This is a genomic window from Streptomyces sp. NPDC058579 (genome assembly GCF_042718575.1).
Classification (GTDB): Bacteria; Actinomycetota; Actinomycetes; order Streptomycetales; family Streptomycetaceae; genus Streptomyces.
Map to the genome: position 1 here is coordinate 331,095 of NZ_JBHXPI010000004.1, position 56,437 is coordinate 387,531.

At 71.6% G+C, this 56,437-nt stretch carries 52 protein-coding genes (1 of these 52 running past the window's edge); 24 read left to right on the plus strand and 28 right to left on the minus strand.

The features are described 5' to 3' along the window. Positions 1–94 precede the first annotated feature (94 nt). Both ACFWRO_RS08450 and nrdR read right to left on the minus strand, forming a co-directional pair. Positions 95–2,983: a vitamin B12-dependent ribonucleotide reductase gene (locus tag ACFWRO_RS08450; RefSeq protein ID WP_384506138.1), complete on the minus strand. Its 2,889-nt coding sequence runs from the start codon at positions 2,981–2,983 to the stop codon at positions 95–97. 160 nt (positions 2,984–3,143) lie between these two features. Continuing rightward, positions 3,144–3,656 carry a transcriptional regulator NrdR gene (nrdR, locus tag ACFWRO_RS08455; protein ID WP_384506141.1) on the minus strand — a complete coding sequence of 171 codons (513 nt, stop codon included), beginning with the start codon at positions 3,654–3,656 and terminating at the stop codon, positions 3,144–3,146. Between the two features lie 479 nt (positions 3,657–4,135). Between nrdR and lexA the strand changes: the two genes are divergently transcribed. Beyond that, positions 4,136–4,927, plus strand: a complete 792-nt coding sequence (gene lexA / locus ACFWRO_RS08460) for a transcriptional repressor LexA (protein WP_362012177.1) — start codon at positions 4,136–4,138, stop codon at positions 4,925–4,927. A gap of 117 nt (positions 4,928–5,044) precedes the next feature. Here lexA and ACFWRO_RS08465 read toward each other — a convergent pair whose 3' ends face one another. The 5 genes from ACFWRO_RS08465 to ACFWRO_RS08485 form a co-directional block, all read right to left on the minus strand. Further along, positions 5,045–7,018: an ATP-dependent DNA helicase gene (locus ACFWRO_RS08465; RefSeq protein WP_384506145.1), complete on the minus strand. Its 1,974-nt coding sequence runs from the start codon at positions 7,016–7,018 to the stop codon at positions 5,045–5,047. Positions 7,019–7,055: 37 nt separating this feature from the next. Continuing rightward, positions 7,056–8,927: an IucA/IucC family protein gene (locus tag ACFWRO_RS08470; protein WP_384506148.1), complete on the minus strand. Its 1,872-nt coding sequence runs from the start codon at positions 8,925–8,927 to the stop codon at positions 7,056–7,058. A 61-nt stretch (positions 8,928–8,988) separates the two neighbouring features. Further along, positions 8,989–9,681 carry a GNAT family N-acetyltransferase gene (locus ACFWRO_RS08475; RefSeq protein WP_384506151.1) on the minus strand — a complete coding sequence of 231 codons (693 nt, stop codon included), beginning with the start codon at positions 9,679–9,681 and terminating at the stop codon, positions 8,989–8,991. Positions 9,682–9,758: 77 nt separating this feature from the next. Next, the gene (locus tag ACFWRO_RS08480; RefSeq protein WP_384506154.1) at positions 9,759–11,633 is read right to left on the minus strand and encodes an IucA/IucC family protein; all 1,875 of its coding nucleotides are present in this window, start codon (positions 11,631–11,633) and stop codon (positions 9,759–9,761) included. Positions 11,634–11,671: 38 nt separating this feature from the next. Continuing rightward, positions 11,672–13,138, minus strand: a complete 1,467-nt coding sequence (locus ACFWRO_RS08485) for a diaminobutyrate--2-oxoglutarate transaminase family protein (protein WP_384506157.1) — start codon at positions 13,136–13,138, stop codon at positions 11,672–11,674. 310 nt (positions 13,139–13,448) lie between these two features. On the opposite strand from ACFWRO_RS08485, the gene ACFWRO_RS08490 reads away from it, so the two are divergent. Beyond that, positions 13,449–14,624, plus strand: a complete 1,176-nt coding sequence (locus ACFWRO_RS08490) for a trypsin-like serine peptidase (RefSeq protein WP_384506160.1) — start codon at positions 13,449–13,451, stop codon at positions 14,622–14,624. A 119-nt stretch (positions 14,625–14,743) separates the two neighbouring features. After that, positions 14,744–15,916, plus strand: coding sequence for a trypsin-like serine peptidase (locus tag ACFWRO_RS08495; protein ID WP_384506163.1), 1,173 nt, complete (start codon positions 14,744–14,746; stop codon positions 15,914–15,916). A 123-nt stretch (positions 15,917–16,039) separates the two neighbouring features. Here ACFWRO_RS08495 and hflX read toward each other — a convergent pair whose 3' ends face one another. Both hflX and ACFWRO_RS08505 read right to left on the minus strand, forming a co-directional pair. After that, a complete protein-coding gene (hflX, locus tag ACFWRO_RS08500; RefSeq protein ID WP_384506166.1) occupies positions 16,040–17,533 on the minus strand; it encodes a GTPase HflX in 1,494 nt (497 codons plus the stop codon). A 128-nt stretch (positions 17,534–17,661) separates the two neighbouring features. Then, positions 17,662–19,158 (minus strand): M1 family metallopeptidase, encoded by a 1,497-nt coding sequence (locus ACFWRO_RS08505; protein WP_384506169.1) that lies wholly within the window; start codon positions 19,156–19,158, stop codon positions 17,662–17,664. On the opposite strand from ACFWRO_RS08505, the gene ACFWRO_RS08510 reads away from it, so the two are divergent. After that, positions 19,148–19,402 (plus strand): hypothetical protein, encoded by a 255-nt coding sequence (locus tag ACFWRO_RS08510; RefSeq protein ID WP_384506172.1) that lies wholly within the window; start codon positions 19,148–19,150, stop codon positions 19,400–19,402. The genes ACFWRO_RS08505 and ACFWRO_RS08510 overlap by 11 nt on opposite strands. On the opposite strand, the gene ACFWRO_RS08515 is transcribed toward ACFWRO_RS08510, so the two are convergent. The 4 genes from ACFWRO_RS08515 to miaA all read right to left on the minus strand — a co-directional run bounded on the left by ACFWRO_RS08515 (position 19,375) and on the right by miaA (position 24,210). Beyond that, the gene (locus ACFWRO_RS08515; RefSeq protein WP_384506175.1) at positions 19,375–21,504 is read right to left on the minus strand and encodes a RelA/SpoT family protein; all 2,130 of its coding nucleotides are present in this window, start codon (positions 21,502–21,504) and stop codon (positions 19,375–19,377) included. The two genes, ACFWRO_RS08510 and ACFWRO_RS08515, sit on opposite strands and share 28 nt — an antisense overlap. A gap of 214 nt (positions 21,505–21,718) precedes the next feature. Further along, positions 21,719–22,594, minus strand: a complete 876-nt coding sequence (gene dapF / locus ACFWRO_RS08520; RefSeq protein WP_384506178.1) for a diaminopimelate epimerase — start codon at positions 22,592–22,594, stop codon at positions 21,719–21,721. A 105-nt stretch (positions 22,595–22,699) separates the two neighbouring features. Next, a complete protein-coding gene (locus ACFWRO_RS08525) occupies positions 22,700–23,164 on the minus strand; it encodes a hypothetical protein (RefSeq protein WP_384506348.1) in 465 nt (154 codons plus the stop codon). Between the two features lie 107 nt (positions 23,165–23,271). After that, positions 23,272–24,210, minus strand: coding sequence for a tRNA (adenosine(37)-N6)-dimethylallyltransferase MiaA (miaA, locus tag ACFWRO_RS08530; protein ID WP_384506181.1), 939 nt, complete (start codon positions 24,208–24,210; stop codon positions 23,272–23,274). A gap of 183 nt (positions 24,211–24,393) precedes the next feature. On the opposite strand from miaA, the gene ACFWRO_RS08535 reads away from it, so the two are divergent. Together ACFWRO_RS08535 and ACFWRO_RS08540 are read left to right on the plus strand one after the other, a co-directional pair. Continuing rightward, positions 24,394–24,699 carry a hypothetical protein gene (locus ACFWRO_RS08535; RefSeq protein ID WP_384506184.1) on the plus strand — a complete coding sequence of 102 codons (306 nt, stop codon included), beginning with the start codon at positions 24,394–24,396 and terminating at the stop codon, positions 24,697–24,699. 54 nt (positions 24,700–24,753) lie between these two features. Further along, a complete protein-coding gene (locus ACFWRO_RS08540; RefSeq protein WP_384506187.1) occupies positions 24,754–25,113 on the plus strand; it encodes an antitoxin in 360 nt (119 codons plus the stop codon). Between the two features lie 104 nt (positions 25,114–25,217). On the opposite strand, the gene ACFWRO_RS08545 is transcribed toward ACFWRO_RS08540, so the two are convergent. The 6 genes from ACFWRO_RS08545 to ACFWRO_RS08570 all read right to left on the minus strand — a co-directional run bounded on the left by ACFWRO_RS08545 (position 25,218) and on the right by ACFWRO_RS08570 (position 30,979). Beyond that, a complete protein-coding gene (locus ACFWRO_RS08545) occupies positions 25,218–25,925 on the minus strand; it encodes a class III extradiol dioxygenase subunit B-like domain-containing protein (protein WP_384506190.1) in 708 nt (235 codons plus the stop codon). Between the two features lie 10 nt (positions 25,926–25,935). Continuing rightward, positions 25,936–26,283, minus strand: a complete 348-nt coding sequence (locus ACFWRO_RS08550) for a hypothetical protein (RefSeq protein ID WP_384506193.1) — start codon at positions 26,281–26,283, stop codon at positions 25,936–25,938. Between the two features lie 87 nt (positions 26,284–26,370). Next, a complete protein-coding gene (gene miaB / locus ACFWRO_RS08555) occupies positions 26,371–27,891 on the minus strand; it encodes a tRNA (N6-isopentenyl adenosine(37)-C2)-methylthiotransferase MiaB (protein WP_384506196.1) in 1,521 nt (506 codons plus the stop codon). Beyond that, positions 27,888–28,622 carry a HisA/HisF-related TIM barrel protein gene (locus tag ACFWRO_RS08560; RefSeq protein WP_384506199.1) on the minus strand — a complete coding sequence of 245 codons (735 nt, stop codon included), beginning with the start codon at positions 28,620–28,622 and terminating at the stop codon, positions 27,888–27,890. The genes miaB and ACFWRO_RS08560 overlap by 4 nt, the downstream gene beginning before the upstream one ends. A 111-nt stretch (positions 28,623–28,733) precedes the next feature. Further along, the gene (pdxA, locus tag ACFWRO_RS08565) at positions 28,734–29,741 is read right to left on the minus strand and encodes a 4-hydroxythreonine-4-phosphate dehydrogenase PdxA (RefSeq protein ID WP_384506202.1); all 1,008 of its coding nucleotides are present in this window, start codon (positions 29,739–29,741) and stop codon (positions 28,734–28,736) included. Beyond that, on the minus strand, positions 29,738–30,979 hold the full coding sequence (locus tag ACFWRO_RS08570) for a four-carbon acid sugar kinase family protein (protein WP_384506204.1): 1,242 nt from the start codon (positions 30,977–30,979) through the stop codon (positions 29,738–29,740). The genes pdxA and ACFWRO_RS08570 overlap by 4 nt, the downstream gene beginning before the upstream one ends. Before the next feature lie 104 nt (positions 30,980–31,083). Between ACFWRO_RS08570 and ACFWRO_RS08575 the strand changes: the two genes are divergently transcribed. Both ACFWRO_RS08575 and ACFWRO_RS08580 read left to right on the plus strand, forming a co-directional pair. After that, the gene (locus tag ACFWRO_RS08575; protein WP_384506207.1) at positions 31,084–31,965 is read left to right on the plus strand and encodes a LysR family transcriptional regulator; all 882 of its coding nucleotides are present in this window, start codon (positions 31,084–31,086) and stop codon (positions 31,963–31,965) included. A gap of 116 nt (positions 31,966–32,081) precedes the next feature. Next, the gene (locus tag ACFWRO_RS08580) at positions 32,082–33,080 is read left to right on the plus strand and encodes a TAXI family TRAP transporter solute-binding subunit (protein WP_384506209.1); all 999 of its coding nucleotides are present in this window, start codon (positions 32,082–32,084) and stop codon (positions 33,078–33,080) included. Between the two features lie 141 nt (positions 33,081–33,221). On the opposite strand, the gene ACFWRO_RS08585 is transcribed toward ACFWRO_RS08580, so the two are convergent. Next, on the minus strand, positions 33,222–34,619 hold the full coding sequence (locus ACFWRO_RS08585) for a sensor histidine kinase (RefSeq protein WP_384506212.1): 1,398 nt from the start codon (positions 34,617–34,619) through the stop codon (positions 33,222–33,224). Between the two features lie 15 nt (positions 34,620–34,634). Then, the gene (locus ACFWRO_RS08590; protein WP_384506215.1) at positions 34,635–35,339 is read right to left on the minus strand and encodes a response regulator transcription factor; all 705 of its coding nucleotides are present in this window, start codon (positions 35,337–35,339) and stop codon (positions 34,635–34,637) included. Positions 35,340–35,627: 288 nt separating this feature from the next. On the opposite strand from ACFWRO_RS08590, the gene ACFWRO_RS08595 reads away from it, so the two are divergent. The 8 genes from ACFWRO_RS08595 (at position 35,628) to ACFWRO_RS08630 (ending at position 42,145) form a co-directional block, all read left to right on the plus strand. Continuing rightward, entirely contained in the window at positions 35,628–36,413 is a 786-nt protein-coding gene (locus tag ACFWRO_RS08595) for an amino acid ABC transporter ATP-binding protein (RefSeq protein ID WP_384506217.1), read from the plus strand. 62 nt (positions 36,414–36,475) lie between these two features. After that, complete coding sequence (locus tag ACFWRO_RS08600) at positions 36,476–37,393, plus strand: glutamate ABC transporter substrate-binding protein (protein ID WP_384506219.1); 918 nt, start codon at positions 36,476–36,478, stop codon at positions 37,391–37,393. A 97-nt stretch (positions 37,394–37,490) separates the two neighbouring features. Further along, entirely contained in the window at positions 37,491–38,138 is a 648-nt protein-coding gene (locus tag ACFWRO_RS08605; RefSeq protein WP_384506222.1) for an amino acid ABC transporter permease, read from the plus strand. Next, a complete protein-coding gene (locus ACFWRO_RS08610; RefSeq protein ID WP_384506225.1) occupies positions 38,135–39,064 on the plus strand; it encodes an amino acid ABC transporter permease in 930 nt (309 codons plus the stop codon). The genes ACFWRO_RS08605 and ACFWRO_RS08610 overlap by 4 nt, the downstream gene beginning before the upstream one ends. A 163-nt stretch (positions 39,065–39,227) precedes the next feature. Continuing rightward, a complete protein-coding gene (locus ACFWRO_RS08615; RefSeq protein WP_384506227.1) occupies positions 39,228–40,949 on the plus strand; it encodes an FAD-dependent monooxygenase in 1,722 nt (573 codons plus the stop codon). Positions 40,950–40,996: 47 nt separating this feature from the next. Then, the gene (locus tag ACFWRO_RS08620) at positions 40,997–41,068 is read left to right on the plus strand and encodes a putative leader peptide (protein WP_315893453.1); all 72 of its coding nucleotides are present in this window, start codon (positions 40,997–40,999) and stop codon (positions 41,066–41,068) included. A gap of 133 nt (positions 41,069–41,201) precedes the next feature. Beyond that, the gene (locus ACFWRO_RS08625) at positions 41,202–41,720 is read left to right on the plus strand and encodes a cysteine dioxygenase (RefSeq protein WP_384506230.1); all 519 of its coding nucleotides are present in this window, start codon (positions 41,202–41,204) and stop codon (positions 41,718–41,720) included. Continuing rightward, positions 41,717–42,145 (plus strand): rhodanese-like domain-containing protein, encoded by a 429-nt coding sequence (locus ACFWRO_RS08630; protein WP_384506233.1) that lies wholly within the window; start codon positions 41,717–41,719, stop codon positions 42,143–42,145. Before ACFWRO_RS08625 ends, ACFWRO_RS08630 begins: the two co-directional genes overlap by 4 nt. Positions 42,146–42,333: 188 nt before the next feature. Here ACFWRO_RS08630 and recX read toward each other — a convergent pair whose 3' ends face one another. Both recX and recA read right to left on the minus strand, forming a co-directional pair. After that, positions 42,334–42,900, minus strand: coding sequence for a recombination regulator RecX (gene recX, locus ACFWRO_RS08635; protein ID WP_384506236.1), 567 nt, complete (start codon positions 42,898–42,900; stop codon positions 42,334–42,336). A 4-nt stretch (positions 42,901–42,904) separates the two neighbouring features. Next, positions 42,905–44,041 (minus strand): recombinase RecA, encoded by a 1,137-nt coding sequence (gene recA / locus ACFWRO_RS08640; protein WP_384506239.1) that lies wholly within the window; start codon positions 44,039–44,041, stop codon positions 42,905–42,907. Positions 44,042–44,297: 256 nt separating this feature from the next. Between recA and ACFWRO_RS08645 the strand changes: the two genes are divergently transcribed. The 6 genes from ACFWRO_RS08645 to ACFWRO_RS08670 all read left to right on the plus strand — a co-directional run bounded on the left by ACFWRO_RS08645 (position 44,298) and on the right by ACFWRO_RS08670 (position 51,198). Next, on the plus strand, positions 44,298–44,798 hold the full coding sequence (locus ACFWRO_RS08645; protein WP_384506242.1) for a pyridoxamine 5'-phosphate oxidase family protein: 501 nt from the start codon (positions 44,298–44,300) through the stop codon (positions 44,796–44,798). 35 nt (positions 44,799–44,833) lie between these two features. Continuing rightward, positions 44,834–46,060, plus strand: coding sequence for a sensor histidine kinase (locus ACFWRO_RS08650; protein ID WP_384506245.1), 1,227 nt, complete (start codon positions 44,834–44,836; stop codon positions 46,058–46,060). Then, complete coding sequence (locus ACFWRO_RS08655; RefSeq protein WP_384506247.1) at positions 46,057–46,722, plus strand: response regulator; 666 nt, start codon at positions 46,057–46,059, stop codon at positions 46,720–46,722. Before ACFWRO_RS08650 ends, ACFWRO_RS08655 begins: the two co-directional genes overlap by 4 nt. Positions 46,723–46,867: 145 nt before the next feature. After that, a complete protein-coding gene (locus tag ACFWRO_RS08660) occupies positions 46,868–48,229 on the plus strand; it encodes a cytochrome ubiquinol oxidase subunit I (RefSeq protein WP_384506249.1) in 1,362 nt (453 codons plus the stop codon). 11 nt (positions 48,230–48,240) lie between these two features. Beyond that, on the plus strand, positions 48,241–49,017 hold the full coding sequence (locus ACFWRO_RS08665; protein WP_384506252.1) for a cytochrome d ubiquinol oxidase subunit II: 777 nt from the start codon (positions 48,241–48,243) through the stop codon (positions 49,015–49,017). 21 nt (positions 49,018–49,038) lie between these two features. Next, positions 49,039–51,198, plus strand: coding sequence for an MMPL family transporter (locus ACFWRO_RS08670; RefSeq protein ID WP_384506255.1), 2,160 nt, complete (start codon positions 49,039–49,041; stop codon positions 51,196–51,198). 18 nt (positions 51,199–51,216) lie between these two features. On the opposite strand, the gene ACFWRO_RS08675 is transcribed toward ACFWRO_RS08670, so the two are convergent. Both ACFWRO_RS08675 and ACFWRO_RS08680 read right to left on the minus strand, forming a co-directional pair. After that, on the minus strand, positions 51,217–52,368 hold the full coding sequence (locus tag ACFWRO_RS08675) for an AI-2E family transporter (protein WP_384506351.1): 1,152 nt from the start codon (positions 52,366–52,368) through the stop codon (positions 51,217–51,219). 451 nt (positions 52,369–52,819) lie between these two features. Continuing rightward, complete coding sequence (locus ACFWRO_RS08680; protein WP_384506259.1) at positions 52,820–53,014, minus strand: DUF3046 domain-containing protein; 195 nt, start codon at positions 53,012–53,014, stop codon at positions 52,820–52,822. Between the two features lie 80 nt (positions 53,015–53,094). On the opposite strand from ACFWRO_RS08680, the gene ACFWRO_RS08685 reads away from it, so the two are divergent. Further along, positions 53,095–54,024 (plus strand): hypothetical protein, encoded by a 930-nt coding sequence (locus ACFWRO_RS08685; protein WP_384506261.1) that lies wholly within the window; start codon positions 53,095–53,097, stop codon positions 54,022–54,024. A 66-nt stretch (positions 54,025–54,090) separates the two neighbouring features. On the opposite strand, the gene ACFWRO_RS08690 is transcribed toward ACFWRO_RS08685, so the two are convergent. The 3 genes from ACFWRO_RS08690 to ACFWRO_RS08700 all read right to left on the minus strand — a co-directional run bounded on the left by ACFWRO_RS08690 (position 54,091) and on the right by ACFWRO_RS08700 (position 56,097). Then, on the minus strand, positions 54,091–54,399 hold the full coding sequence (locus tag ACFWRO_RS08690; RefSeq protein WP_384506264.1) for an AzlD domain-containing protein: 309 nt from the start codon (positions 54,397–54,399) through the stop codon (positions 54,091–54,093). Beyond that, entirely contained in the window at positions 54,396–55,169 is a 774-nt protein-coding gene (locus ACFWRO_RS08695) for an AzlC family ABC transporter permease (RefSeq protein WP_384506267.1), read from the minus strand. The genes ACFWRO_RS08690 and ACFWRO_RS08695 overlap by 4 nt, the downstream gene beginning before the upstream one ends. 106 nt (positions 55,170–55,275) lie before the next feature. After that, the gene (locus tag ACFWRO_RS08700) at positions 55,276–56,097 is read right to left on the minus strand and encodes an AraC family transcriptional regulator (protein ID WP_384506270.1); all 822 of its coding nucleotides are present in this window, start codon (positions 56,095–56,097) and stop codon (positions 55,276–55,278) included. 90 nt (positions 56,098–56,187) lie between these two features. Between ACFWRO_RS08700 and ACFWRO_RS08705 the strand changes: the two genes are divergently transcribed. Continuing rightward, a protein-coding gene (locus ACFWRO_RS08705) for a DEAD/DEAH box helicase (RefSeq protein ID WP_384506273.1) crosses the window boundary here: on the plus strand, positions 56,188–56,437 show its beginning. It continues 4,391 nt past the right edge of the window; only the first 250 of its 4,641 coding nucleotides appear in the window; the start codon lies at positions 56,188–56,190; its stop codon lies off the right edge, out of view.

Below are 56,437 nucleotides of genomic sequence, written 5' to 3' on the forward strand. Positions count from 1 at the left end.
CACCACGCATCACCCCCCGCCCCACACACGCCCCAACGCAGACGGGTCCCGGCCTGAGGCCGGTCCCCTTCTCATTCACCGTTCAGCCGGTGGCTCAGCTGCAGCCGCTGGTCGAGCCGCAGCCCTCGCAGATGTAGCAGGAGCCCGCCCGCTGCATCTTCGTACCGCAGGAGAAGCAGAGCGGGGCGTCCGCGCTGATGCCCAGCTGCATCTCGACGAGCTCCGCCGAGGTGTGCGCCTGCTTCGGGGCCGGGACCTCTACCTTCGGCGGGGTCGAGACGGCCTTCAGGGTCTCCGACTGGCGCGGGGCGGACTGGGCCAGGCCCTCGACGTCCATCTCGTCGTCGGAGGGCTCGTAGGAGCCCGTCTCCAGGTGACGCTGACGCTCCTCGGCCGAGTGGATGCCGAGCGCCGAGCGGGTCTCGAAGGGCAGGAAGTCCAGCGCCAGGCGACGGAAGATGTAGTCGACGATCGACTGCGCCAACCGCACGTCCGGGTCGTCCGTCATACCGGCCGGCTCGAAGCGCATGTTGGTGAACTTCGAGACGTACGTCTCCAGGGGGACGCCGTACTGCAGACCGACGGAGACGGCGATGGAGAAGGCGTCCATCATGCCGGCGAGCGTCGAGCCCTGCTTCGACATCTTCAGGAAGACCTCACCGAGACCGTCGTCCGGGTAGGAGTTGGCGGTCATGTAGCCCTCGGCGCCACCGACCGTGAAGGAGGTGGTGATCCCCGGGCGGCCCTTGGGCAGACGCTTGCGGACCGGGCGGTACTCGACGACCTTCTCGACGGCCTCGCGGATGGTCGCCTCGGACTTCGCGGTGACCTCGACCTTCTCCTCCTCCTTCTTCTTGGCGGAGAGGGGCTGGCCGACCTTGCAGTTGTCGCGGTAGATGGCGAGCGCCTTGACGCCCATCTTCCAGGCCTCGAAGTAGACCTCCTCGACGTCCTCCACCGTGGCCGTCTCCGGCAGGTTCACGGTCTTGGAGAGGGCGCCGGAGATCCACGGCTGGATGGCGGCCATCATGCGGACGTGGCCCATCGCGGAGATGGAACGCTCGCCCATGGCGCAGTCGAAGACCTCGTAGTGCTCGGTCTTCAGACCGGGGGCGTCGATCACGTTGCCGTGGTCGGCGATGTGGGCGACGATCGCCTCGATCTGCTCCTCCTGGTAACCCAGGCGGCGCAGGGCCTGCGGGACGGTGCCGTTGACGATCTGCATCGAGCCGCCGCCGACCAGCTTCTTGAACTTGACCAGGGCGAGGTCGGGCTCGAGGCCGGTGGTGTCGCAGGACATCGCGAGACCGATGGTGCCGGTCGGGGCGATGACCGACGCCTGGGCGTTGCGGAAGCCGTTCTTGGCGCCGAGGCGGAGCACGTCCTGCCAGGCCTCCGTGGCGGCGGCCCAGACCGGCGAGTCGAGGTCGTCCACGTGGACGGCCACGGTGTTGGCGTCGGCGTGCTGCTTCATGACGCGCTGGTGCGGCTCGGCGTTGCGGGCGTAGCCGTCGTACGGGCCGACGACCGCGGCGAGCTCGGCGGAGCGCTTGTACGAGGTGCCGGTCATCAGCGAGGTGATCGCACCGGCCAGGGCGCGGCCGCCGTCGGAGTCGTACGCGTGGCCGGTGGCCATGAGCAGGGCGCCGAGGTTGGCGTAGCCGATGCCCAGCTGGCGGAAGGCGCGGGTGTTCTCGCCGATCTTCTGGGTGGGGAAGTCGGCGAAGCAGATGGAGATGTCCATCGCCGTGATGACCAGCTCGACGACCTTGGCGAAGCGCTCGACCTCGAACGACTGGTGGCCCTTGCCGTCGTCCTTGAGGAACTTCATCAGGTTCAGCGAGGCGAGGTTGCAGGACGTGTTGTCCAGGTGCATGTACTCGCTGCACGGGTTCGAGCCGTTGATCCGGCCGGACTCGGGGCAGGTGTGCCAGCGGTTGATGGTGTCGTCGTACTGGATGCCCGGGTCGGCGCAGGCCCAGGCGGCCTCGGCCATCTTGCGGAACAGCGACTTGGCCTCGACCTCCTCGATGACCTCACCGGTCATGCGGGCGCGCAGGCCGAACTTGCCGCCGTTCTCGACGGCCTTCATGAACTCGTCGTTCACACGGACCGAGTTGTTGGCGTTCTGGTACTGGACGGACGTGATGTCGTCGCCGCCCAGGTCCATGTCGAAGCCCGCGTCGCGCAGGGCGCGGATCTTCTCCTCCTCCTTGACCTTGGTCTCGATGAAGTCCTCGATGTCGGGGTGGTCGACGTCGAGGATGACCATCTTGGCCGCACGGCGCGTCGCGCCGCCCGACTTGATCGTTCCCGCGGACGCGTCGGCGCCACGCATGAAGGAGACCGGGCCGGAGGCGTTGCCCCCGGAGGAGAGCAGCTCCTTGGAGGAGCGGATACGGGAGAGGTTCAGGCCGGCGCCGGAGCCGCCCTTGAAGATCATGCCCTCTTCCTTGTACCAGTCGAGGATCGACTCCATGGAGTCGTCGACGGACAGGATGAAGCAGGCGGAGACCTGCTGGGGCTGCGGCGTGCCGACGTTGAACCACACCGGGGAGTTGAAGCTGAAGATCTGGTGCAGGAGGGCGTACGCCAGCTCGTGCTCGAAGATCTCGGCGTCGGCGGGCGAGGCGAAGTAGCCGTACTCCTCACCGGCCTTCGTGTACGTCTTCACGATCCGGTCGATGAGCTGCTTGAGACCGGTCTCGCGCTGCGGGGTGCCGACGGCCCCGCGGAAGTACTTGCTGGTGACGATGTTGACCGCGTTCACCGACCAGAAGTCGGGGAACTCGACGCCACGCTGCTCGAAGTTGACCGAGCCGTCGCGCCAGTTGGTCATGACGACGTCACGACGCTCCCAGATCACCTCGTCGTACGGGTGCACGCCCGGAGTGGTGTGGATGCGCTCGATACGCAGGCCCTTGCTCGCCTTGACTCCCTTGGCGCGGGAACCTCGTGCCGAACCGCTCGCCGTCTCTGTCATGCCGCCTCCCATATACGGGCAAAACACCTTTAAGTGCCCAGATAGTCCCAGGACACTGTCTTCTTTGTCTGCTGTCGCGAGCGTCGCTCGGAACGCTCGTGACACGTCTTTTCGGCCGCGACACGGCCGGCCACTGCCGGACTCTCGGTCCGGCCGGCCGTCAGTCGGCGGCGGTGGCGGGAACGGGGACCTCGGGGGTCGCTCCGGTCCCGCAGTCCTCTGCGGACGGCCGTCGCTCGCGGAGTTCCGCGACGGCGGCCTCGAAGTCGTCGAGGCTTTCGAAAGCCTTGTAGACGGATGCGAAGCGCAGGTACGCGACGAGGTCGAGCTCCTGCAACGGGCCGAGGATGGCCAGACCCACGTCATGGGTGGTCAGCTCGGCGCTCCCGGTGGCGCGCACCGCCTCCTCGACCCGCTGGCCGAGCTTGGCGAGGGCGTCCTCGGTCACGGGCCGCCCCTGGCACGCCTTGCGCACGCCGGAGATGACCTTGGTACGACTGAAGGGTTCGGTCACGCCCGAGCGCTTCACCACCATGAGCGAGCACGTCTCCACCGTCGTGAAACGACGGGAGCAGTCGGGGCACTGGCGGCGGCGTCGGATCGACGTCCCGTCGTCGGTGGTGCGACTGTCGACGACACGGCTGTCGGGGTGCCTGCAGAAGGGGCAGTGCATGGTTTCCGACCCTCCCTCACGGCACGACTGAATGGCCTCACCGGACCCGTCAAGGCCCTCGAAGCGACCACCAGCATAGGCGATGCGGATCCCGCCGGAAGACCGGGGACCACTACGTATAGGTGGCTGATGCAATCCAACCACTAGATCTAGGGTTCAGCCCGTTTCCGGCACTTCGCGCGTGTCGCGCGATACGCGGACGTCCGACCGGCCACGAGGCTACGGGACGCGCGCGGCTCCGCCGATTCGGGCCCGCCGGATGCGAGACTGGAACGGCACCCCCCGCCCGCGTGCGGCCGACGGCTGAACGGTACCGTAATGACCGAATTGCCACCGGCGCCCGGGCTCGCATATACACCCAGCCGCGAACACACGTAAGGCAATCTGCGTTTTTTCACTCGAACGTGTGTTTGGCGCAACCTTTCGAAAGCCACTACCGTTGTGCCAGCGAGGGAGACCATTCGAGAGGGGCCGCCGACGTGACCACCACCGCAGACAGTGCCACCATCACTGCCCAGGACCGCTCCCAGGGCCGACTCGAGGCGGTGCATGCCATGAATGACGCAGCCACGAACGGGGACGGGGAGCCTGGACGACCTGCGCGCTCGTTGCCCGGACGACCTCCAGGCATCAGGGCCGACAGCTCGGGCCTGACCGACCGGCAGCGCAGGGTCATCGAAGTCATCCGGGACTCGGTCCAGCGGCGCGGATACCCGCCGTCGATGCGCGAGATCGGTCAGGCGGTGGGCCTCTCCAGCACCTCCTCCGTCGCGCATCAGCTGATGGCGCTGGAGCGCAAGGGCTTCCTGCGCCGTGACCCGCACCGCCCCCGGGCGTACGAGGTGCGCGGCTCCGACCAGCCGAGCACACAGCCGACGGACACGACCGGCAAGCCCGCCGCGTCGTACGTACCCCTCGTCGGCCGGATCGCCGCCGGTGGCCCGATCCTCGCCGAGGAGTCCGTCGAGGACGTCTTCCCGCTCCCCCGGCAGCTGGTCGGTGACGGCGAGCTCTTCGTCCTGAAGGTCGTCGGAGACTCGATGATCGAGGCCGCGATCTGCGACGGGGACTGGGTGACCGTCCGTCGGCAGCCGGTCGCGGAGAACGGAGACATCGTCGCCGCCATGCTCGACGGCGAGGCCACGGTCAAGCGCTTCAAGCGCGAGGACGGCCACGTCTGGCTGCTGCCGCACAACGCGGCGTACCAGCCGATCCCTGGTGACGAGGCCACCATCCTCGGCAAGGTCGTGGCGGTGCTGCGGCGGGTGTGACACCACCTGGCCGGCTCTGACCGGGCCCCGGGACCCACTGCGCCGGTCCCGGGGCCCTGCTTTGTCCTCCAACGGGTCCGGCCGTGCCACGGCCGGACCCGGTCCGCGTCTCAGCCCTCAGGCCTCCGCCGCCTTCGACGCCGCGTCGATCGCGGCCAGCGACTTCCTCACCTGATTGCGGTCCGTCGTGTACCAGAAGTCGGGCAGCGAAGCCTTCAGATAGCTGCCGTACCGTGCCGTGGCAAGCCTCGGATCGAGTACGGCGACCACGCCACGGTCTCCGGTGGCCCGTACGAGACGTCCGGCGCCCTGGGCCATCAGCAGGGCCGCGTGCGTGGCGGCCACGGCCATGAAGCCGTTACCGCCCGCGTCCTCGACCGCCTTCTGGCGGGCGCTCATCAGCGGGTCGTCGGGGCGCGGGAAGGGGATCTTGTCCATGACGACCAGCTGGCAGCTGGCCCCCGGGACATCCACTCCCTGCCAGAGGGAGAGCGTGCCGAAGAGACAGGTCTGCGGGTCGGCCGAGAAGTTCTTGATCAGCTCGCCGAGCGTGTCCTCGCCCTGGAGCAGGATCGGGAACTCGGGGATCCGGGTGCGCAGCTCCTCCGCGGCGAGCTGGGCGGCGCGCATCGAGGAGAACAGGCCGAGCGTCCTCCCGCCCGCCGCCTGCATCAGCTCCGTCAGCTCGTCGAGCATGTCCGTGCGGTCGCCGTCCCGCGCGGGGCGGGCCAGGTGTTTGGCGACGTAGAGGATCCCCTGCTTGGGGTAGTCGAACGGCGAGCCGACGTCGATGCCCCTCCACTCCGGGATGTCGTCGCCCTTGGTGCCCTCGGGGGCAAGACCCAAGGAGGCGCCGACCCCGTTGAAGTCACCGCCGAGCTTCAGGGTGGCCGAGGTGAGGACCACCGAGCGGTCGGCGAAGAGCTTCTCCCGGAGCAGCCCCGACACGGAGAGCGGGGCGACCCTCAGGGAGGCGCCGAAACGGTCGTGACGTTCGTACCAGACGACGTCCCACTCGGAGCCCAGGGTGATGCGCTCGGCGACGGCGTGGACGCTCTCCACGAAGGCGAGGGCCTGCTTGCGGACGGCGTCCTCGTCCTGGACGGACTTGTCCCGGGTGGTGCCGAGCGCCGAGATCACATTGCGGGAGGCGTCCCGCAGGGCCATCAGCGCGTAGCCGAGGTCCTCGGGGATCTCCTCCAGCCGGCCCGGCAGGGCCAGCTCCATCAGCCGCTCGAAGCCCTCCGCCGCGGTCTGGAGCTGATCGGCGACCTTCTCGTCGACCAGCTTCGCCGACCGTCGGACCGCGCGGTTGACCTGGCCCGGGGTGAGCTCGCCGGTGGCGACGCCGGTGACCCGGGAGACCAGCTCGTGGGCCTCGTCCACGATCAGCACTTCGTGCTGCGGCAGCACCGGGGCGCCCTCGATCGCGTCGATGGCGAGCAGGGCGTGATTGGTGACGACGACCTCCGCCAGCTTGGCCCGCTCCCGCGCAGCCTCGGCGAAGCACTCGGCCCCGTACGCGCACTTGGTCGCGCCCAGACACTCACGGGAGGAGACCGACACCTGGCCCCAGGCGCGGTCCGAGACACCGGGGGTCAGATCGTCCCGGTCGCCCGTCTCCGTCTCGTCCGACCAGTCGCGGAGCCTCAGCAGGTCCTGCCCCAGCTTGCTGGTCGGGGCCGCGGCCTCGAAGGGGTCGAAGAGGCCCTCCTCCTCGTCCTGAGGCACGCCCTCATGGAGGCGGTGCAGGCACAGGTAGTTCGATCGCCCCTTGAGCATCGCGAACTCCGGACGGCGGCGCAGCTGCGGGTGGAGCGCGTCGACCGTGCGGGGAAGATCGCGCTCGACCAGCTGACGCTGGAGCGCCAGGGTGGCCGTGGCGACCACCACGCGCTCTCCGTGCGCCAGCGCCGGCACCAGATAGCCGAGGGACTTTCCGGTGCCGGTGCCGGCCTGGACCAGCAGGTGGGAGCTGTCGTCGATGGCCTCGGCAACGGCCTCGGCCATGGTGACCTGGCCGGGCCGCTCCGTCCCGCCGACGGCGGAGACGGCGGCGTGCAGGAGGTCGGGGAGGGATGGCTTCGTCATAGCGCGTCCACCCTACGGCGCGGCACTGACAGTCGGATCACGCGAGCGGATTCGGCACCGTTCCGTGGACGGCGGCGTGCGGGCGCTGAGGGCGGTCGCGGTAGCCGTCCAGGTGCAGACGGTTTCGGTTGAGACAGAGCCGCTCGATCCGCGGGACGAGAAGATCGAAGAGTTCGAACCGTTCCTTCAGTTCGGGAAAGCGCGCCTGGTGCCGCAGGATCTCGGCCCGTACGAGCGCCCAGAAATCGGCTTCCGGTACGGCGAGTTGCTCCTCGCAGAGCGGCGCCAGGTAGCGGAAGACGCCGACGAACAGCCCTGAATGGATGAACTGGGTGAGGAAGTCGGGCTCCTCGGTGAGCAGGACGGCCCGGACGTCGTCGGGCATGGCGTCGTGCTCGGGCAGCGGGTGGGCGCTGATGTTGACGTCGTCGACGAAGTCCTTGATCGCCAGGCGTACCGGAACGTCATGGTCGTCGAAGACGACGACGGCGTTCTCGCCGTGTGGGGAGAAGACGGTTCCGTACTGGTAGAGGAAGTGCAGCAGCGCAGGGAGCAGCGCGGCGAAGAGCCGCTGGAGCCAGACCGTGGGGGCGAGTCCGGACCGCTCGACGAGTTCAGCGACGAAGGCGCGGCCGTCCGGGTCCGTGTGCAGCAGGGCGGCCAGGGTCCGGGCTCGTTCGCCGGGCGGGAGCCTGAGCGGTTCGCGCCAGATCGTGCCGAGGAGCTCCTTGTACTGGTACGGGACCTCGGGGAGCCGGTCGTAGAGGGGGTGCTCGACGGTGACCGAGGCGACCTCGCCGAGCAGGATCACCCCGCACTCGTCGCGTAGGAAGGGGTCGGCGTCGCGGAGGCCGTGGACCCAGGCGGTGACGGCGGGGGCGGCGAGGGTCCGCTCCGTGGGGAGTCCGCGCCAGACGAGGGTGTTGAGCACGGAGAGCGGCAGCTTCACGGTGTGCCGGTCGGGCCTGCTGGTGTTGAGGAACGTACGGATGGACTGCTGCGGCAGGCGCAGGTCGCCGTCGGCGGGCAGCGGGACGATCGCGCCGGCCGCTACGGCCGGGGCGTAGAGCGGCAGGATGATCTCGTCCCACTGCCAGGGGTGTACGGGCAGGAGGAGGTACCGGTCGGGGTCGAGGCCGCGGGCGCGCAGCGTGGTGCGGTAGGTCTCGCGGACGTCGGTGTCGAGTTCGCGGTCGTAGAGCCGGTCGGGGGTGTCGAGGCCGGGGACTCCGCGATAGGCCGCGATATCGATGCTGACGGCGATCCAGGGGAGGCGCGCGGGACGCCGGGCTTCGGGGGCCCAGCGGGTGGCGTCGGTGGCGGAGAACCCGATCCGGCCCTTGTTGAGGACGAGCCAGGGGTGGCCGGTCATGTGGCCTTCGAGTTCGGCGTATCCGAGGTCCGCGAGCCGGTCGGCGGTGAGTGCCGTCCGGTCGAGGCGGGCGTCGGCGGCGAGGGTGGTGGTGAGCTCGCGGATCAGATGGCCGAGCGTGGCACCGTCGAGGTCCAGGAGGCGGCGCGCGCGGACGAGGAAGTCGAGGGGGTCGGTCAGCGGCCGCCCGTCGAGCGCGAGCGAGTCAGGGGCGAGGCGCCAGCTTCCGTAGGCGCCTCGGACGGCCGTGAAGGTCAGGGCCGAGCCGTCGTCGAGGCGGAGGGCGTAGGGGCTCGGGGCGGGGGCGGGGCCGGGCCCCGTCCCAGGGCCGTCGAGGGTCTCGGCCGGTGCGGTGTCGCCCGCTCCGGTGTCAGCCGCCTCGGTGTCGGCCGCCGGGACCGGCTCGATGATCTCTTCGTACGCGAACTCGGCGATGGTCTTGGCGAGCAGACGGGCGGCGGCCCGGTTCCAGGCCTCGGGGGTCAGCTCGGGCGGCGCGAGCAGTACGGAGTCGTGGGTGGCAGGGGACATCGGCACGAGGACTCCTCGGGGTGGGAACCGCTGTGGGTCGAGCGGTGTAAATAAGGCAGGGAGGCGTTCACAGGACGTGACGAAGGGCGCGGTCGCGGACCATGAGGGCGGCTCGCTTGTCGGGGAGGTCGACTTCCGCGGAGAGGCGGAAGCCGGCGCTCAGGAAGGCCGAGACGGAAGGGGTGTTGCGCAGGTCGGGTTCGGCGATGACCCGGGTGCACCGGGGACGGTGGTCGAGCGCGAGATCGGCGACGGCACGGAGCAGCGCGCTGCCGACACCACGGCCTCGGTCGGCGACCCCGCCGAGGAGGAGGTGGATGCCGGTGTCGTGCGGGCGGGCCGGATAGTGCCGGGCGAGCGGGTCGAGGTCGGCGCGGTAGATCTCGAAGTAGCTCATGGGGGTGGAGTCGAGGACACCGAGACAGGGCACGCTGCGTCCGTCGCCGTCGAGTTGGGCGCGGATGTGGGTGGCCGTGACGGCCTCGGGACCGGCGAGTTCCCAGAAGGCGGCGACGGCCGGGTCGTTCATCCACCGCGCGATGAGGCTCAGGTCGCGTTCCAGCCGGACGGGTACGAGGCGGAAGGAGCCGACGGGGGTGGTGACGGGGCCCCATGAGGCGACCGCGTCGAGGAGGTCGCCGTCCGTGGGCGCCGGGCTCTCCCCGGCGGCAATCAGGGCGACGAGTTCGTCCGAGAGGTGCAGGTCCAGGGTGTCGTCACCGCCCGGGTCGGTGGCGGGGCTCGCATGGGTGGGAGGCACGGTGGGGCTCTCCTCTCGGCGGGTCGGTCGGTCGACGGTCGCTCGGCCGTGCGGTCGGGGCGTGGGCTCCAGGAGCCTCAGGAACGGAGGGGGTTGGTGATGGTCACGTAGACGGACTGGGTGTCGACGGGACCGACGAGTTCGTCGAGGCCGTGCAGACGGGTCAGGAGGTTGGCCTTGCAGCGCAGCGTGGCGGCTTCCAGGAGCCGGTGTGGCAGCGGCGAGCCGAGGCTGGTGGCGGAGGTGAGGAACTGGCGGAATCCGGCGAGCAGGACGCGTTCGTCGGCGAGGTGCTGGGCGCCGAAGGCACCGATCAGTCCGAGGACGTTGTTGATGCCGAGGTAGTAGGCGAAGCGCTCGTCGGTGACCTGGTCGGAGACGAAGGTGTCGCTGGTGGCGCCGATGCCAGGGAGGCGGCCCTCCAGCTCGTCGCGGCGGGACTCGCGGAAGTAGTAGCCCTGATTGTCGCGGTAGCGGCCGCCGATCGGCCAGCCGTCCGGGTCGAGGAGCACCAGGGTGTTCTGCTGGTGGGCCTCCAGGGCGACTCCGGCCACGCCGTCGAGCCAGAGGACGGGGCGGACGACCTGGTCGAGGTAGCGCAGGAACCACTCGGCGGCGACGGCGGTGATCGGCCGGCCCGTGCGGGCGGCGAGGCGGGTGACGATGTCGGTGAGCCGGGAGCGCATCCGCGTGGTGCCGGGCCACGGGCGGGGAGCGGTGAGGGCGGCGATGCAGACGGCGTCGTCGCCGGTGGCGAACGGGTTGTGCCGGATCATGACGTCGAGACCGGGGACGGGCGCTCCGTCCGGGGTGTCGACGGCGAGCCAGGCGGGGTCGCGGACGATGTCGAAGCCGGGGTGGGCGGCCTGCCACTGGTCGACCAGGCCCGTGCGCAGGAGCCGGTGGACCTCGACCCCGCGGTGGAGCTCCTTGCGGAGGTTCTCGCGGCGGGAGTTGGTGATGCGGACGCCGAGGGAGAGCTTGAGCATCGTGCGGGCGCCGGGCCGGTGCACGGTGCGGACGGAGGAGGTGGGGTGCCAGGCGGCTCCGGCGGGACCGAGGTCGTGGAGGAGGCCGGAGTCGAGGAGGGCGGCGACGGCGGGGCGGTGGATCAGTTCACGGGCCTGCCAGGGGTGCAGCGGCAACGGGACGGTACCCGAAGGCAGTTCGAGCCCTTCGGCGAGACCGAGGGCGAGCTGGCCGGCGCTGACGGGGCGGCCCTGTTCCGTCCAGGCCGAGTCGGAGGCGAGGACCGAGGGGGCGACGGCCATCCAGTGGAGCGGGAAGGAGCCGTACAGCTCGGGTGAGTAGAGCCGGGCCTCGGCGTCGGAGAGTCCTTCGCGGCTCTTGGGCGTCGGGTGGAGCGGGTGGCCGAGGAGGAGTGACTGCTCGGCGGTGAGGAAGAGGTCGGCGTCCGGGCCGGGGGTCGGGCGGCGGCGCCGGTCGGCGATGAAGTCGGCGGTACGGCGGGCCGAGTCGGCGACGCGGCCGACGAGTTCGGTGCCTTCGGGGCGGCCGGTCTCGCGGCTGATCAGGGCGGCGACGGTGACCGCGTCGACGTTCGGGGCGGTGGCGTGGAGGCCTTCCAGGGCGGGGGCGCCGAAGCGGTGCCATCCCGTGGGCGACCAGTAGAGGACGGGGACGAGGAGGGCGGTGCCGCTGGCTTCGAGGGGGATACGCAGGGTGGTCGAGCCGGGGGCGGGCAGGTTCTTCTCCCGTACCCAGCACCTGAGCAGGTTCTCGATGGTCGCCGCGTCGGCGGCGCGCTGCGGATCCGGGTCGTCGAGGTGGTCCTGCCGCATGGCGGTGGCGGCGGCGACCGTCCGCGGGGATGTGGGCAGGGTGTCGTACGGACCGGAGTGCTGGCGCGGGACGGTGGCCTGCTCGACGGTGAGCGGGCCGTGGGCGGCGCTGCCGGTGTCGGACGCTTCGGAGGCGGGGCTGGCGTTCACGGGGGCTTCCTTGTGAGGGGTCCGGGGGCGGTCCGGGATCAGTGGGACGGTCCGGTCGGTCCGGTCGGTCCGGCGGTGTTCCGGCGGCGCGCGTCGTGCTGCGCGTGCGGGCGCGGGCGGTGGGTGCGTTCGGCGGCTGCCAGGGCGTCGGCGAAGCGGTCGAGGACGGCTTCGGCCTGCTCGTCGGTGAGGGTCAGCGGGGGCAGGAGCCGGACGACGCCCGAGTGCCGGCCGCCGAGTTCGACGATGAGTCCCCGGTTCAGACACTCCTGCTGGACGGCCACTGCGAGTGCCGAGTCGACCGGGGGGACGTCGGCGTCGGCGTCCGCGCTCTCGGGATCCACCAGTTCGACGCCGATCATGAGCCCTCGGCCGCGTACGTCGCCGATGCAGGGGTGGACGGCGGCGAGGCCCTGGAGGCGGGCGAGCATCCGGGCGCCGAGCGTCGCGGCGCGGTCGGCGAGCCGGTTCTCCCGTACGTACGCGAGGGTGGCGGCCCCGGCGGCCATGGCGAGTTGGTTGCCCCGGAAGGTGCCCGCGTGGGCGCCGGGCTCCCAGGCGTCGAGTTCGGCGCGGTAGACGACGACCGCGAGCGGGAGGGAGCCACCGATGGCCTTCGAGAGGACCATGACGTCGGGGACGACCCCGCTGTGCTCGACAGCCCAGAAGGCGCCGGTGCGACCGACGCCCGTCTGGACCTCGTCGGCGATGAGCGGGATGGAGCGCGCCGCGGTGATCTCCCGCATGCGCCGCATCCAGTCGTCGGGGGCGGGGATGACACCGCCCTCCCCCTGCACCGGTTCGAGGATCATCGCGGCGGGCGTCGTGACCCCGCTCTTGGGGTCGTCGAGGAGGTTCTCCGTCCAGCGCGCGGCCAGTTCGGCACCGCGGGGGCCGCCGACACCGAAGGGGCAGCGGTAGTTCTGCGGGTAGGGCAGCCGGGTGACCCGTACGTCCGTCGCGCCGCCGGAGGCGTTCAGGGCGCCGGCTGTCATGCCGTGGTAGGCGCCGGTGAAGCTGAGCAGCCCGCTGCGGCCGGTGGCCGTGCGCACGAGTTTCAGCGCGGCCTCGACCGCGTCCGTCCCTGCCGGTCCGCAGAACTGGATGCGCGCGTTGTCGGCGAGTCCGGCCGGCAGCGTCGCGAACAGCTCGGTGGTGAAGGCGTCCTTGACCGGGGTCGCGAGGTCGAGGACGTGGAGGGGGGCTCCGGAGTCGAGCACCTTCCTGATGGCTTCGAGGACCACCGGGTGGTTGTGCCCGAGCGCCAGGGTCCCCGCGCCGGAGAGGCAGTCCAGGTAACGCCGCCCGTCCGCGCCCTCGATGGTCAGGCCCCTGGCCCGGACGGGCACGATCGGCAGCGAGCGCGCGTACGTGCGCGCGGCGGACTCGCGCAACGACTGGCGGCGCAGGATGCCTTCGAGAGCGGCTCCTTCGCCTGCTCTCCGCTCCCCCTGGTACGTCTGCGCCGCCGACGGTACGGCCGGAGCTGGTTCGGTCACGGCCACGGTTCGGTGTCCTCCCGCGGTAACAGTTGCGTTGCACATCGGTACGTTGCTGCCCACCGCGAACGGTGGCCCTGAACGCTGCCTCGGTGTCCCCCGTACGTACCAACGACGGGACACGCCAAGGATCACGGGAAAATCCCAAGATCCTTGGCGTGGCGGGGATCACGACCCGGCAACGGGCGGAACCGTGGACCTGACGCGTACCGTCCCCTCCGGCACCGGCATCATGGGGGCCGCACTTCGGCGCCCAGTCGGGCGCCATCACTGTTCACTCATGCACAAGTTGACGTAGTCCCAGGGGGATCACGAGATGCGATCGATTCGTCCGCTGCTGGCCGCGGCGGCAGCCGTCGCGGCGCTGACGCTGACGGCGACGGCCTGCGGCCCGAGCGAGGAGAACGCGGGAGACAAGCCCGCCGCGACCACCAGCCCGTCCACCGGCGACAAGATCACGATTCCGGACGATCTGAAGGACCGGCTCAAGGAGCACGGGATCGATCTGGACAAGTGGAGGAACGGCGAGTGGAAGAACTGGGATCGCGACAAGTGGCTGCGTGAGGCGAAGGACTACGTCAACCCGATCATCGAGGACCTCTGGGACCCCGACCGGATGCGGGACGCCCAGCGCCCCGACAAGCCGGTCGAGGAGGAGGACCTGCAGGGCGACAAGGGTGTCACCGACCCGACGCCCGCGCCGGTGAGGGCGAAGGGTGTGCCCGCGCCGTACCACTCCAACGCCCCCGAGGCGGGCAAGGTGTTCTTCGACGGGCCCGAGGGTTCGATGGTCTGCTCGGCCACCGTCGTGAAGGACCCGGCCAACCCCGGCAAGTCCAACATGGTCTGGACGGCGGGCCACTGCGTGCACGCCGGCAAGAAGGGCGGCTGGTACCGCAACATCGCCTTCGTGCCGTCGTACAACGACAAGGCCCTGCCGACCGCGCAGCTGCAGAACGCGACGCGCGAGCAGGTCGCTCCGTACGGCGTCTGGTGGGGCGACTGGGCGCAGACCTCCGAGCAGTGGATCTCGGAGGGCGCGTCGACCGGCGGCCAGGGCGCTCCGTACGACTTCGCGGTGATCCACGTGACGCCTGAGAAGGGCGGCACGAGCAAGTCGCTGGAGGAGACGGTCGGTTCGGCGCTTCCGGTGGAGTTCAACGCGCCGACGGTCGCGAAGATCGCGAACATGAAGGCCATCGGCTACCCGGCGGGTCCGCCGTTCGACGGCCAGAAGATGTACCAGTGCACGGACAAGCCTGGCCGTCTGTCGGTCAAGGCGGAGCAGCCGACGATGTACCGCATCGGCTGCACGATGACCGGCGGTTCGTCCGGTGGCGGCTGGGTGGCCGCGGGCCGGGACGGCAAGCCTGCGCTGGTGTCCAACACCTCGATCGGCCCGGTCACGGCCGGATGGCTGGCCGGACCGCGCCTGGGCGCCGAGGCCAAGGGCATCTACGACGAGGTCAGCAAGAAGTACGCCGGCCGCTAGGCGACGGCTTTCGGGGCGGGATCCCGCGGGGTCCCGCCCCGTCCCACGACATCACTTGGCGCCGCGCGCGGACCGTTCACCGCGCGCCGCCCGCACTTCCATCAGGGGGACCCTTACACATGCGTTCCATACGAATGCTTCCAGCCACCCTCGGCCTGGTCTCGGCGCTCGCGCTGACGGCCACCGCCTGCGGCCCGACCGAGACTCCGGCGGCCGACAAGCCCGCCGGGGGTGCGAGCGCCTCCGCTTCCGCCTCGGAAGGCGGCGGCGCGGACCCCGCCATCCCCTCCGACATCGCCGACAAGCTGAAGAAGCACGGCGTCGACGTCGACAAGTGGAAGGACGGCGAGTGGAAGAACTGGAACAAGGACACCTGGCTCCGTGAGGCCGAGGACTTCGTCAACCCCGTGATCGACGGGCTCTGGGACTCCGAGCGCATGCAGACCGCGAAGAGCCCGGACCAGACGATGACGACCGCGGCGGGCTCCGGCGGCAGCGACCCCGTGCCGCGTCCCGTCCAGGCGCAGCGGGAGAAGACTCCGTACCACCGCAACGCGGCGCCGGTCGGCAAGATCTTCTTCGACTCGCCGCAGGGCAGCATGGTCTGCTCCGGCACGATCGTGAAGGACCCGCGCCGGCCCGGGAAGTCCAACATGGTGTGGACCGCCGGACACTGCGTCCACGCGGGTCAGCGGGGCGGCTGGTACCGCAACATCACCTTCGTCCCGGCCTACAACGACCTCGGTAAGTCGCCGGCGGCGCTGCGCAACGCGAAGCCGCACGAGGTCGCACCGTACGGTCAGTACTGGGCGGACTGGGCCGTGACCTCGGGCGAGTGGATCAACCGGGGCGGTACGAACGCGGCCTGGCCGTACGACTACGCCGTGCTCCACGTGAAGCCGCAGCAGGGCAAGAAGTCCCTTGAGGAGACCGTCGGTGTCGCGCTGCCGATCGACTTCTCGGCCCCGGCGCACGCCAAGGCCGGTTACATGGGCGCCTGGGGTTACCCGGCGGCGGCGCCGTACAACGGCCTGATCATGCACAAGTGCGTCGACCGGCCGACCCGGATGACCACGGCCCCCGCGACGCCCACCATGTACCGCATCGGCTGCACGATGACCGGTGGCTCCTCCGGCGGCGGCTGGATCCGGACCATGCCGAACGGCAAGCCGGCCCTGGTGTCGAACACCTCGATCGGCCCGGCCGGCGGCAACGGCTGGCTGGCGGGACCGCAGCTGGGCAAGGGCGCGAAGGACGCGCACGAGATGGTGAGCAAGAAGTTCGCCCGCTGATCAAGCTCGTCCGCTGATCGCCGTACGGATGCGGCCGTACTGATGTGACCGTACGGATGTGAATGCGGAAGGCCCCGCTCCTCGATGAGGAGCGGGGCCTTCTGTCAGCTTCGGACGAACCGGTCAGTGCGCGGCCGGGACGAACGGTGCGAGGAACGCCGCGAGGTCTTCGTGGACCCGCGCCTTCAGCAGCGTGCCCTCCGGGGTGTGCTCCTCGGAGAGCAGCTCACCCTCGGTGTGCACCCGGGAGACGAGACCGCCTTCCGTGTACGGCACGAGTGCCTCGATCTGGACCTGCGGGCGCGGCAGCTCGGCGTCGATGAGCGCGAGCAGCTCGTCGATGCCCTCGCCCGTGCGGGCGGAGACCGCGATCGCGTGCCGCTCGGCGCGCATCAGCCGCTGGAGGACGAGCGGGTCGGCCGCGTCCGCCTTGTTGATGACGACGATCTCCAGCACGTTCACCGCGCCGACGTCGCGGAAGACCTCGCGCACGGCGGCGAGCTGCTCCTCCGGAGCCGGGTGCGAGCCGTCCACCACGTGCAGGATGAGGTCGGAGTCGCCGACCTCCTCCATGGTGGAGCGGAACGCCTCGACGAGGTGGTGCGGCAGGTGCCGTACGAACCCGACGGTGTCGGCCAGGGTGTACACCCGGCCCGCGGGCGTCTCGGCCCGGCGCACGGTCGGGTCGAGGGTGGCGAACAGGGCGTTCTCCACCAGCACACCCGCGCCGGTCAGCCGGTTGAGGAGCGAGGACTTGCCCGCGTTGGTGTAACCGGCGATGGCGACCGACGGAATCCTGTGACGCCGCCGCTCCTGCCGCTTGACGTCGCGGCCGGTCTTCATCTCCGCGATCTCCCGGCGCATCTTCGCCATCTTCTCGCGGATCCGACGCCGGTCGGTCTCGATCTTGGTCTCACCGGGACCACGGGTGGCCATGCCGCCACCGCCGCCGCCACCCATCTGACGGGAGAGCGACTGACCCCAGCCGCGCAGTCGCGGCAGCATGTACTGCATCTGCGCGAGCGCGACCTGCGCCTTGCCCTCTCGGGACTTGGCGTGCTGGGCGAAAATGTCGAGGATCAGGGCGGTCCGGTCGACCACCTTCACCTTGACGACGTCTTCGAGGGCGATGAGCTGACCGGGGCTGAGCTCGCCGTCGCAGACGACGGTGTCGGCGCCGGTCTCGAGCACGATGTCCCGCAGCTCGCGTGCCTTGCCCGAGCCGATGAAGGTGGCCGGGTCCGGCTTGTCACGGCGCTGGATCACGCCGTCGAGCACCAGGGCTCCCGCCGTCTCGGCGAGGGCCGCGAGCTCCGCGAGGGAGTTCTCCGCGTCCTGGACGGTCCCCGAGGTCCATACGCCGACCAGCACGACGCGCTCGAGGCGCAGCTGCCGGTACTCGACCTCGGTGACGTCCTCGAGCTCGGTGGAGAGGCCCGCCACGCGCCGCAGGGCGGCGCGCTCGGAGCGGTCGAACTGATCGCCGTCCCGCTCTCCGTCGATCTCGTGGCTCCAGGCGACGTCCTCTTCCATCAGGGCATCGGCCCGAAGGCTCTCGGTGCGGCTCGTGTCCGCGAAGCTCTGCTCGTCCTGGGAAGGGGATGAAGAGGAGGTCATTGGATCCTTACGTCGATGGAAAGTGGTTGCGTCGATCACAACGTGTGACGGCGGGGAAAGATTCCCGGCCGGCCGCGTCGTCGACCCGACGATGGTGACATGGCCGCCCCGGGCCCGTCATCCCGGTTTCACCGCGCCTTCGCGGGGCCGCGTGCCTCGTCGGCCGGGCGGGAGCGCCAGTCCGGGTGGCCGGGCATCGGCGGGGTCTTCTCGGCGTACAGCCAGCCGGCGAAGAAGGACGTGAGGTCACGCCCCGCGACCTCGGCGGCCAGGGCGGTGAAGTCGGCGGTGGTGGCGGTGGCGTGCTCATGGTCGCTCACCCAGCGGCGCTCCAGCTTCTGGAAGGCCTCCGTGCCGATCTCCTCGCGCAGCGCGTAGAGGACCAGCGCGCTGCCGTCGTACACGACGGGCCGGAAGAGGCTGATCTTCTGGCCGGGCGTGGGCGGCTCGGGGGCGGCGGGCGGCCCTCCGTTCGCGCGCCAGGTGTCGGAGGCGCCGTAGGCGGCCTTCATGCGCCGCTCCAGGGACTGCCCGGCGGTCTCGTCCGCGTACAGGGCCTCGTACCAGCTCGCGTGGCCCTCGTTGAGCCACAGGTCGGACCAGGTGCGGGGCGAGACGCTGTTGCCGAACCAGTGGTGGGCGAGCTCGTGGACCATGACCGAGTCGACGTACCACTCGGGGAAACCGGGCTCGGTGAACAGTCTTCTCTCGAAGAGAGAGAGGGTCTGCGTCTCCAGCTCGAAGCCGGTCTCGGCGTCGGCGATCAGCACTCCGTACGTCTCGAAGGGGTACGGGCCGACCTGGCGCTCCATCCACTCGACGTGCCCGGGGGTGCGCTTGAGCCAGGGCTCCAGGAGGTCGCGGTCGGCGGTGCGGACGACGTCCCGCAGGGGCAGGCCGTGCGGCCCGGTGCGGTGGACGACGGTGTTGCGGCCGATGGAGACCTGGGCGAGTTCGGTGGCCATGGGGTGGGCCGTGCGGTAGGTCCAGGTGGTGGTGGCCCCGTCGGTGGTCCGGCCCGCCGGGAGACCGTTGGCGACGGCCGTCAGCGCGCTGGGCGCGGTGATGCGGAAGGTGAAGTACGCCTTGTCGGCGGGGTGGTCGTTGGAGGGGAAGACCCGGTGGGCGGCGTCGGCCTGGTTGGCCATGGCGAGTCCGTCGCCGGTGCGGACCCAGCCGCCGGCGTCGGCGGGGCCGCTGGGGTCGCTGGTGTGGGTGACGGAGATGGTCAGGGCGTCGCCGCTCTCGGTCGCCCGGCCGGGGGTGATCACCAGGTCTTCGCCGCTGGTCGCGAAGGTGGCCGGCTCGCCGTCGACGGTGACGGAGGAGACCGTCCCGTGCGTGAAGTCCAGGTTGATCCGCTCCAGGTCGGCGGTGGCGAGGGCCTCGATGCGGGTGACGCCGGCGAGCGGTGCGGTGTTCTTGCCCGGGTAGGTGAGGCCGATGTCGTACGAGAGGACGTCATAGCCGGGGTTGCCGAGGTGGGGGAAGAGGGGGTCCCCGATGCCGAGCGGCACGGGCGCGGGGAGGGCGGCGGCGACGAGTCCGGCCGATGCGGCGACCAGGACGGCGGAGCGCAGCCACCGCGCGCGTGGGGAGGGGTTCCGGTGTGGTGTGAGCGGCATGGGCTACGGCTACCAGTGCCGCAGCCGCTCCACCGGGCGGCGCGCGCGCCGGCCACCCGAAGGGGTCACGCAGGTGCTGACGCGAGCGCGGGCGGTCGGGCGGCGCGTGGGCGTCGGGGGCGTGGACGTCGCGCGCGTGGACGCCGGGCGGGTGGACGACGGGCGGGTGGACGACGACGGCCGCGTGGAGCTCGGGCGCGTCCCTGCGCTCGGGCCTCAGGCTTCGGGCGTCGCCGGGTGCTGAGCGCGGCTGACGTCGTACACCCCGGCCACGTCGCGCATGGCCCGCATGAGGGAGGGCAGCCCTGCCGCGTCCGGGAGTTGGAGGGTGTACGTGTGCCGGACCCGCTGTTCGTTCGGGGGCTCGACGGTCGCCGAGACGACGGCGACGCCCGCCGCGGCGATGGCCTCGGTGAGGTCGGCGAGGAGCCGGGGCCGGCCGAAGGACTCGGCGACGAGGGTGACGCGGCACTCGGCGGTGTCGCCCCAGTGGACGGTGACGGGTGCGCGCCCGAGGCGCCGCATCGTGTCGACGGACGCGCAGCCGGTGCGGTGGACGGTGACGGACCCGCCGCGTACCTGGAAGCCGGTGATCTCGTCGGGGGGTACGGGCGTACAACAGCCCGCCGGGCGTACGACGGTGGCCTGGGCGCCGGGAAGGTCGGCGTGCAGCTTGGCGCCCGAGCGGCGGTCCGCGGTGACGGAGACGGGCGGTCTGGGGTCGGCCTCCGGCGCCCCGGCGGCCTCCGGGTGCGCCTGGAGCCAGGCGGTGATCGCGATCCGCGCGGCGGGCGTACGGGCGTGGTCCAGCCACTCCGGGGAGGGCCCGGAGGCGGTGTCCTGGGCGAGCAGGAGCTGGACGGTGTCGCCGTCGTTCAGGACCGTACTGAGCGTCGCCAGACGGCCGTTGACGCGGGCGCCGAGGCATCCGTGGGCGGCGGCGCCGTGCTGGGCGTAGGCGGCGTCCACGCAGCTCGCGCCGGCCGGCAGGCCGAGCATGCCGCCGTCGGCGCGGAAGACGGTGATCTCCTGGTCCTCGGCGAGGTCGGCGCGCAGCGAGGTCCAGAAGGTGTCCGGGTCGGGCGTGGACTGCTGCCAGTCGAGGAGCCGGGAGAGCCAGCCGGGCCGGGTGGGGTCGGCGCGCTCGCCGTCCTCCGCGGGTTCGACGCCGTCGCCGCTCGTCGGCGGCGTGTACGGATTGCCGAGCGCGACGACGCCGGCCTCGGCGACCTTGTGCATCTGGTGCGTACGGATGAGGACTTCGGCGACGGCGCCGTCCGGGGCGGCGACGGCGGTGTGCAGCGACTGGTACAGGTTGAACTTGGGGGCCGCGATGAAGTCCTTGAACTCGGAGATGACCGGGGTGAAGCAGGTGTGGAGTTCGCCGAGGACGGCGTAACAGTCGGCGTCCTCCGCGACCAGGACGAGGAGCCGCCCGAAGTCGCTGCCGCGCAGGTCGCCGCGCTTGAGGTGGACGCGGTGGACGGAGACGAAGTGCCGCGGCCGGACGAGGACTTCGGCCGCGATGTCCGCTTCGCGCAGGACGGCGGAGACGCTCTCGGCGATGGCGGCGAGCGCGTCGCCCGCGCCGGTGTTGCCGGCGATGAGGGCGCGGGTCCGCTCGTACTCCTCGGGGTGAAGGATCGCGAAGACGAGGTCCTCCAGCTCGGTCTTGAGCGCCTGGACTCCGAGCCGTTCGGCGAGCGGGATGAGGACGTCCCGGGTGACCTTGGCGATCCTGACCTGTTTCTCCGGGCGCATGACACCGAGCGTGCGCATGTTGTGGAGCCGGTCGGCGAGTTTGATCGACATGACGCGGACGTCGTTGCCGGTGGCGACGAGCATCTTGCGGAAGGTCTCGGGTTCGGCGGCGGCGCCGTAGTCGATCTTCTCCACCTTGGTGACGCCGTCGACGAGATAGGCGACCTCCTCGCCGAACTGCTCGCGCACCTGATCGAGCGTCACTTCCGTGTCCTCGACGGTGTCGTGGAGGAGTGCGGCGGTCAACGTCGTCGTCTCGGCGCCGAGTTCGGCGAGGATGAGGGTGACCGCGAGGGGATGGGTGATGTACGGCTCACCGCTCTTGCGGAACTGGCCCCGGTGCGAGAACTCGGCCAGTACGTACGCCCGGCGCAGCACGGCCAGGTCGGCGTCGGGGTGGTGGGCCCGGTGGGCTTCCCCGACGTGCCCGATCGCGTCGGGCAGCCTGTCCCTGGTGGCGGGACCGAGCAGTGCGGCGCGGCCCAGCCTGCGGAGGTCGATCCTCGGACGGGCGCGCCTGCGGCTGGGAGCGTCGGGGCCCGCGGCCTCCGCTGCGCTCACGGGGTTGGTGGCCTCTGCACTCATGGGGCACCTCCGGCGACGTCGACCGGCGGTGGACGGGCAAGGCGTGCCCGCGGGGCCGGTGCTTGATGCTACCGACCCCACCACGGGGCGCACTCCCGCTCTCGCCCAGCGTGAAGCGGATCACCCATTCGAGCGAACGGTCAGTCGTTGACAGTTTCGAATGGATCGCTTTTGGTGCCTACCGCTGTTCGCCGCTTCCGACCGCTGCGACGGTTCAGGCGTCCGCGAGCCAGGAGGGGTCGAACGTGCCCTCGCCGACGATGACGGCCGGGCCGGTCATGTCCAGCTCCCCGTCGGGGTGCTCGGTGATGGTCAGCGTCCCGCCCAGGACGTCCACGGTGTACGTGACGGGGGTCCCGCTCACGGCGGGATCGGCGCCGTCCCGGCGGGCGGTGGCGACGGCGACGGCGCACGCGCCCGTGCCGCAGGAGCGGGTCTCGGAGGCCCCGCGCTCGTGCACGCGCATGGCCACGTGGCGCGGGCCGCGGTCGGCGACGAACTCGATGTTCACCCCGTCCGGGAAGACCTCGGCGGGGGCGTAGGGGGGCTCGGTGAACAGGTTGCCCGCGTGGTCGAGGGACTCGACGAAGGCGACGGCGTGCGGGTTGCCCATGTTCACGTTGCGGGCGGGCCAGCTGCGGCCGTCGACGGTGACGGTGACGCCGTCCTCGGGGAGCCGGGCGCGGCCCATGGAGACGGTGACGGAGCCGTCCTTGTCCAGGTGGACGCGCTTGACCCCGCCCCGGGTGGCGACGGCGACCTCGCCGGCCGTGATGTGTCCGGCGTGCTCCAGGTAGCGGGCGAAGACGCGGACGCCGTTGCCGCACATCTCGGCGACCGAGCCGTCGGCGTTGCGGTAGTCCATGAACCACTCGGCCTCGCCGGCCATCGAGCGGGCCTCGGGGTGGGCCTCGCTGCGGACCACGTGCAGCACGCCGTCCCCGCCGATGCCGGCCCGGCGGTCGCACAGCCGCGCGACGAGGGCGGCGGGCAGCTCGATGGCGTTGTCGGCGTCCGGGACGATCACGAAGTCGTTCTCGGTCCCGTGGCCCTTGAGGAATGCGAGTGGCGAGGTCTGCGTGGTGGTCACGGGATCAACTGTACGGGCCGGGTCCGACAGCCGCTCGAAGGTCCACTCCTCGGGCGGGACCCACAGCCGTCCGGGCGGGGCGGACAGGTTTCCCCGCCCGCGTGGTCAGCGGAGGCGGGCCACGCGCCAGACGGCCAGGGCCACCAGGAGCGCGCTGAAGAACACGTACAGGGCGATCACTCGCCAGTTCGGCCGCTCGCCGGAGCCGCGGGCCGGGAGGCCCGGCCAGGCGGAGCCGACCCTGCGGGCCGCCATCATGCCCCAGCCGGCGGCGCAGGAGCTGATCAGGAGGCCGAGCATGGCGACCACGGCGCCGCCGTCCCCGGAGCCGAAGGCGAGCGGGAAGGCGAACATCAGCGACCCGACGGCGGCGAGCCCCACGATGGGGGCGAGCTGCCAGATCCGCAGCCTGCGCTGCGGCCTCAGCTCGACCTCGACCTCGTCGGCGTCGACCTCGACGGACGAGCCCTCGGCGTCGTCCGGTCCGTCCGGGCTCAAGCCGGGCGCGTCACCGGGAGCTTCGCCCGGGACCGCGTCCTGCTGCTCTGTGTCACGAGGGCCGGCCTCCATCGCCACGCGCCCTCCCACTCGGACTCCACTTGGTCGATCGATGCTCGATGATGGCACGCCAGAGACCCCTGGAATGACGGGCATGGCGTCCCGATGCCATCACGTGATCAGGCTGTAACCGCTCGTTCGACCAACGTCAGCGCCTGTCGCGGGAGTTCCCCGCGGTCCTCCGCGGCGCCGCTCAGCCAGTGGACGCGCGGGTCGCGCCGGAACCACGAGTCCTGGCGGCGCGCGAAGCGTTTGGTGGCGCGTACGGTCTCGGCCCGCGCCTCGTCCTCGGTGCACTCCCCCGCGAGCGCCGTGAGCACCTGCTGGTAGCCGAGCGCGCGGGCGGCCGTGCGCCCCTCCCGCAGCCCTCGCGCCTCAAGGGTGCGCACCTCGTCGACGAGTCCGGCCTCCCACATCCGGTCCACGCGCGCGGTGATCCGTTCGTCGAGCTCGGGGCGCGCCACGTCGACGCCGATCTGGACGGTGTCGTAGATCGGGTCGGGGCCGGGCAGGTTGGCGGTGAAGGGCTTGCCGGTGATCTCGATGACCTCCAGGGCCCGGACGATGCGCCGGCCGTTGCTGGGGAGGATCGCGCGCGCGGCGTCGGGGTCGGCCGCGGCGAGGCGGGCGTGCAGCTCCCCGGAGCCGCGCTCCTCCAGCTCGGCCTCCAGGCGGGCCCGTACGGCCGGGTCCGTGCCCGGGAACTCGAGGGAGTCGATGGCGCCCCGTACGTACAGACCGGAGCCGCCGACCAGGACCGGGGTACGGCCCTCGGCCAGCAGCCGGTCGATCTCGGCGCGGGCCAGGCGCTGGTACTCGGCGACGCTGGCGGCCTCCGTGACGTCCCAGATGTCGAGGAGGTGGTGCGGGATGCCGCCGCGCTCTTCCAGCGTCAGTTTGGCGGTACCGATGTCCATCCCTCGGTAGAGCTGCATCGAGTCTGCGTTGACGACCTCGCCGCCAAGTTGCTGGGCGAGGAATACACCCAGATCGGACTTTCCGGCCGCTGTGGGACCGACGACGGCGATGACCCGCGGGGCGGGAGCTGCACTTCTCACCGTCACAGTCTCGCAAACCTCCCAGCAGGTCCCCGAATGAGCGACGTGACGGTCCGCCACCGGGTTCGTTGCCAGTTTCGAGGTTCCGACCGCCGGTTTTCCGTACCGGCTGCGCCGGGTGGCGCAACAGGGCGCTCCGGGCGCCGCGGGCCTTATCCCACACGAGTACGCTATGGAGTTGAAATGGGCGTTTTTGCAATGTTTCGGCGGAAGGGCAAGGAAGCTGCCGAGGCGTCGACGGAGGAGGCCCAGGCTGTCGCCGTGACGGACGCGCCGGAGGAGCCGGAGGCCGGAGCGCCGAGTGGTGGGGAGGTCGAGGCGGGTGCCGAGACCGGCTCGTCCGCGGAGTCGGCCGACGGCTCCGAGGCGGGTGACGAGGCCCCCGTGGCGGAGGCCGTCGAGGTGGTCGAGGCGGCCGTGGAGATTCCGAAGCAGCAGTCGGCGGACGAGGCCGCGGACAACGGGGCCGACGAAGGCGCCCGGAAGTAGCGGGCTCCTGGCGACAGGGCACGGCGTACGGACTCACCGGAGGGAAGGTGGCCCATGGGTCTCCTGGATTCACTGAAGGCCAAGCTCGCCCCGGCCAAGGACAAGGTCTCGGGCCTCGCCCAGCAGCATGAGGCCAAGATCGACCAGGGTCTGGACAAGGCCGCGAAGCTGGTCGACGAGAAGACCAAGGGCAAGTACAGCGCCAAGATCGAATCGGGCACCGGCAAGGCCAAGGACGCCCTTGAGCGGATCGCCCACAAGGACGACGACGGCACGAAGGGCCCCGGCGAGGACCCGGGTCAGGGTCAGGGTCAGGGTCCGGGGCAGGGCCAAGGCCAGGGTCCGGAGCAGGGTCAGGGTCCGGGGCAGGGCCAAGGTCAGGGTCCCGGGCAGACTCCGCCGCCGGCCACCTGACGTCCGGCGTCACCCTACGGTCCCTTCCGTACGGCGGACGGCCGCGGAGCATCGCGCTCCGCGGCCGTCCGTCGTTCTTTCCGTACGGGTGGCCGTGGGCGCCCTTACGACCAGGCCGCCACGAAGTAGCCGACGCCGTACGGGGCGTCCTCGTAGAGCAGTCGGCCGTCGAGGTCGGCTCCCTCGGCCGCGCCCGCGAGGATCTGCCAGGGGGCCCGGCCGGCCGCCTTCAACTCGTACGCGAGGTTCTCGTCGAGCGCGAGCAGGGCGTCCACGTCCGCCGTGCCCAGCGCGCGGGCGGCCTCCGCGTCGAAGGCGGCGGCGCGCTCGTCCAGATAGCCGGGGGCCTTGAGGGTCCGACAGGCGCTGCCGTCGCCCACCACGAGCAGCGCCACGCGGTCGGCCGCGGCGGCCAGCTCGCGGCCGGTGGAGACGCAACGGTCGGCCTCCAGCGGCTGGCCGACCCCGAGTCCTTCGACGGGCGCGTCGGCCCAGTCGGCGCGCTGGAGGAGCCAGGCGGCCACGGCGAGGGAGGCGGGCAGCGGGCGCTCCCCGGCGGGCCCGGCACCGAGGCGTACGGACAGATCGACGCCGAAGCCCGCGAAGCTGCCGGTCGAACCACCCGGGAACGTACCGCGCGCGCCCTCGTCGGCGGGGCCGACGACGAAGAGCCGGTCGGGCCGGGACGCGGCGAGCAGCCCGACGGCGTCGGCGCAGGCCGTCCGGGCGGCATCGAGCTCACCGGCGGCTCCGGCCGCCACGTCGGGCACGAGCAGAGGAGGACAGGGGCAGACGGCTGCGGCGACAAGCATGATCCGCAGCCTACTGCGACGTTCTCCACTCCATGGGCGGGACGCTGTCCTGCGGCTCGCCGCCGGTCGGGGCCGCCTTCGCGATCGCGGGGTCGGCCGAGTCGTGGACCAGCTCGGCGATGCTCAGGACCGTGTGTGTCTCCGACATCAGCCCTCTGACGATCACCAGGCAGCTGTCGCCGCTCGGGAACCGGTACACCTCGCGCGACTTCTCGCGCCACGGCTCCTGGTACGTGAGCGAGGCGGCGCGCATCGCCTCCTGCGCGTCCTCCCGTGTCCCGGTGACCCTCCGGACCACTTCGGCGAGGTACGTGTCACCACCGGCCCCGCGCTGCGCGACGACGACCCACTTCCCCATCCCGGCCCCCCGGTTCCTCGAATGTGTCAGTTGTCGGTTGTGTCAGTTGGTGGTGGTTCCGAGGGTGTCAGTGACCGGCCTCGGTTGTCAGTGGCTTCCGCAGGCCGGGGCCGAGGCCGCGGGCAGCGGGTCCGGCACACCGATCTTGGGGAGTCCGAGCAGGACGCCCGCCGGCTTCGCGGCGGCAGCGGTGGTGCGCTTCTCCCAGGCGTCGCCGGCGCGGGTGCGGCGCACCGCCGTCGTCGGGCCCTCGGCGAGCAGGTGGTGCGGGGCGGCGTAGGTGATCTCGACGGTCACCACGTCACCCGGGCGGACTTCCTGGTCCGGCTTGGTGAAGTGGACGAGCCGGTTGTCGGGGGCGCGGCCGGAGAGGCGGTGGGTGGCGCCGTCCTTGCGGCCCTCGCCCTCGGCGACCATGACCTCCAGGGTCCGGCCGGCCTGCTTCTTGTTCTCCTCCCAGGAGATCTCCTCCTGGAGGGCGACGAGACGCTCGTAGCGCGCCTGCACGACCTCCTTGGGGATCTGCCCGTCCATCTCGGCGGCGGGGGTTCCGGGCCGCTTGGAGTACTGGAAGGTGAAGGCGTTGGCGAAGCGGGCCTCGCGGACCGTGTGCATGGTCTGCTCGAAGTCCTCCTCGGTCTCGCCGGGGAAGCCCACGATGATGTCGGTGGAGATGGCGGCGTGCGGGATGGCCGCGCGGACCTTCTCGATGATCCCGAGGAAACGCTCCTGCCGGTAGGAGCGGCGCATGGCCCTGAGGACGGTGTCCGAACCGGACTGCAGCGGCATGTGCAGCTGCGGCATGACGTTCGGAGTCTCGGCCATCGCGGCGATCACGTCGTCCGTGAAGTCGCGGGGGTGCGGCGAGGTGAAGCGGACCCGCTCCAGGCCCTCGATCTGGCCGCAGGCGCGCAGCAGCTTGGAGAAGGCCTCGCGGTCGCCCAGGTCGGAGCCGTACGCGTTGACGTTCTGGCCGAGGAGGGTGATCTCCGAGACGCCCTCGGCGACCAGGGCCTCGATCTCGGCGAGGATGTCGCCGGGACGGCGGTCCTCCTCCTTGCCGCGCAGCGCCGGGACGATACAGAAGGTGCAGGTGTTGTTGCAGCCGACGGAGATCGAGACCCAGGCGGCGTACGCGGACTCGCGGCGGGTCGGCAGCGTGGAGGGGAAGGCCTCCAGCGACTCCGCGATCTCGATCTGGGCCTCTTCCTGGACGCGGGCGCGCTCCAGGAGGACCGGCAGCTTGCCGATGTTGTGCGTGCCGAAGACGACGTCGACCCAGGGGGCCTTCTGGACGATGGTGTCGCGGTCCTTCTGGGCGAGGCAGCCGCCGACGGCGATCTGCATGCCCGGGCGCGTGGTCTTCCTGGGGGCGAGCCGGCCGAGGTTGCCGTAGAGCTTGTTGTCGGCGTTCTCGCGGACGGCGCAGGTGTTGAAGACGACGACGTCGGCGTCACCGTCGGAGCCCTCGGGGGCGCGGACGTAGCCGGCGTTTTCCAGCAGACCGGAGAGCCGCTCGGAGTCGTGGACGTTCATCTGGCACCCGTAGGTGCGTACTTCGTAGGTTCGCTGGACGTCCACTGCCTGGCTCCGGTCGCTGCTGGTCATGGAACAAGGGTATGCGGTGCCGGGGATTGCCCGTCCCCGAGCCGCCGGGGCGAGGGCGCAGGGGCGCTCCCGGCTGCTTCGAGGGCCGCGCCGAGCTGGGCGGCGAGGGTGCCCGCGCGCGGCCGCAGGGACCCGTCGAAGGCGGCGGACCCGACGGTGAAGGCGTCGGCTCCGGCTGCCGCCACCGCCCGTATCCGGTCGGTCGTGGAGATGCCGCCGGCCACGACCAGGCGGCCCGTGGTGGCCGCTCGGGCGGCGCGGACGAGGTCGAGCGGGTCCGCGTCGGTGGCCCGGTAGGCGAGGAGGTCGACGCCCGCGCAGCCCGCGGCCTCCGCCCGGAGGCAGTCGTCGGAGATCCGGTCGGGGCCGCCGGCGAGGAGGGTGGGGTGGCCGAGCGGTTCACCCACGAAGGGGAGGTACTCGACGGAGGTGCCGGCGACGAGGGCCACCGTCTCGTCGATCCAGGTGCCGCCCATGAGCCTGTCGACACCGAGGTCGACCGCGCGGCGCACGGAGGTGAGCGCCTCCTCGCGGGTGGTGCTGACCACTTCGAGGTAGCTGGTCGCCCCCATGTCCTTGATCTGCCGGTGGAGCCGGTCGAGGGTGGCCGGCTCCACTCCGACGTCCTTGAAGCCGATGTGGGCGACCCCGAGGTCCCGGACGGTGTCGAGGACGTCGAGGCAGTCGGTGACGGTCCTGTCGTCACGGGTGAGCATGAGGATGAAGTCCATTGGGTCCTCCGGGTCGGGGCGATGGCCTGCGGGGGCGAGGGTGGTGGCCCAGAGGGCCGGGGCCTGCGGGTGGCCTGGGCGGGCCTACGGAGCGGGGCTACGGGGTGGGGCCTACGGGGCGGCAGGGGCCTGGGCGGTCAGCTCGTCGGCCTGGTGCAGGGCGGTGAGCAGGCTGGTGTGGTCGGCGGTGCCCCGCCCCGCGAGGTCGAAGGCCGTGCCGTGGTCGACGCTGGTGCGCACGAACGGCAGGCCGATGGTGATGTTGACGCCGCGCTCCAGGCCCAGGTACTTGACCGGTATGAGCCCCTGGTCGTGGTACTGGGCCACGACGGCGTCGAACTCGCCCGCGCGGGCGCGCATGAAGACGGTGTCGGCGGGCCAGGGACCGCTGGCGTCGATGCCTTCCCGCCGGGCGGCCCGTACGGCCGGCTCGACGATGTCGAGGTCCTCGCGCCCGAAGAGTCCGTTCTCCCCGGCGTGCGGGTTGACGGCGGCGACGGCGATACGGGGGCGGGTCCCGGACCGTCCCTTCGGGTGGCCGGCCCGGAGCGTCCGGTCGGTCAGCCGGATGATCTCCAGCTCGTGGTCGGTCGTGAGGGAGTCGATGGCCGTGCGCAGCGACTGGTGGACGGTGACCAGGACGACCCGCAGGTCGTCGTTGGCCATCATCATCGCGTAGTCGCTCGTATCCGAGAGCTCGGCGAGGATCTCGGTGTGGCCCGGGTAGGGCAGCCCCGCCAGCCGGAGCGCTTCCTTGTTGATCGGCGCGGTGGTGAGGGCGCGGACCTCGCCGCTGAGGGCGAGCTCGATGCCTCGGCGTACGTACCCGAACGAGGCGGCTCCGGCGCGGGCGTCCACCGTGCCGAGCGGCAGGTCCCCGGGGAACGTCCCCTCGGGGAGGACGTCGAGGATCCCGGGGGCATGGGCCGCGTCCGCGACGGAGGCGATCGGCCGCACGGTCAGCTCGGTGCCCGTGATCCGGCAGGCGCGACCGAGGACGGCCGGGTCGCCGATGATGACGACCGAGGGACGGCGCCGTGGGTCGGCGTACGCCTTGACCGTGATCTCGGGGCCGATGCCGTTCGGGTCGCCCATGGTGAGCGCGATGGGCGGCGTCATGACGTCCGCCCACCCTCGGCGCTCGGCCCACCTGCCGTGCTCGGCTCGTCCTCCGTAGGCAGCCCACCGTCCATGAGGAGGCGGCAGAGCCGGTCGAGTGTCCCGTCGTCGCCGAAGCCGCCCGCCTTGATCAGCGCGGGGAGGCGGGGCGGGCTGAGCAGCACGCCACGAGCGACCCCCGGTTCGGGCTCGTCGGCGAGGTCGAGACCGGCGGCGCCGAGGGCTTCGAGGGCGGCCACCGCGGTCTCCCCGCCGGTCAGCACGAGCCCGTCGACCAGGCCGTCCGCCACCAACTCCCGTACGACAAGGGCTAGCTCACTGGTCAGCGACCCGGCAGCTGCCGCGCGGCGGGCGTCCGGGGTGTGGACGACGAGCACGGGCGCGGTGGACCGGCGCAGAGCCCTCAGGGCCTCGGCCGGGGCGTCGGCTGTCTCCGCGGCGGTCACGTCCACGCGCGTGCGCAGCCGGTCCAGCTGGCGGCGCGTCGCCGGGTGCGCGCTCCCGACCACGATCAGGGGGCGCCGTGCGCGGGGCGGCTCGGGCGGAGGCTCGGCCGGGATACGGGAGTGGTGTCGGGCCAACGCGGCGGCGAGGCCCGGGGAGCCGACCCAGAGCACGTCGCCGGGCCGGGGCACGGAGGCCACCAGGAGATCGAGGTCGGCGTCCGTGACCGCCGAGCAGACGAACACGCCTCCGCCGTCGACCAGTTCCGGCAGCTTTCCGAACCGCTCCGGTTCCAGGACGTCCGCTTCGGGCAGCAGCCGGGCGAGGTCGGCGGTACGGACGGGGTGGACCGGGTCGCGCGCGAAGTCCGTCTCGTGCACCGGTACGCCATGGACGTGCTGGACCCCTCGGACGGTCGTCCTGCCCTCCGCCGGGAACGCGGGCGCGACGACGACGGCCCGTCGGCCCGAGCCTGCGTGGGCGGCGCGGACCTCGGCCGCCACATGGCCCCGGAGCGTCGAGTCGACGGTCTTGATCAGCAGGTCGGAGTCTCCGAACGCGTCCGCGGACCACGCGGCGAGGGCCACGGCCGACGCCTCGTCGAGCAGGCGGCTGCCGAGGTCCACGGCCACGACGCCGTCGACCGCCGACGCACCCGGCTCGACGGCCCCGGACAGCAGGACCTTCGCCGGGTGCCCCGTACCGCGGAAGGGCGCCGCGCCGTCCCCGGCACTCGTCAGGTCGTCCGCGAGGACGGCGATGCCCCTCACGGGCTCGGCCGGGTGTTCCCGCATGTCTCGTCCTCCTCGAAGTCGCTGCCACTGACGTCAACCCTGGCGTTCGGAAGGCCGCTCGACAAGCGATTCCTTCTCACCCCATCTGTGAGTAGATTTCACGCATGCGCTGGCCCGACCTCCCCCCGCTGAACACCCTGCTCCCCTTCGAGGCGACCGTGCGGCACGCGAGCATGACCCGCGCCGCGCAGGAGCTGCACGTGACCCACGGCGCCGTCTCCCGGCAGATCCAGAATCTGGAGAAGTCCCTCGGTGTCACGCTCTTCGAGCGAGGGACCCGTTCGCTGCGGCCGACCCCTCAGGCCCGTCGTCTCGCGGCCGCCGTCCGGGACGCGCTCGACCAGATCGACACGGCCACCCGGGAGGTTTCGGGCCGTGAGCGCGGGGGTCCGCTCGCGCTGTCGTGCGAGCCGACGCTCCTGATGCGCTGGCTCATCCCCCGCCTGCCGGACCTCGCCGTGCAGGTGCCCGGCCTCACCGTCCACCTGTCGGCGGGCGGCGGACCCGTCGCGTTCGACCGGGACCCGGTCGACGTCGCCCTGCGCCGCGACGACTTCCCCGTACCGGCCGACGTGGCCCGCTCCCCCCTCTTCCTGGAACGCATCGGTCCGGTCTGCCGCCCGGACGTGGCGGAGCGGCTCACCGCCGGCAGCGGTGTCGCAGGTGTGACGATTCTGCACACCAGCACCCGGCCGCGCGCATGGGCGGACTGGCAGCGCATCACGCGGCGGACCGTCGATCCCACCGACGAGCAGACCTTCGAGCACTTCTACCTGGCGCTGCAGGCGGCCGTCGCCGGTGTCGGCATGGCGATCGGCCCGTACGCGCTGGTCCACGACGACCTGGTGAGCGGGCAGCTCGTGGCGCCCTTCGGCCTGGTCGAGGACGGCACCGGATACCACCTGCTCAGCCCGCGGCCGCCCGCGCGGGACGAGCGGGTCGCCGCCCTGCTCGCCTGGCTACGGGCCCAGGCCACCGGTCTGTGACGGCCGCCCCGGCCCCCCCGTCACGACCCCCCACAGCCGCCCCACCACGCGCGCGTGAAGCAGCACACCACCTCCCGGCCTGGCCAGGTTGGGGACCGAGCTGGCAGGATCGCGCCATGCTCGCCTCGTACGTCCGTTCCGCCCGCCGCCGCCTCCTCCAGGCGTCGGCGGCGGTTCTGGTGGTCTGCGGGCTGCTGGTCTGGTGGCTGGTTCCGTTCGGTACACCGGCGCCGAGCGGGCGGGTCACCTTCAGTACCGGCGTCCCCACCGGGGTCTACCAGAAGTACGGCGAGCTGCTGCGGCAGGCCCTCGCCACGGATCTGCCGGACGTGTCGATAAAGCTGAAGAACAGCCAGGGCTCCCAGCAGAACCTCGCCCGCCTGGCCTCCGGCGAAGCCGATTTCACCGTCGCGACCGCCGACGCCGTGGCCCAGTACCGGCGCGACGGCAAGCCGGGCCACGACCGGCTGCGCGGCTGCGCCCGGCTCTACGACGACTACGTCCAGCTCGTCGTCCGCAAGGATTCGGCCGTACGGTCCGTGGCCGATCTGCGCGGCCTCCGGGTCGGCGTCGGCCAGGAGGGCTCCGGGGTCCGGCTCATCGCGGACCGGGTCCTCGCGGCGGGCGGTCTCGCCCCCGACACGGACGTCGAGCCGGTCTCTGCCGGCATCGACACGATGCCGGGTCTGCTGGAGAGCCGGCAGCTGGACGCCTTCTTCTGGTCGGGCGGCCTGCCCACCGAGGCCGTCCAGAAACTCTCCGAGCGCCTACCGGTCCGGCTGGTCTCGCTCGAACCCGCCCTGGTGGACAAGGTCCACGACGTGGGCGAGGCGACGCGCCACTACCGCTCCGCCGTCATCCCGGCGGACGCCTACGCCCTGGCCCAGGACGGGCAGCCGGTGCAGACGCTGGCCGTGCCGAACCTGCTGGTGACGACGGACGCGGCGGATCCGGCGCTGGTGGAGGGTTTCACCCGTACGGTGATCAGAAGCCGGGACGGCATCGGCCGCCAGGTCCACCCGGCGCAGCTGGTGGACCTCCGCACCGCGATCTACACGGAACCCCTGTCCCTCCACGAGGGCGCCCGCCGCTACTACCGCTCCGTGAAGCCGTAAGAACCGGCACGGCGCCAGAGCCGGCGCAGAGCGAGAACCGGTACGACACCAGAGCCGGCACGGCGCCAGAGCCCGTACAGCGCGAGAACCGGCACAGCGCGCCGCCCGAGGCCCCCGCCGCCCCGAAGCACCCCGCCCCCGTCACCGCCCCTGCGGCCCCGTCCTCGGCACCGTGAGCGTCACGCGCAGGCCGTGCGGCTCGTGCGGCGCGTAGTCGATCGAGCCGCCGCCCGCGGACAGCAGGACCCGGGAGATCGACAGGCCGAGCCCCGAGCCCTTGATGTTCTGGTGGCGGTTGCTGCGCCAGAAGCGGTCGCCGACCCGGTCGAGCTCCTCCTGCGTGAGCCCCGGCCCCCGGTCCGCCACCACGATCGTGGAGGTGTCGCCCTCCGAGGCCACGGCGACCGTGACCTCCTCGCCCTCCGGGGTGAACTTCAGCGCGTTGTCGATCACCGCGTCGAGCGCGCTGGAGAGCGCCACCGGGTCCGCCCAGGCCGTCACCGCCCTCCGCTCCCCGTGGAGCCGTACGCCCTTCTCGTCGGCGAGGGGCCGCCACGCGGCGATCCGCTCGGCCACGAGCGCCCCGATGTCGGTGAGGCGCAGATCCGCGGCGGCGTGCTCGGCGAGCGCGAGGTCAAGGAGGTCGTCGAGGACCTGGGCGAGCCGCTTGCCCTCGGTACGTACGGAGGCGATCTCCTCGTTCCCCTCGGGGAGTTCGAGGGCGAGCAGCTCGATGCGGAGCAGCAGCGCGGAGAGCGGGTTGCGCAACTGGTGCGAGGCGTCGGCGACGAAGGCCCGCTGCTGCTCCAGTACGTCCTCGACGTTGTCGGCCATCTCGTTGAACGAGCGGGCCAGGCGGCGCAGTTCGGGCGGCCCTCCGGCCGCGGCGACCCGGGACGTCATCCGCCCCGTGGCGATGTCGTGGGTGACCGCGTCCAGGACGCGGACGGGCTTCAGCACCCAGCCGGTGAGCCGGAAGGCCGCGCCGATGGCGACCAGCATCGCCGCGAACTCCCCGGCCGCGATGATCAGCCAGCCGCTCAGGATGCGCGAGCGCAGCTGCCCGGTGGGCGAGTCGGTCACCACGACGGCGATGACGTCACCGTCCCGTACGACGGGCGAGGCGATCGTGACGCGGGCGTGCGGCTGCCACGGCCACACCTGGGGCGGGTCGTGGCTGCGGCGCCCGACCAGGGCCTCGTTGAAGGCTCGGCGCCCCTCGCCCTCGTAGGGGACGACCCAGTCCTCGGGCGCGGCGGCCATGGCCTGGTTGTCGCGGTAGTAGATGCCCGTACGGATGCCGTAGACGTCGTGGTAGCTGGCGAGTTCGCCGCGGAGGGTGGTGCGGCGCTCGTCGACGGAGGGTTCGGACTCGTTGACGAACTGGGCGAGCGCGGCGAAGCGGGCCGCGTCGTCGAGCCGGTCGACGACCACGCGCTGCTGCTCGGCGGCGGCGAGGCTGGCGGCGAGCGGGAAGCCGAGGGCGAGGAGCACCCCGGCCATGAGGACGAGGAGGAGCGGAAGGAGGCGTGTGCGCACGAAGGACCCGGACGGCTAGGCGGCAGGGGCGACCAGGCGGTACCCGACGCCGCGCACGGTCTCGATCAGGGCGGGCATGGCCAGCTTGGAGCGGAGCGAGGCCACGTGCACTTCGAGGGTGCGGCCGGTCCCTTCCCAGTTGGTGCGCCAGACCTCGCTGATGATCTGCTCGCGCCGGAAGACCACGCCGGGCCGCTGGGCGAGCAGGGCCAGCAGGTCGAACTCCTTGCGGGTGAGCGGCACGGGCGCGCCGTCGACGCTGACCCGGCGGGTGGGCAGCTCGATGACGACCGAGCCGAGCCGCAGCGCGGCGTCGTCACCGGCCGAGCCGGTCTCGTCGCCCGCACCGGTGCGCCGGCTGACGGCGTGGATCCGGGCGAGCAGTTCCCCGGTGTCGTACGGCTTGACCACGTAGTCGTCTGCCCCGAGGTTGAGGCCGTGTATCCGGGACCGTACGTCGGCACGCGCCGTCACCATGATCACCGGGGTGGTGGTGAGCTTCCGGATCCGGCCGCAGACCTGGTAGCCGTCCTGGTCGGGCAGACCGAGATCGAGCAGGATCACCCCGAAGGAAGGGCGCTCGCCGTGCGCGGCGGGCAGCACCGCCTGGAGGGCCTCCTCGCCGTTCCTGGCGTGCGTGACGGTGAAACCGTGCTTCGCCAGTACGGCGGACAGGGCCGCGGCCACGTGATCGTCGTCCTCGACGAGCAGGAGTCTCATGGCCCCCTCCGGTGGCTCGGTGATCGTGGGTGCGCCATCACCTGATGGCAATCTGCATGGCTATCCGTGTACCTACGCATGAACGCCGATGGTCGCCGTCACAGTCAAGTCTCCCCCGGTTACGCAGCGGTTTCTGTTATGCACCCGGTACGCCACTGGGCGTCCCCTTCACGCAGCGTGTCCGGTCGAGGCCGTTTCGTTATCCTCAATTTCCGCTCAGATGTGATGACGGTCATCCCGCGGTCTGTCTAGTGTCCTCCCCAACCGAGGAGGACGGAGCAAAAGCCGATGAGCGGAGTGTCAGTGACCAAGGGCTCGGAAGACGCCATAGCGGCGGCCGGTGACCTGGTCGTGCTGTCCAACGTGAACAAGCACTTCGGCGCGCTGCATGTGCTCCAGGACATCGACCTGACCATCGCCCGTGGCGAGGTCGTGGTCGTGATCGGGCCTTCGGGTTCCGGCAAGTCCACACTGTGTCGCACCATCAACCGCCTGGAGTCGATCGACTCCGGCGCCATCACGATCGACAACCGGCCGCTGCCCCAGGAGGGCAAGGAGCTGGCCCGGCTGCGCGCCGACGTCGGCATGGTCTTCCAGTCCTTCAATCTCTTCGCGCACAAGACAGTGCTCGAGAACGTGATGCTGGGTCAGGTCAAGGTCCGCAAGACGGCCAAGGCGGCCGCCGAGTCCAAGGCTCGCGCGCTGCTCGACCGGGTGGGTGTCGGCACCCAGGCGGACAAGTACCCGGCCCAGCTGTCGGGCGGTCAGCAGCAACGTGTCGCGATCGCGCGGGCGTTGGCGATGGACCCGAAGGTCATGCTCTTCGACGAGCCGACCTCTGCGCTCGACCCCGAGATGATCAACGAGGTTCTCGAGGTCATGCAGCAGCTGGCGCGGGACGGCATGACCATGGTCGTCGTGACCCACGAGATGGGGTTCGCGCGTTCCGCCGCCAACCGCGTGGTGTTCATGGCGGACGGCAAGATCGTCGAACAGGCCACGCCGGACGAGTTCTTCAGCAACCCGCGAAGCGACCGCGCGAAGGACTTCCTTTCGAAAATCCTGCACCACTGACGGCGGTCAGCCCCATGCTTCTACCTGCCGATCAACAACCCACGAATCAAGGGATGTTCACCATGAAGCTCCGCAAGACCGCGGCCGTGGCCGTCGCCGTACTCGCGCTGACCGCGACCGCCTGTGGTGGCAAGGAGGGCTCGGCCGGCGACAAGCCCGCCGTGAAGCCCGGCGACTCGGCCGCCCCGCAGCTCCCCAAGTACATCGTCGCCACCGATGTGAAGCTGGAGTCGCCGTCCTTCAAGGAGGCGCAGAAGCGCGGCAAGCTGATCATCGGCTCCAAGGCCGACCAGCCGTACCTCGGCTTCGAGGACCAGGCCACCAAGGAGCGGTCCGGCTTCGACATCGAGATCGCCAAGATGGTCGCGGCGGAGCTCGGCTTCACCGAGGACAAGATCGAGTGGAAGACGGTCGACTCCAAGCTCCGTGAGACGGCGATCTCCACGGGCCAGGTCGACTACTACGTCGGTACGTACACGATCAACGACAAGCGCAAGGCGCAGGTCAGCTTCGCGGGTCCGTACTACAAGGCCGGCGCCGACCTCCTGGTCCGCAAGGACGAGACCGCGATCACCGGTCCGGACTCCCTCAAGGGCAAGAAGGTCTGCTCCATCACGGGCTCGACCCCGCTGCAGGAGATCAAGAAGCCGCAGTACGGCGCCGAGACCACCGAGCTCGCGAAGTACTCGGACTGCGTGCAGCAGCTGCTCACCAAGCAGGTCGACGCGGTCACCACCGACGACGCGATCCTCAAGGGCTACGCCGCCGCCAACAAGGGCAAGCTCAAGGTCGTCGGCAAGCCGTTCACCGAGGAGCCCTACGGCGTCGGCCTGAACAAGGACGACAAGGTCCTGCGCGACAAGATCAGCGACATCCTCGAGAAGAACATCAAGGACGGCACGTACAAGAAGATCTACGAGGCGACTCTGGGTCTGTCCGGCTCCTCGTACGTCGAGCCGCCGACACTCGTCCGCTACTGATCCTTCCTCGAAGTCGAGCGCCCCGTACGGGAGTACGGAGTACGGGGCGCCGCTCACCCTGCCCTCAAGCCGCTGATACCGCCGACGCGGAGACCTCATGAACGTACTGCTCGACCATTTCCCGGAGTTCCGCGACGGATTCATAGGAACCGTGTCGATCACCGCCGTCAGCTCGGTCATCGCGCTGGTCCTCGGCATCGTCATCGCCGGCTTCCGGGTCTCGCCCGTCCCGCCCCTGCGCATCTTCGGGACCGCCTGGGTCACGCTGCTGCGCAACACCCCTCTGACGCTGCTCTTCCTCGTCTCGTTCTTCGTCGTCCCGGAGATCCTGTTCCCGGGGATGAGCCCCTTCGTGCTCGGCTCGCTCGCGCTCGGCTTCTACACCTCCGCGTTCATCTGCGAGGCCGTCCGCTCCGGCATCAGCACGGTGCCGATCGGCCAGGCGGAGGCCGCCCGTTCGCTCGGCATGACCTTCTCGCAGACGCTGCGGATGATCGTGCTGCCGCAGGCCACCCGGACCGTACTGCCGCCGCTGAGCTCGATCTTCATCGCGCTCACCAAGAACTCGGCCATCGCGGGCGCCTTCAGTGTCACCGAGCTCTTCGGCTGGCAGACGCTGATGAGCGAGCAGGGCTACGCCATCGCCGGGATCTTCGCCTGGGTGGCCGCCGCGTACCTCGTCGTCACCTTCACCATCAGCGGGATCTTCCGTCTCCTGGAGCGCCGCATGGAGGTCGCCCGATGAGTGCCAGCGTTCTCTTCGACACCCCCGGCCCCAAGGCGCGCGTCCGTAACCGGATCTACGCCGTCGTGGGCTCCCTCGCGATCCTCGCGCTGCTCGCCGTGAGCGTGGTCCGGCTGGCCGACAAGGGTCACTTCGACCCCGCGATGTGGGACATCTTCAACTACGCGGGCATCCGGCAGAACATCGCCGACGCCCTCCTCGCCACCCTGAAGGCGTTCGGCCTCGCGGCAGTCGGCTCGCTCGTCCTCGGCGTGCTGCTCGCCGTCGCCCGGCTCTCCGACCACACGCCCGTCCGGGTGGTGGCCACCGGCTTCATCGAGATCTTCCGCTCCATCCCGCTGCTGATCACGATCTACGCCGTCTGGGTCGCCTTCCTGGTCGACTACTCGATGTGGGCGCTCGCGCTCGGCCTGTCGATCTACAACGGCTGCGTCCAGGCCGAGGTGCTGCGCGCCGGCGTGAACTCGGTGCCGAAGGGACAGCGCGAGGCCGCGTACGCCCTGGGCATGAGCAAGACGCAGGTCATGACGACGGTCCTGATGCCGCAGGCCGTCCGGGCGATGCTGCCGACGATCATCAGCCAGCTGGTGGTCACCCTGAAGGACACCTCGCTCGGCTTCGTGATCCTCTACCCCGAGCTGCTGTACTCGGCCCGTCTGATCGCCTCCAACACGCAGGTCAACGGCCAGTACCCGTACGTGTCCACGATCGTGGTCTTCGGCGTCATCTACATCGCGCTGTGTCTGGCGCTCTCGGCGCTCGCCACGTGGATCGAGAAGCGGGGCCGCCGGTCCAAGACGGGGGTCCTCGCCTCGGACGCCGCGGCCAAGGAGCTCGTGCTCACGGCCGACCCCGGGAACTCCTTCGGCAACGCGGCCGACCGCGCGGGCGACGGCCCCGACGGGTCTGGTATCTCGAAGAACTGACAGTATGTGACATCATCCGGGGGCAGTGGCGGTCGCGCCGCTGCCCCCGTCGCTTGACGCAAGCACCCGCAATGGGTTGCATACGTTCTGTGATCACGCACCGGGCTCGCGCCACACTTCGCTGTGCTACCCGCATGACCGAACGGCCTTCAGGAGCCGCGCCGTGGACCCGGTGATCATCGTCGGCGCGGGGCCCGTGGGCCTCGCGCTCTCCCTTGCCCTGGCCTCGCAGGGAGTACCCTCCGTCGTCCTCGACGAGGGCCCCGGCAAAGACGATCCGCGCCCCGCCCGTACGGTCGTGCTGCGCGCGGACATGGCCGCGATGGTCGAACGCCTCGGCTGCGCCACGCTGCGTGACGAGGGGGTCCGCTGGGTCGGCTGGCGATCCGTGCGACGCAGGCAACAGATGAGGCACATCGAACTCAGTCTCGGTCTCGGTGACACGGAGAGTGACGGCGAGGGCCCGGCGGCTCCGCTGCACATCCCGCAGCACGCCCTCGCGCGCGGTCTGCGCGACGCGATCGCCGGACAGGAGCTGATCCAGCTCGTCACCGACGCCCGCCTCGACACGATCGAGCAGGACGCGAGCGGGGTCACGGCGCACACCCGCGGCTCCTCCGGAACCGGTACGAGCGGTACGAGCGGTACGAGCGGCAGCGGGGGCACCTGGTGGCGCGGGAGCCATCTGGTCGGCTGCGACGGCGCCCGTTCCACGGTCCGCAAGCTGCTCTCGATCCGCTTCCCCGGGCGTACGGCGGTGGAGCGGCACGCGGTGGCCGCCCTGCGCACCGAACTCCCGTGGCCCGGTGAGGCCCTGTTGCACCGTCAGCCGCCGTGGCGGGGCGGCGGCGAGGAGGTCACGGCCCGCCCGCTGCCGGACGGGGTCTGGCGGATCGACTGGCTCCTGCCGGCCCGCGGCGATCTCGTCACCCCGGACGCTCTGGTCACCAAGATCCGCGACACCCTGGCCGGCTGGTGCGGTGGGGCGACTCCGCCGTACGAGTTGATCGACACCGGTGTCCACACGCTGCACCACCGGCTCGCGAAGCGCTGGCGCGTGGACAGGGTGTTCCTGGCGGGCGACGCGGCGCACCTGCTGGGCGCGGTCGGCACGCAGGGCCTCGACGAGGGGCTGCGGGACGCCGACAACCTGGCCTGGAAGCTCGCGTACGCCTGGCATCACGGGGCCTCGGACACGCTCCTCGACAGCTACCAGAGCGAGCGGCGGGCCGCCGTCGCCTCCCGGTTGCGCGCCGCCGACCAGTCGCTTCCGGTGCTTCGCGGCGGCGGGGGCCTGCGGACGTATCTGCCCGGCGGGTCCCGCAGTCACGACGTGCTGTTGACGGACGGCCATCTCGGGCGCGGACCGCTGGGGGCGCCCCCGGCGTACCCGCACTCCCCCCTCGCACCCCAGGACGCCGGGGAGTCACGGAGCGTGGTCGGCACGGGGGCGGGCGCGCCGGTCGAGGACGTGCGGGTGACGGCGCCGGACGGCACGACCGTACGGCTCCGGGACCGGCTCGGTCAGGGGCGGCTCCTGGTGGTCCTCGTCGCGCCGGGGACGGGGGTGTGGGACCGGCGGCACTGGGTGAGCGCGGGTGTGATGCCGCGGCTCGCGGAGGCGGTGCGGGCCCTGCCGGTGAAGGCGGAACTGCTGGTGACGGAGGCGTATCCGGGCGCTGTCGCCCACACCGTCCTGCTGGTACGTCCGGACGGGCATCTGGTCGCCTCGTTCCCGGGGGTCCGGCCGGACGAGCTGTACGCGGCGGCCGACGCGACCCGGGGCGGCAAGGCTGAGCCCACGGGGAGCGGAGGGACCGAGGGCTCGCGGAGGGCCATCTCACGAGGGGCGACGCCGAGCGACCGTACTGCGGACATCAATTGACCCTCGCGGGCGCACATGGTGTACTCCGGAGCGTGACCGACACCGATGTGCGCCTGTGGCGGAGGGTCCATATGGATCTTCTCCGCTTCGCGGGCTGCGTGTGTCGCCCGTCCTGCTGAATTCGCCCCTTCCTTCGCGTGCTCTCGGCCGCCGACCGGTGTCGGCGTGGCTGTCGCGCGTCTCTTCCGCGAACTTCCAGGACGGTCCTCCGTGCCCCAGTCTGGCTCCCCCGCTTCCGCCGTACCCTCCGCCGTGCCCTCCGTCGTCCGTTCGGCCTCCGCGCCGACGGCGGCCGCCCTGCTGGACTTCGTCCGTCGGACGGCGGCTGACGACACGCTGATCGACTCCCTTCCCCTCGATCCCGAGGGCCGTACGTGGGTGCGGCTGGACGGCCCCGGCGGCAGCGAGGCCTGGCTGATCGGCTGGCCGCCCGGCACGGGCACGGGCTGGCACGACCACGCCGAGTCGCACGGCGCGTTCACCACGGCGCGCGGCGCGCTGCGGGAGAGCTCCCTCGCGGTGCGACTGCCGTCCCGCGGCTGGAAGACCCTGGAACTGGCCGACGGCGTCGACCGGGAGCGGCGCCTGCCGGCCGGCAAGGGGCGCGCGTTCGGACAGCACCATGTGCACGAGGTGCTCAACGACTCCGCGGACACGCACGCCGTGTCGGTCCACGCGTACTATCCGCCGCTCCCGTTGATCCGGCGTTTCAGCCGGTCGGGCGCGGTACTCCGTCTTGAGCAGGTCGAGCGTCCGGAGGACTGGCAGTGAGTGAGCGGCGGGCGGGCGAGCGGGTGGGGATCGACGAGCTTCTCGAGCGGGTCAGGTCGGGGATCGACCGGATCGAGGCGCGGGCGGCCCATGAGGCGTACGAGGCGGGGGACGCGCTTCTGGTCGACACCCGATACGCGGCGCTGCGCGAGCGGGACGGGCTGATTCAGGGCGCGTTGATCGTGGAGCGCAATGAACTGGAGTGGCGGCTCGACCCGTTGGGCAGCCACCGCGCGCCGGAGGCCGACAGCCACGACCTGCGGGTGGTGGTGTTCTGCAACGAGGGGTACGCGTCCTCGCTGGCGGTGGCGTCGCTGCGGCAGTTGGGGCTGCACCGGGCGACCGATGTGATCGGCGGCTTCCAGGCGTGGAAGGCGGCGGGCCTGCCGGTCCTTCCGCCGGGGACACCGGGCACGCCTGCGTAGCGGGTACGCGCGCCCAGCCCAGCGGGGGGCCGTGCGCACGGGGCCGTGCTGCACGGGGCCGCCCTCGGCGGCCCCGTCGCCACGGCGGGCCACGCTCCGGGCTCGGCGCGCCGGGCTTCGGGGCCCCTGGCTTCAGAGTCTCCAGCTTCGGGGCCCGGGTTTCGAGGCCCCGGCCCCCGGACCTCGGGCTAGTAGGGCTCGTCCAGGCCCTCCGTGTCCTCGCCCTCGGCCTCCAGGGCCTGGCGGACGACCCTGAGGGCCATGCCCTCGGGGTAGCCCTTACGGGCGAGCATCCCGGCGAGGCGGCGCAGCCGGCGGTCCCGGTCGAGCCCGCGGGTGGCGCGGAGTTTGCGGTCGACGAGTTCGCGCGCCGTGATCTCCTCCTGTTCGGAGTCCAGTTGGCCCACGGCGTCCTGGATGAGCGAGGGGTCGACGCCCTTGGTGCGCAGTTCGCGGGCGAGGGCCCGGCGGGCGAGTCCGCGCCCGTGGTGCCGGGACTCCACCCAGGCGTCGGCGAAGGCGGCGTCGTCGATCAGCCCGACGTCCTCGAAGCGGGAGAGGACCTCTTCGGCGACCTCGTCGGGGATCTCGCGCTTGCGCAGGGCGTCGGCGAGCTGTTTGCGCGTACGGGGGGTCCCGGTGAGCAGGCGCAGGCAGATCGCCCGCGCCCGCTCAGCCGGATCCTGGGGCGACAGCTCCTTCTCGGCCCTCGACGAGTCGGGGCTGTCGCCCGGCCATTCGGTGCGACCGGTCACTGGTTCAGCTCTTGGCCGCCGGGGCCTTGGTCGCCTTGGTGGCCTTGACCGCCGGGGCAGTCTTGGCCGTGTCGTCCGTCGCGGTCGCGGTCGCGGCGGCCGCCTCCGAGCCGTCCGTGGTCTCCTCGGCCGGGGTGGCACCCGGCCGGACGCCGACGCCCAGCTTCTCCTTGATCTTCCGCTCGATCTCGTCGGCGAGGTCGGGGTTGTCCTTCAGGAAGTTGCGGGCGTTCTCCTTGCCCTGGCCGAGCTGGTCGCCCTCGTACGTGTACCAGGCGCCGGCCTTGCGGACGAAGCCGTGCTCCACGCCCATGTCGATCAGGCCGCCCTCGCGGCTGATGCCCTGGCCGTAGAGGATGTCGAACTCGGCCTGCTTGAACGGCGGCGCGACCTTGTTCTTGACGACCTTGACGCGGGTGCGGTTGCCGACGGCGTCGGTGCCGTCCTTGAGGGTCTCGATGCGGCGGATGTCGAGGCGCACCGAGGCGTAGAACTTCAGGGCGCGGCCACCGGTCGTGGTCTCCGGCGAGCCGAACATGACGCCGATCTTCTCGCGGAGCTGGTTGATGAAGATCGCGGTGGTCTTGGACTGGTTGAGCGCGCCGGTGATCTTCCGGAGCGCCTGGCTCATCAGACGGGCCTGGAGACCCACGTGCGAGTCACCCATCTCGCCCTCGATCTCCGCACGCGGGACGAGCGCGGCGACGGAGTCGATGACGATCAGGTCGAGGGCGCCGGAGCGGACCAGCATGTCGACGATCTCGAGGGCCTGCTCGCCACTGTCCGGCTGGGACAGGATGAGGTTGTCGATGTCGACGCCGAGCTTCTTGGCGTACTCGGGGTCGAGGGCGTGCTCGGCGTCCACGAAGGCGACCTGACCGCCGGCCTTCTGGGCGTTGGCGACGGCGTGCAGCGTCAGGGTCGTCTTACCGGAGGACTCCGGGCCGTAGACCTCCACGACACGGCCGCGGGGCAGGCCGCCGACACCGAGCGCGATGTCGAGGGCGGTCGAGCCGGTGGAGATCACCTCGATCGGCTCCTGGGTGCGGTCGCCCATGCGCATCACGGCACCCTTGCCGAATTGCCGTTCAATCTGCGCGAGCGCGGCCTCGAGGGCCTTCTCGCGGTCGGTACCTGCCATGGGTTCCACCCGGTTTGCTTGAGTCGATCGCTTCATGTGAAAGACGCTAACCCCTGCCACTGACAATGGGCCCCGACGTCCCTCCGACCTGTGGATAACTCGCCCACAACCCCGCGATTCCCAGGGCCGGAATCCCATAAGAATGGATGTTCGATTTTGGTGTCAAGCGCACCACGCGGGCTCACGGCCACCGTCCGAAGCGTCCCGGCCTAGGCTGGAGGGACTGCTGGAACGCCCCGGGAAGGTGGGTCCGATCGTGCGGCCGAGTGAGATCACCGAGGTCCTGAACCGTCCGATCAGCCAGGAGCTGCTGGCCCGCGACGTGACCAGGCTCGCCTACGTCGCCGAGGACGGCACTCCCCGGGCGATCCCGATCGCCTTCGCCTGGAACGGCTCGGAAGTCGTCATGTGCACACCGCCCAACGCCCCGAAGCTGGCGGCCCTGCGCGCCAACCCGGCGGTCGCCCTGACGATCGACACCGAGGTCCACCCACCGATGATCCTGCTCGTCCGGGGCCGGGCGGAACTGGACCCCGTCGACGGCATCCCGGACGAGTACCTCCAGGCGAACAGCTCGTACGTGATGACGCCCGAGCAGCGGGTCACCTGGGAGGCCGAGGTCCGTTCGCTCTACGCCGACGGCATGGTCCGGATCGTCGTGACCCCGACGTGGGCGAAGCTGATCGACTTCGAGACGACTCTGCCGAGCGCGGTCGACGAGCTGCTCCGCGCGCGTGAGGAGCGCCGACGCGCCTGAACGGCCCCGCATCCCACCCGCCTATCCTTCCTGGCATGGCCCTTCCCTTCCGCGTCCGTGGCGGCGGCATGCCCCCGCAGGCCGCCGATGCCGTCGTGGCCCTGGTCGTCACCCTCGTCGTGACCGTCTGGACGCTGCTGTCCGCTCGGAACGTGGACGAGCCGGTGGCCAGGACGGTCGTCGCCTGGGTGCTGATCGCGGTCGGCTGCGGGGCGCTCGCCTTCCGGCGGCGGGCTCCCGTCGCCGTGGCCGTCGTCACCCTGATCGCCTGTGTCGTCTACTACCCGGTGTCGGCGCAGGACGGGCCCCTGATGATCACCTTCGCCCTCGCGCTGTACACGACGGCGGCGGAGGGCCGGTTCGTCGCGGCCGTCGCGCTCGCCGCCGTCACGCTGCTCGCCGTCGGCCTCGGCGAGTTCCGGCAGGAGGGCGGCCGTCGGCAGATCGACGACACCTCGCTGGCGATGCTGTCCGGCTGGCTGATCAGCCTCGTCGCCGTGGGCCGCGCCCAGCGGACCAGGATCGCCTATCTCCACGAAGTGGAGCAGCGGGCGCTCGCCGCCGAGCGGGAGCAGGAGGCGCGTGCCCGGCAGAGCGCCACGGAGGAGCGGCTGCGGATCGCCCGGGAGCTGCACGACGTGCTCGGCCACAGCGTCTCGCTGATCAACGTGCAGTCGGGGGCTGTTCTGCACCGGCTGAGCAAGAACCCGGAGCCCGAGATCGCGCTGGCCGCCGCCGAGGAGGCGCTCCAGGCGGTCAAGGCCACCAGCAAGGACGCGCTGCGCGAGCTGCGCGCCACGCTCGGGGTGCTGCGCCAGGCCGACGAGGCCGCGCCGACGGGCCCGACCTCCGGGCTCGCCCTGCTCGGGGAGCTGGTAGAGCGGGCCAGGAGCACGGGCCTCGACGTCCGCACGGAGCTGACGGGCACTCCCGTACCGCTGGCGCCGCCGGTCGATCTCGCCGCGTACCGGATCGTCCAGGAGTCGCTGACCAACGTGACCCGGCACTCCGGCGCCCGTACCGCCACGATCGCCCTCGACTGGCGCGCCGACGAGCTGTGGCTGCGCATCGAGGACGACGGCGAAGGGGCTCCCGAGGAGCTGCCGTCGGGCAGCGGCATCCGGGGCATGGCCGAGCGAGCCCGGGCCTTCGGCGGCGAACTGACCGCGCACAGCACGCCCGAGGGCTTCCGGGTGGACGCCCGGCTGCCGCTCGGCGCACCCGCGTCCACGACCACCACGTCCGAGGGGGACCCCCGATGATCCGCGTCGTACTCGCCGACGACCAGACCCTGGTCCGGGCCGGGTTCCGCTCGATCCTGGCCGACGAGGACGACATCGAGGTGGTCGGGGAGGCCGGGAACGGTGAGCAGGCGATCGCGCTCGCCCGCGAACTGCGCCCGGACGTGGTCCTGATGGACATCAGGATGCCCGTCCTCGACGGCCTGGAGGCCACCCGTCGGATCACCGCCGACGCCCGCCTCGAAGGCGTCCGGGTCGTCATCCTGACCACCTTCGACATCGACGACCACGTGTACGGCGCGCTGCGCGCCGGGGCGAGCGGCTTCCTCGTCAAGGACACCGAGCCGATGGAGCTGCTGCACGGGGTACGGGTGGTGTCCCGCGGCGACGCGCTGATCGCCCCGGCCGTGACCCGCCGGCTGATCGCGGAGTTCGCGAGCCGCTCGAAGCAGCCGGATCCGAGCCCGCGCCTGAACGCCCTCACCGAACGGGAGCGCGAGGTGATGGGCCTGGTGGGCGCGGGACTCTCCAACGACGAGATCGCCCAGCGACTCGTCCTGTCCCCGGCGACCGCGAAGACGCATGTCAGCCGGATCATGACCAAGCTGGACGTCCGGGACCGGGCGCAGCTGGTGATCCTCGCGTACGAGTCGGGGATGATCACGCCCGGCTGGCTGGGCTGACACCCGGCGACGTCCCCTAGGGGGCACACGCGCGTGGGCGCAACTCCTGGGGTACGCGCGCGTGGGGCGGCGCAACCGCGGGGGTACGACCACTGACCACCGCAGGGCGACGCGGACCCCGTAGCCGTACGCCGACGCTTGCGGCGTGAACCCAGACGTCCTCGATCTCGCCCGGCTGCAGTTCGCCCTCACGGCGGGCGGCCACTTCCTCTTCGTCGCGCTGACGCTGGGGCTCGCGACCGTGGTCGCCGTCGTCCAGACGGTGGCGACGATCGGGCGGAAGCCCCTGCACGCGCGCATGGTCCGCTACTGGGGCCAGCTGTACGTGATCAACTACGCGGTCGGGATCGTCACCGGCATCGTGATGGAGTTCCAGTTCGGGATGAGCTGGAGCGGGCTGACGCACTACGCGGGCAATGTCTTCGGCGCCTCGCTCGCGGTCGAGACGATCGTCGCGTTCTTCGTCGAGTCGACCTTCCTCGGGCTGTGGATCTTCGGCTGGCACCGCTTCAACCGCTGGGTCCATCTGGCGATGATCTGGATCGTGACGCTGACCGCGTACGTCTCGGCGTACTGGATCCTCGTCTCCAACGGCTTCCTCAACCACCCGGTCGGGTACCGCGTGGCCGAGGGCGGCGACACGCTCGTCCTGGACGACCCGGTCGCCGTGCTGACCAACCCCTCGGCGCTGCTCGCCTTCGGGCACATCCTCGCCGGGGCGCTGCTCACGGCCGGCTTCTTCGTGGCCGGCGTCAGCGCGTACCACCTGTTCCGGCGGACCCCCGAGTGGGAGTTCTTCGGCCGGAGTCTGCGGATCGGGGTTTTCCTCTCGTTCCCCGCGCTGATGGTCACGGCCGTCTTCGGCGGCGTCCAGTTGGCCACGCTGAGCACCTTCCAGCCCATGAAGTCGGCCGTGTTCAGCCAGAAGACCGCCGAAATCGCGCAGATCCAGGCGGACATGGTCGCCCGGTTCGGCCCCGGCGACTACGTCCCCTCGGAGGCGTGGACCCGCGGGAGCGGGCTTGTCATGCTCATCAGCTTCGCCCTGATGATGTACTTCACCTTCGCCGGCGTGATCCTGGCCTGCTTCAAGGCGGTCGTCTTCCGTTTCCGGCTCTGGCATCTGGCCCTCATGGCCGCCGTACCGCTGCCCTACCTCGCGATGATCAGCGGCTGGGTGTTCCGCGAGGCGGGCCGCCAGCCCTGGGTCGTGTACGGCCTGTTGAAGACCGAGGACGCGGTCTCCGACCTCTCCCCCGGCGCCATGCGCGCCTCTCTGATCGTCTTCACGACCCTCTTCGGGCTGCTCGTCGTCCTCAACGCCTGGCTGCTCGCCCGGACCGCCCGCCGGGGCCCGGTCGACGCCGGTCTCGGCCACGACGACCGGAACGGACGCGAGGACGGGCGCGTGGACGGACGCATGGACGGGCGCGTGGACGGACGCGACGAAGGACCCGACGACGGGCCCGAGGACCCCGCCGATTCCCTGCCCGCCACGAGCTACTGAGGAGCCCGGCCGTGGAAACCCTCGCCATCGTTCTGCTCGCCTTCTTCGCCACCGGCTACTTCGTGCTCGCGGGCGCGGACATCGGAACCGGGATGGTCAGCCCGTACCTCGGGCGCACCGACCGCGAACGCCGGCTCGTCATCGCCTCCTTCGCGCCCTTCTTCCTGGGGAACGAGGTGTGGCTGATCGCCACGGCGGGCGTGCTCGTCGGCTGTTTCCCCGACGTCGAGGGGGAGCTGCTGTCCGGCCAGTTCGCGGTCCTCGTCCCCCTGCTGACCGGCTGGATCGTCCGTGACCTCGGGCTGTGGTCACGCGGCCGGGGGCCGGGGCGGCGCTGGCGGGCGGTCTGCGACGGCGCGGTGGTGTGCGGCAGTTGGACGGTCGCGCTGTCCTGGGGGTGGCTGCTGGCCGCGCCGCTGACCGGTACGCCGTACGAGCGGGCCGACGGCGTGACCGCGATCCTCGTCGCCCTCGCCACGGCCGCCCTGTTCGCCGCGCACGGGCTCGGCTTCGCCGCGCTCCGGCTGACGGGGCCGCCGTACGAACGCGCCCGACTGCTCGTGGGGCGCACCGGGCGGTGGCAGTCCTTCGCGCTCACCGCCGCGCTGCTCGGCGCCCTGCCGCTGCTCGCCGGGAGCGCCCTCCCGCTGACCGAGCGGGCCGCGGACGGCGCCACGCTCGCCCTGCTCGTGCCCGCGCTGCTCGTCGTCACCCCGTTCCTCGTCGCCGCCCAGGTGTGGACCTGGCGGACCTTCCGGCACCGGGTGACCCGTCCCTCGTACCTGTAACTCCCAGAAGGAGAACCGATCATGACCGTCACGCGGGACACCGATCCCACGACGAACCCACCGACCCGGCGGGGCAGCGTCTTCGAGCGCCTGGCCGGGTTCTCGTACCGCCACCGCTGGTCCGCCGTGCTGCTGTGGATCGTCGTGGTGGCCGCCGCGACCGGCGCCTCGACGGCGGTCGGGAGCGCGTACCACAACGACTTCTCGCTGCCCGGCACCGATTCGCAGGCGGCCAGGACCGTCCTGGAACGGCACGGCTCCGACCAGGCCACGGACGCCACCCTGGAGATCGTGGTCAAGGACGAGCGGGGCGTACGGGAGAAGACCGTCCACGCGCGCGTGGAAGGACTGCTCGACACGGTCGAGGGCCTCCCCGGTGTGACGGACGTACGCAGCCCGTACGAGGAGAGGGCGGCGGTCTCCGGTGACGGCACCGTCGCCTACGCCACCGTCACCCTCGACGGCGCGGCGGAGAACACCGACCGCGCCGAGGTCCTGAAGATCATCGACACCGTGCGGGAGGCGCAGGGCGACGGGCTGACCGCCGCAGTCGGCGGTGACGCGGCCCGCGGCGCCGAGGAGGGCGGCGGCGGTCCGGCCGAGGGCGCGGGGATGCTGGGTGCCCTGGTGATCCTGGTCTTCCTGTTCGGGTCCCTGGTCGCGGCGAGCCTGCCCGTGGTCACCGCGCTCTTCGCGGTCGGCAGCTCGATCGGGCTTATCGCGCTCGCCTCGCACCTCGCGGACGTCGCGGACTTCACCCCGCCCATCATGATGCTGGTCGGCCTCGGGGTCGGCATCGACTACGCGCTGCTGATCTTCTCCCGCCACCGCACCGAACTGCTCCACGGCGCCGAGCCCGAGCAGGCCGCCAGGACCGCGCTCGACGCGGCGGGACGCACGGTCTTCTTCGCGGGCTGCACGGTGATCATCGCGCTGATGGGTCTGGTCGTGCTCGGCCTCGGCTCGCTGCAGGGCGTGGCGCTCGCGGTCGCGCTGACCGTCCTCGTCACGATGGCCGCCTCGCTCACCCTGCTCCCGGCGCTGCTGGCCCTCTTCGGCCGGCGCATCCAGCGGCAGGTCGCCCGGCGGGCCGCGAAGGCGAAGCGCCCGGAGGGCGCCCGGTGGCGCGGCTGGGCGACGGCCGTGCAGAAGCGGCCGTGGGCGGCGCTGCTGGTCTCCCTGGTGGCCCTGGGCGCGCTCGCCGCGCCCGCGCTCGACATGCGGCTCGGCTTCGCCGACGCGGGCAACGACGCCCCGGCGAAGTCCAGTCGGCAGGCGTACGACCTGCTGGCCGAGGGCTTCGGGCCCGGCTTCAACGGACCGCTGATCGTCGTCGCGGACGGCGGCGGGGAGCGCGCCGCGGCCTCGCTGCGTCAGGCCCTGGAGAACACCGACGGCATCGCGGCGGCGACCGCGCCGATCCCGACGCGGGACGCCGCCGTCTCGACCGTCATCGCGTTCCCCGAGTCGGCGCCCCAGGCCGAGGCGACCTCGGAGCTCGTCGACCGGCTGCGCTCCGAGGTCCTGCCGCCGGTGGAGCGGGCGACCGGCGCCGATCTGCTGGTCGGCGGACCGACGGCGGCGACCGAGGACTTCGCCGCCACGGTCGCGGACCGGATGCCGCTCTTCGTCGCCGTCGTCGTCGGCCTCTCCATGGTCCTGCTGCTCCTCGTCTTCCGGTCCGTACTGATCCCGGTCAAGGCTGCCCTGCTCAACCTGGTGAGCATCGGAGCGGCCCTCGGGGTGATCACCCTGGTCTTCCAGCACGGCTGGTTCGGGGTGCAGCCCGGCCCGATCGAGGCGTTCATCCCGGTGATGATCTTCGCGATCGTCTTCGGTCTCTCGATGGACTACGAGGTCTTCCTGCTCTCCCGGATCCACGAGGAGTGGGAGCGCACGCGGGACCCGCAGGGCGCGGTGCGGGAGGGTCTCGCGGCGACAGGGAAGGTCATCACGGCCGCCGCGGCGATCATGATCGTGGTGTTCTCGGCCTTCGTCCTCAGCCCCGACCGGATGCTCCAGCAGTTCGGGCTCGGCCTCGCCGTGGCGATCCTGCTGGACGCGGTGGTCATCCGCTGCCTGATCGTGCCCGCGGTGATGCAACTGCTCGGCCGGCGCGCGTGGTGGCTCCCGGCCCCGCTGGCGCGCGTACTGCCGAAGGTCCGACTGGAACGCGACTGACGACGCCGCGCGGGCAGCTCAGGGTCGGGTGCCGTCCTCCCCGGACGGGGCCTGGCCCTGCTCCTTCTTGTGCTGCAGCGCCTTCTGGAGCCGGGCGACGACGGCCTCCCCGTAGCGCCGGTGGCCGTGCACGCGCGGGTCGTCGGTCACGTCGTACCGCTTCACATAGGCGCCCAGGAAGGCCTGCAGGGTGGCGACGGCCGGGATCGCGATCAGCGCGCCGACCGCGCCGAGCAACGCCGTACCGGCGATCACCGAGCCGAACGCCACCGCCGGGTGGATGTCCACCGTCTTGGACGTCAGCTTCGGCTGCAGGACGTAGTTCTCGAACTGCTGGTAGACCACGACGAACGCCAGCACCCACAGCGCGTACCAGGGGTTCTCGGTGAACGCGATCAGCATGGGCAGCGCGCCCGCCAGGTATGTGCCGATGGTGGGGATGAACTGCGAGACCAGGCCCACCCAGACCGCGAGCGCCGGGGCGTACGGCACGCCCAGGATCTCCAGCAGGATGAAGTGCGCGACGCCGGAGATCAGGGCCATCAGGCCGCGCGAGTACAGATAGCCGCCGGTCTTGTCGACGGCGATCTCCCAGGCCCGAAGGACCTCGGTCTGGCGGGCCGGGGGCAGGACCGAGCACAGCGCGCGGCGCAGCCGGGGCCCGTCGGCGGCGAAGTAGAACGAGAACAGGAAGATCGTCAGCACCTTGAACAGGCCGCCGAGGACGGTGGCCGAGACGTCAAGCACGCCGCTCGCGCTGTTCTGCACGTACTTCTGGAGCCAGTCGGAGCGCAGGAGACTGTCCTGGACCTCGACGCGGGACAGCTCGGTGTGGAACGTCTGGTTGCTCCAGTTGATCAGTGAGTCGAGGTACTTGGGGAAGTTCTCGACCATGTCGACGATCTGGCCGGCGAGCATCGAGCCGAGCAGGACGACGAAGCCCACGCCGAAGACCATCACGGCGAGGAAGACGAGGAACGTGGCGAGTCCTCGCCGCATGCCCCGGGCGGCCATCCTTCCGACGGCCGGTTCGATGGCGAGCGCCAGGAAGAACGCGACGACGATGTTCACGAGCAGCCCGATGAGCTGGTGGAACGCCCAGCTGCCCAGCTGGAAGCAGGCGTAGAGCGCGAGGGCGAGCACCATGGCCCGGGGCAGCCAGCGGGGCATCCGGGCGTACGGCCCGGCCTTCACTCCGTCCCCCGGCCCGCCGGAGCCGGGACCGGCTCCGGCCGGGGACGTCGCGGGCCCGCTCCCGGGGGCCGGGATCCCGCCCCGGGCCGGCGCGGGCACGGAGCCGGAGGCGGCGGACTTGGATCCGGGGCTCGCCGCTCCCGAAGCCTCGGAGCCCGGGACCGCGGACCCGGACGTCCCCCCGGGGGCTCTGCCCACGGCCGACCGCCCCTCCGACCGCGCTCCCGGGGTACGCCCGGTCACAGCCTGGTCGAAGGTCCCGTCGGCGGTCGTCTTACCGGTCTCGTTGCCGGTCTCGTTGCCGGTCTCGTTGCCGGTCTCGTTGCCGGTCGCGTCGGTGTCGTCAGTCGGAGCCACCCCGCCAGTCTCGCGCACCGCGCCGACATTCCGTCCCCACCGGGGCCCGTCGCCGTGTGGCCGGTCGCGATCAGCGCCTGTCGGCCGGTACGTCCATGGCGGCGCAGACCGCCCGCCACACGTCCTTGGCCTCCCACCCGGAGTCCAGCGCCTCGTGCACCGTACGGCCACCCAGTTCGGACATCACATGGTCCCGTGCGAAGGATTCGGCGTAGGACCCACCGAAGTGGTCCGCCATCCGCTCCCAGAAAATCGTCAACCGCATGAACCCAGTATCCAGCCCCCAAGAGTGCAGCCCGGTCGGTAAGCCTTGTCACACGCCCCGGGCGCCCTACGGTCGGAACCATGGCTGGAACTCCTCTCGCGGCTCCGCATCCGACTCCACGCGCGCGTGCCGAACACTTCGTCTGGCTGACGGCCCGCGTGCTCGAACAGCGCCGGTTCGCCTACCACTTCCTGCGCGGCGGCACGGAACCGGTCGAGGTGGCGCTCGCGGCGTACCTCAACGAGGACGGCGGCTACGGCCACGCCCTCGAACCGGATCTGCGCGGTCCGATCAGCCAGCCGCTGCACACCGGGCACGCGCTGCGGGTCCTGGACTCCGTCGGCCGCTGCGGCGGGCTGCGGATCGAGCGGATCTGCCGCTACCTCACCGAGGTGTCCACGCTCGACGGGGCGCTGCCCGCCGTCCACCCGTCCCAGCGCGGCTACCCCGCCGCGCCGTTCGTGCCGATCGTCGACGACCCGCCCAGCGCGCTGCTCTCCACCGGCCCCGTGGTCGGTCTGCTCCACCGCAACCAGGTGTGGCACGCCTGGCTGTTCCGGGCGACCGAGTTCTGCTGGTCGGCCGTCGAGTCGCTGGAGAAGTCGCATCCGTACGAGATCGAGGCCGCCGTCGCCTTCCTGGACGGGGTCCCGGACCGGTCGCGGGCGCAGGCGGTCGCCGACCGTCTTGGACGTCTGGTGCGGGAGCAGCGCCTTGCGGTCCTGGATCCGGGACGGCTCGACGAGTTCCCGGTGGCACCGGGGTACGCGCCGGAGGAGCACCACTTCCCGTACGACTACGCGCGCGTGCCGGACTCGCTCGCCCGGCGCTGGTTCACGGACGAGGAGATGGCCCGCTCGCTCGACCACCTGGCGGCGGCCCAGCAGGAGGACGGCGGCTGGCCGGTCACCTGGCGCCAGTGGGCTCCGGGCACGGCCCTGGAGGCGCGGCCGATCGTGACGATCGAGGCACTGCGGACGCTGCGCGCCCACGGCCGCCGGATCGACTGACGTAAGGCGGCGCCACCGACAGACGCCGGTGGCGCATCGAGGAGCAGGGACGGGGGTGCGAGCCCGCTACCCGCCCAGGGCCCGTACCCCCGCCGTGACGGCCACGGCCGCGCCGACGACCACCAGGAAGGGGGCGCGCAGGACCAGGGCGACGGCCGCCGCGGCCACGCCGGCCGCGCGGGCGTCCAGGGCGAGGCCCGTGCCCTCGCCGAACGTCTGCTGGGCGGTCAGCGCCGCGAGCAGGGCGACCGGCAGCAGGGCCGCCAGGCGTTGGACGAGCGGTCGTTCCAGAGCGCCCGCCGGTACCAGGAGCCCGAGCAGCTTGACGAGGTAGCAGCCGACGACCGTGAGGCCGATCGCGATCCAGACGGTCATCGGTCGTCCTCCTTGCCCGCGGCTCCGGTCTCCGCCGCACCCTTGTGCGCCGTGCTCTTCCCGTCGGCCAGGCGACGGCCCCGCAGCCACAGCACCGCCGGGGCGGCCAACGCCGCCGCCAGGACGGGAACGCCGGCAGGCAGCACGGGCAGCAGCCCGAGGCCGAGCACGACGGCGAGGCCGGCCGTGTACCGCTCCGTCGCCGTCTTCAGCATGGGCGCGAGGAGGGCGAGGAAGACGGCGGGTCCCGCCGCGTCCAGGCCCCAGGCCTTGGTGTCGCCGATGGCCTCCGCGCCGAGGGCGCCGAGGAACGTCGTCAGGTTCCACAGGACGTAGAGCGTGAGCCCGGTGACGGTGAACCCGATCCGCGCGGCCCGCCGCGTCGGCTGCGCCAGCGCCACGGCGGCCGTCTCGTCGATGACCCACTGCGCGGCGAAGGGCCTGACGGGGCGCGGCAGCGCGAGCAGCTGGGACAGGCGCAGCCCGTAGAAGGCGTTACGGGTACCGAGGAAGAAGGCTCCGGCCGCGGCCGTGAACGGGTTACCACCCGCTGCCAGCGCTCCCACCAGCGCGAACTGCGAGGCGCCGGTGAAGACGAGCAGGCTGAGCGCGCAGGTCTGGAGCAGGGTGAGTCCGGATCCTGCGGAGGTCACGCCGAAGGCGAAGCCGGAGAGGCCGACCGCGATCCCGACGCCGAGCGCGTCGCGCACGACCGCCGAGTCCGCCTTGGTCGACTCCCGTATGACTGGGGGTGCTGTCTGTTCTGCCACGTCAGCGACGTTACGGGCCCGTCCGCGCGCGGTCTTGTACGTTCTTGCGCCCGCGACCGCCCACACCCGCGCCCACGCGCGACCCGCCGACGGCGCCCGCGCCCCGCTACGACGCGCGTGAGCGCTGGTACGCGCCGGGCGGCACCCCCACGCTCCGCGCGAAGTGCCGGCTGAGGTGTGACTGGTCGGTGAAACCGACGGCGGCGGCCGTCTCCGCCGGTGCCGTCCCCGTGTCGAGGAGCCGCCGGGCCCGCCGCACGCGCGCGTCGGTGAGCCAGGTGTGCGGCGGCATCCCGTACGCCTCCCGGAACGCCCGCAGCAGGGCGAAGGGACTGGTGCCCAGGTCGGCGGCGAGGCGCTCCAGGGTCGGCGGGTCGGTCATCCGCTCCTCCAGGACGGCACGCGCGCGTGCCGCGTTCCGGGCGCCCGCCGAGCGAGGCGCGAGCGGCACGATCCGGCCCCCGTGGCTGCGCAGCATCCTCGCCGTCACCAGCCGCAGCAGGCTGTCGGCGGCCAGCGCGTTGCCCTCCTCGGCGGCGCGGTGGACACCGACGACGAGCTGGGCTGCGTACGGATCGTCCACGACCGGGTCGGTGAAGCCGACGTCGCCGCGGAGCGCGATCGTGTCGGCGGCGATGGAGCGGATCAGCGCGGCGTCGGGGTAGATCGTGCGGTACGTCCACCCCTCGGGCACGCCCGCGTGTCCGGTGTGCGGGGTGTCGGGGTTGACCAGGGCGATCTGCCCCGGCCCCGCGTAGACCAGGTCGTCCCGGTAGTGGAAGGCCTCCACACCGTCGGTGATCGCGGCGAAGACGAAGGTCTCGTGCGTGTGCCGGGCGAAGGCCTTCTCCACGTAGTGGGCGTGCAGCAGGTCGACGCCGGGCAGCTCCGCGTACCGCCAGTACCGTGCGCGTTCGCCTGTCGCCATGTCCCCATTCTGCGTCACCGACCGGCCCGGCCACGAGCCGGTTTCCCCAGGTCCGGGCGGTTGTCAGTGGCTGGGTGCACGATGGGGGGCATGGTCAGGTCCGCGCTCGACTCATTCTCCCCCGCGACCCGTGGTTGGTTCACCGGGGCCTTCCACGCGCCCACGGCGGCGCAGGAGGGCGCCTGGCAGGCCATCGGCGCGGGCTCGGACGTGCTCGTCGTCGCCCCGACGGGCTCGGGCAAGACGCTGGCCGCCTTCCTCGCCTCCCTGGACCGGCTGGCGTCCACCCCGCCGCCGGCCGACCCCAAGAAGCGCTGCCGCGTGCTGTACGTCTCGCCGC

Coding starts and splice junctions, on each gene's coding strand:
- ACFWRO_RS08450 (WP_384506138.1), bottom strand. CDS start 2,983: ATGACAGAGACGGCGAGCGGTTCGGCACGAGGTTCCCGCGCCAAGGGA.
- nrdR (WP_384506141.1), bottom strand. CDS start 3,656: ATGCACTGCCCCTTCTGCAGGCACCCCGACAGCCGTGTCGTCGACAGT.
- ACFWRO_RS08465 (WP_384506145.1), bottom strand. CDS start 7,018: ATGACGAAGCCATCCCTCCCCGACCTCCTGCACGCCGCCGTCTCCGCC.
- ACFWRO_RS08490 (WP_384506160.1), top strand. CDS start 13,449: ATGCGATCGATTCGTCCGCTGCTGGCCGCGGCGGCAGCCGTCGCGGCG.
- ACFWRO_RS08495 (WP_384506163.1), top strand. CDS start 14,744: ATGCGTTCCATACGAATGCTTCCAGCCACCCTCGGCCTGGTCTCGGCG.
- hflX (WP_384506166.1), bottom strand. CDS start 17,533: ATGACCTCCTCTTCATCCCCTTCCCAGGACGAGCAGAGCTTCGCGGAC.
- ACFWRO_RS08505 (WP_384506169.1), bottom strand. CDS start 19,158: ATGCCGCTCACACCACACCGGAACCCCTCCCCACGCGCGCGGTGGCTG.
- ACFWRO_RS08515 (WP_384506175.1), bottom strand. CDS start 21,504: ATGAGTGCAGAGGCCACCAACCCCGTGAGCGCAGCGGAGGCCGCGGGC.
- ACFWRO_RS08525 (WP_384506348.1), bottom strand. CDS start 23,164: ATGGAGGCCGGCCCTCGTGACACAGAGCAGCAGGACGCGGTCCCGGGC.
- ACFWRO_RS08535 (WP_384506184.1), top strand. CDS start 24,394: ATGGGCGTTTTTGCAATGTTTCGGCGGAAGGGCAAGGAAGCTGCCGAG.
- ACFWRO_RS08540 (WP_384506187.1), top strand. CDS start 24,754: ATGGGTCTCCTGGATTCACTGAAGGCCAAGCTCGCCCCGGCCAAGGAC.
- ACFWRO_RS08545 (WP_384506190.1), bottom strand. CDS start 25,925: ATGCTTGTCGCCGCAGCCGTCTGCCCCTGTCCTCCTCTGCTCGTGCCC.
- ACFWRO_RS08550 (WP_384506193.1), bottom strand. CDS start 26,283: ATGGGGAAGTGGGTCGTCGTCGCGCAGCGCGGGGCCGGTGGTGACACG.
- miaB (WP_384506196.1), bottom strand. CDS start 27,891: ATGACCAGCAGCGACCGGAGCCAGGCAGTGGACGTCCAGCGAACCTAC.
- ACFWRO_RS08560 (WP_384506199.1), bottom strand. CDS start 28,622: ATGGACTTCATCCTCATGCTCACCCGTGACGACAGGACCGTCACCGAC.
- pdxA (WP_384506202.1), bottom strand. CDS start 29,741: ATGACGCCGCCCATCGCGCTCACCATGGGCGACCCGAACGGCATCGGC.
- ACFWRO_RS08570 (WP_384506204.1), bottom strand. CDS start 30,979: ATGCGGGAACACCCGGCCGAGCCCGTGAGGGGCATCGCCGTCCTCGCG.
- ACFWRO_RS08575 (WP_384506207.1), top strand. CDS start 31,084: ATGCGCTGGCCCGACCTCCCCCCGCTGAACACCCTGCTCCCCTTCGAG.
- ACFWRO_RS08580 (WP_384506209.1), top strand. CDS start 32,082: ATGCTCGCCTCGTACGTCCGTTCCGCCCGCCGCCGCCTCCTCCAGGCG.
- ACFWRO_RS08590 (WP_384506215.1), bottom strand. CDS start 35,339: ATGAGACTCCTGCTCGTCGAGGACGACGATCACGTGGCCGCGGCCCTG.
- ACFWRO_RS08595 (WP_384506217.1), top strand. CDS start 35,628: ATGAGCGGAGTGTCAGTGACCAAGGGCTCGGAAGACGCCATAGCGGCG.
- ACFWRO_RS08600 (WP_384506219.1), top strand. CDS start 36,476: ATGAAGCTCCGCAAGACCGCGGCCGTGGCCGTCGCCGTACTCGCGCTG.
- ACFWRO_RS08605 (WP_384506222.1), top strand. CDS start 37,491: ATGAACGTACTGCTCGACCATTTCCCGGAGTTCCGCGACGGATTCATA.
- ACFWRO_RS08610 (WP_384506225.1), top strand. CDS start 38,135: ATGAGTGCCAGCGTTCTCTTCGACACCCCCGGCCCCAAGGCGCGCGTC.
- recA (WP_384506239.1), bottom strand. CDS start 44,041: ATGGCAGGTACCGACCGCGAGAAGGCCCTCGAGGCCGCGCTCGCGCAG.
- ACFWRO_RS08650 (WP_384506245.1), top strand. CDS start 44,834: ATGGCCCTTCCCTTCCGCGTCCGTGGCGGCGGCATGCCCCCGCAGGCC.
- ACFWRO_RS08655 (WP_384506247.1), top strand. CDS start 46,057: ATGATCCGCGTCGTACTCGCCGACGACCAGACCCTGGTCCGGGCCGGG.
- ACFWRO_RS08670 (WP_384506255.1), top strand. CDS start 49,039: ATGACCGTCACGCGGGACACCGATCCCACGACGAACCCACCGACCCGG.
- ACFWRO_RS08675 (WP_384506351.1), bottom strand. CDS start 52,368: ATGCCCCGCTGGCTGCCCCGGGCCATGGTGCTCGCCCTCGCGCTCTAC.
- ACFWRO_RS08680 (WP_384506259.1), bottom strand. CDS start 53,014: ATGCGGTTGACGATTTTCTGGGAGCGGATGGCGGACCACTTCGGTGGG.
- ACFWRO_RS08685 (WP_384506261.1), top strand. CDS start 53,095: ATGGCTGGAACTCCTCTCGCGGCTCCGCATCCGACTCCACGCGCGCGT.
- ACFWRO_RS08690 (WP_384506264.1), bottom strand. CDS start 54,399: ATGACCGTCTGGATCGCGATCGGCCTCACGGTCGTCGGCTGCTACCTC.
- ACFWRO_RS08700 (WP_384506270.1), bottom strand. CDS start 56,097: ATGGCGACAGGCGAACGCGCACGGTACTGGCGGTACGCGGAGCTGCCC.